The organism is Kibdelosporangium persicum (assembly GCF_013280595.1).
In the GTDB taxonomy this organism is placed as follows: domain Bacteria; phylum Actinomycetota; class Actinomycetes; order Mycobacteriales; family Pseudonocardiaceae; genus Kibdelosporangium; species Kibdelosporangium persicum.
The window spans coordinates 281,125-338,795 of record NZ_JAAATY010000004.1; the positions used below are offsets into that span (position 1 = coordinate 281,125).

The 57,671-nt window shown below is 69.3% G+C and carries 54 protein-coding genes (2 of these 54 only partly in view); 33 read left to right on the plus strand and 21 right to left on the minus strand.

Going from position 1 to position 57,671, the window contains the following annotated elements; genetic code table 11:
• Together GC106_RS10305 and GC106_RS10310 are read left to right on the plus strand one after the other, a co-directional pair.
• Window positions 1-112: the final stretch of a TNT domain-containing protein gene (locus tag GC106_RS10305; protein WP_173127463.1), read on the plus strand. Its footprint begins 2,075 nt before the window's first position; the window shows 112 of its 2,187 coding nt (coding positions 2,076-2,187); the start codon falls outside the window, past its left edge; the stop codon is at window positions 110-112.
• Window positions 102-380: a hypothetical protein gene (locus tag GC106_RS10310; RefSeq protein WP_173127467.1), complete on the plus strand. Its 279-nt coding sequence runs from the start codon at window positions 102-104 to the stop codon at window positions 378-380. The genes GC106_RS10305 and GC106_RS10310 overlap by 11 nt, the downstream gene beginning before the upstream one ends.
• 15 nt (window positions 381-395) lie before the next feature.
• Here the strand turns inward: GC106_RS10310 and hisN are convergent, their stop codons facing one another.
• A complete protein-coding gene (hisN, locus tag GC106_RS10315; protein ID WP_173127470.1) occupies window positions 396-1,178 on the minus strand; it encodes a histidinol-phosphatase in 783 nt (260 codons plus the stop codon).
• Between the two features lie 33 nt (window positions 1,179-1,211).
• On the opposite strand from hisN, the gene GC106_RS10320 reads away from it, so the two are divergent.
• On the plus strand, window positions 1,212-1,892 hold the full coding sequence (locus GC106_RS10320) for a response regulator transcription factor (RefSeq protein WP_173127473.1): 681 nt from the start codon (window positions 1,212-1,214) through the stop codon (window positions 1,890-1,892).
• Window positions 1,893-1,900: 8 nt separating this feature from the next.
• Window positions 1,901-3,178 carry a sensor histidine kinase gene (locus GC106_RS10325; protein WP_173127476.1) on the plus strand — a complete coding sequence of 426 codons (1,278 nt, stop codon included), beginning with the start codon at window positions 1,901-1,903 and terminating at the stop codon, window positions 3,176-3,178.
• Here GC106_RS10325 and GC106_RS10330 read toward each other — a convergent pair.
• The 3 genes from GC106_RS10330 to GC106_RS10340 all read right to left on the minus strand — a co-directional run bounded on the left by GC106_RS10330 (window position 3,175) and on the right by GC106_RS10340 (window position 6,721).
• Window positions 3,175-3,714 carry a GtrA family protein gene (locus tag GC106_RS10330; RefSeq protein ID WP_173127479.1) on the minus strand — a complete coding sequence of 180 codons (540 nt, stop codon included), beginning with the start codon at window positions 3,712-3,714 and terminating at the stop codon, window positions 3,175-3,177. The genes GC106_RS10325 and GC106_RS10330 overlap by 4 nt on opposite strands.
• Window positions 3,715-3,737: 23 nt before the next feature.
• Complete coding sequence (locus tag GC106_RS10335; protein ID WP_173127481.1) at window positions 3,738-4,295, minus strand: GtrA family protein; 558 nt, start codon at window positions 4,293-4,295, stop codon at window positions 3,738-3,740.
• Window positions 4,296-4,408: 113 nt separating this feature from the next.
• A complete protein-coding gene (locus tag GC106_RS10340) occupies window positions 4,409-6,721 on the minus strand; it encodes a sigma-70 family RNA polymerase sigma factor (RefSeq protein WP_173127484.1) in 2,313 nt (770 codons plus the stop codon).
• Window positions 6,722-6,923: 202 nt separating this feature from the next.
• Here GC106_RS10340 and GC106_RS10345 point away from each other — a divergent pair, with 202 nt between their 5' ends.
• The 5 genes from GC106_RS10345 to purE all read left to right on the plus strand — a co-directional run bounded on the left by GC106_RS10345 (window position 6,924) and on the right by purE (window position 12,102).
• The gene (locus tag GC106_RS10345) at window positions 6,924-7,742 is read left to right on the plus strand and encodes a hypothetical protein (protein ID WP_173127487.1); all 819 of its coding nucleotides are present in this window, start codon (window positions 6,924-6,926) and stop codon (window positions 7,740-7,742) included.
• Window positions 7,743-7,861: 119 nt separating this feature from the next.
• Window positions 7,862-9,217, plus strand: coding sequence for a glycosyltransferase 87 family protein (locus GC106_RS10350; RefSeq protein WP_173127490.1), 1,356 nt, complete (start codon window positions 7,862-7,864; stop codon window positions 9,215-9,217).
• Entirely contained in the window at window positions 9,214-10,407 is a 1,194-nt protein-coding gene (locus GC106_RS47650) for a glycosyltransferase 87 family protein (RefSeq protein ID WP_173127493.1), read from the plus strand. Before GC106_RS10350 ends, GC106_RS47650 begins: the two co-directional genes overlap by 4 nt.
• 7 nt (window positions 10,408-10,414) lie before the next feature.
• Window positions 10,415-11,602 carry a 5-(carboxyamino)imidazole ribonucleotide synthase gene (locus GC106_RS10360; RefSeq protein WP_173127496.1) on the plus strand — a complete coding sequence of 396 codons (1,188 nt, stop codon included), beginning with the start codon at window positions 10,415-10,417 and terminating at the stop codon, window positions 11,600-11,602.
• 23 nt (window positions 11,603-11,625) lie between these two features.
• Complete coding sequence (purE, locus tag GC106_RS10365; protein ID WP_173127836.1) at window positions 11,626-12,102, plus strand: 5-(carboxyamino)imidazole ribonucleotide mutase; 477 nt, start codon at window positions 11,626-11,628, stop codon at window positions 12,100-12,102.
• Window positions 12,103-12,336: 234 nt separating this feature from the next.
• Here the strand turns inward: purE and GC106_RS10370 are convergent, their stop codons facing one another.
• The gene (locus tag GC106_RS10370) at window positions 12,337-13,293 is read right to left on the minus strand and encodes a phosphotransferase family protein (RefSeq protein WP_173127499.1); all 957 of its coding nucleotides are present in this window, start codon (window positions 13,291-13,293) and stop codon (window positions 12,337-12,339) included.
• 102 nt (window positions 13,294-13,395) lie between these two features.
• Entirely contained in the window at window positions 13,396-14,553 is a 1,158-nt protein-coding gene (locus tag GC106_RS10375; protein WP_173127502.1) for an acyl-CoA dehydrogenase family protein, read from the minus strand.
• Between the two features lie 104 nt (window positions 14,554-14,657).
• On the opposite strand from GC106_RS10375, the gene GC106_RS10380 reads away from it, so the two are divergent.
• From GC106_RS10380 to GC106_RS10400, 5 genes are all read left to right on the plus strand, one after another.
• Window positions 14,658-16,220: a class I adenylate-forming enzyme family protein gene (locus tag GC106_RS10380; RefSeq protein ID WP_173127505.1), complete on the plus strand. Its 1,563-nt coding sequence runs from the start codon at window positions 14,658-14,660 to the stop codon at window positions 16,218-16,220.
• A gap of 75 nt (window positions 16,221-16,295) precedes the next feature.
• Window positions 16,296-17,318, plus strand: a complete 1,023-nt coding sequence (locus GC106_RS10385; protein ID WP_173127508.1) for a sigma-70 family RNA polymerase sigma factor — start codon at window positions 16,296-16,298, stop codon at window positions 17,316-17,318.
• A 9-nt stretch (window positions 17,319-17,327) separates the two neighbouring features.
• Window positions 17,328-18,746, plus strand: a complete 1,419-nt coding sequence (locus tag GC106_RS10390) for an MFS transporter (RefSeq protein WP_312872581.1) — start codon at window positions 17,328-17,330, stop codon at window positions 18,744-18,746.
• Window positions 18,743-19,498 (plus strand): isocitrate lyase/PEP mutase family protein, encoded by a 756-nt coding sequence (locus GC106_RS10395; protein WP_173127511.1) that lies wholly within the window; start codon window positions 18,743-18,745, stop codon window positions 19,496-19,498. Before GC106_RS10390 ends, GC106_RS10395 begins: the two co-directional genes overlap by 4 nt.
• 26 nt (window positions 19,499-19,524) lie before the next feature.
• Window positions 19,525-20,589 carry an META domain-containing protein gene (locus tag GC106_RS10400; RefSeq protein WP_173127514.1) on the plus strand — a complete coding sequence of 355 codons (1,065 nt, stop codon included), beginning with the start codon at window positions 19,525-19,527 and terminating at the stop codon, window positions 20,587-20,589.
• Here GC106_RS10400 and GC106_RS10405 read toward each other — a convergent pair.
• From GC106_RS10405 to GC106_RS10415, 3 genes are all read right to left on the minus strand, one after another.
• Window positions 20,576-21,253, minus strand: coding sequence for a TIGR03089 family protein (locus GC106_RS10405; RefSeq protein WP_173127517.1), 678 nt, complete (start codon window positions 21,251-21,253; stop codon window positions 20,576-20,578). The two genes, GC106_RS10400 and GC106_RS10405, sit on opposite strands and share 14 nt — an antisense overlap.
• Window positions 21,253-22,410 carry an LCP family protein gene (locus GC106_RS10410; protein ID WP_173127520.1) on the minus strand — a complete coding sequence of 386 codons (1,158 nt, stop codon included), beginning with the start codon at window positions 22,408-22,410 and terminating at the stop codon, window positions 21,253-21,255. Before GC106_RS10410 ends, GC106_RS10405 begins: the two co-directional genes overlap by 1 nt.
• Window positions 22,411-22,534: 124 nt before the next feature.
• A complete protein-coding gene (locus tag GC106_RS10415; protein WP_173127523.1) occupies window positions 22,535-24,013 on the minus strand; it encodes an LCP family protein in 1,479 nt (492 codons plus the stop codon).
• A gap of 210 nt (window positions 24,014-24,223) precedes the next feature.
• Here GC106_RS10415 and rfbB point away from each other — a divergent pair, with 210 nt between their 5' ends.
• Both rfbB and rfbD read left to right on the plus strand, forming a co-directional pair.
• Window positions 24,224-25,219 (plus strand): dTDP-glucose 4,6-dehydratase, encoded by a 996-nt coding sequence (gene rfbB / locus GC106_RS10420; RefSeq protein ID WP_173127525.1) that lies wholly within the window; start codon window positions 24,224-24,226, stop codon window positions 25,217-25,219.
• A complete protein-coding gene (rfbD, locus tag GC106_RS10425; RefSeq protein WP_173127528.1) occupies window positions 25,216-26,115 on the plus strand; it encodes a dTDP-4-dehydrorhamnose reductase in 900 nt (299 codons plus the stop codon). The genes rfbB and rfbD overlap by 4 nt, the downstream gene beginning before the upstream one ends.
• Before the next feature lie 196 nt (window positions 26,116-26,311).
• Here rfbD and GC106_RS10430 read toward each other — a convergent pair whose 3' ends face one another.
• The 3 genes from GC106_RS10430 to GC106_RS10440 all read right to left on the minus strand — a co-directional run bounded on the left by GC106_RS10430 (window position 26,312) and on the right by GC106_RS10440 (window position 30,859).
• Entirely contained in the window at window positions 26,312-27,394 is a 1,083-nt protein-coding gene (locus GC106_RS10430; RefSeq protein ID WP_173127531.1) for a glycosyltransferase family 4 protein, read from the minus strand.
• A 6-nt stretch (window positions 27,395-27,400) separates the two neighbouring features.
• Window positions 27,401-29,920 (minus strand): glycosyltransferase, encoded by a 2,520-nt coding sequence (locus GC106_RS10435; RefSeq protein ID WP_173127534.1) that lies wholly within the window; start codon window positions 29,918-29,920, stop codon window positions 27,401-27,403.
• Between the two features lie 81 nt (window positions 29,921-30,001).
• Complete coding sequence (locus tag GC106_RS10440; protein ID WP_312872582.1) at window positions 30,002-30,859, minus strand: glycosyltransferase family 2 protein; 858 nt, start codon at window positions 30,857-30,859, stop codon at window positions 30,002-30,004.
• A gap of 38 nt (window positions 30,860-30,897) precedes the next feature.
• On the opposite strand from GC106_RS10440, the gene GC106_RS10445 reads away from it, so the two are divergent.
• The 3 genes from GC106_RS10445 (at window position 30,898) to GC106_RS10455 (ending at window position 34,182) form a co-directional block, all read left to right on the plus strand.
• Window positions 30,898-32,037 (plus strand): glycosyltransferase family 4 protein, encoded by a 1,140-nt coding sequence (locus GC106_RS10445; protein ID WP_173127540.1) that lies wholly within the window; start codon window positions 30,898-30,900, stop codon window positions 32,035-32,037.
• Window positions 32,038-32,167: 130 nt separating this feature from the next.
• Window positions 32,168-33,298 (plus strand): glycosyltransferase family 4 protein, encoded by a 1,131-nt coding sequence (locus GC106_RS10450; protein WP_173127842.1) that lies wholly within the window; start codon window positions 32,168-32,170, stop codon window positions 33,296-33,298.
• 14 nt (window positions 33,299-33,312) lie between these two features.
• Window positions 33,313-34,182, plus strand: a complete 870-nt coding sequence (locus GC106_RS10455) for a glycosyltransferase family 2 protein (RefSeq protein ID WP_173127543.1) — start codon at window positions 33,313-33,315, stop codon at window positions 34,180-34,182.
• A gap of 153 nt (window positions 34,183-34,335) precedes the next feature.
• On the opposite strand, the gene GC106_RS10460 is transcribed toward GC106_RS10455, so the two are convergent.
• Both GC106_RS10460 and GC106_RS10465 read right to left on the minus strand, forming a co-directional pair.
• Window positions 34,336-34,758 (minus strand): hypothetical protein, encoded by a 423-nt coding sequence (locus GC106_RS10460; RefSeq protein WP_173127546.1) that lies wholly within the window; start codon window positions 34,756-34,758, stop codon window positions 34,336-34,338.
• 116 nt (window positions 34,759-34,874) lie between these two features.
• Entirely contained in the window at window positions 34,875-35,969 is a 1,095-nt protein-coding gene (locus tag GC106_RS10465) for a mannose-1-phosphate guanylyltransferase (RefSeq protein ID WP_173127549.1), read from the minus strand.
• 91 nt (window positions 35,970-36,060) lie between these two features.
• Here GC106_RS10465 and GC106_RS10470 point away from each other — a divergent pair, with 91 nt between their 5' ends.
• A complete protein-coding gene (locus tag GC106_RS10470; RefSeq protein ID WP_173127552.1) occupies window positions 36,061-36,957 on the plus strand; it encodes a DNA-3-methyladenine glycosylase family protein in 897 nt (298 codons plus the stop codon).
• On the opposite strand, the gene GC106_RS10475 is transcribed toward GC106_RS10470, so the two are convergent.
• Window positions 36,902-37,465, minus strand: coding sequence for an NUDIX hydrolase (locus GC106_RS10475; RefSeq protein ID WP_173127555.1), 564 nt, complete (start codon window positions 37,463-37,465; stop codon window positions 36,902-36,904). The two genes, GC106_RS10470 and GC106_RS10475, sit on opposite strands and share 56 nt — an antisense overlap.
• Before the next feature lie 46 nt (window positions 37,466-37,511).
• Between GC106_RS10475 and GC106_RS10480 the strand changes: the two genes are divergently transcribed.
• Window positions 37,512-37,874: an HAD domain-containing protein gene (locus GC106_RS10480; protein ID WP_173127558.1), complete on the plus strand. Its 363-nt coding sequence runs from the start codon at window positions 37,512-37,514 to the stop codon at window positions 37,872-37,874.
• Here GC106_RS10480 and GC106_RS10485 read toward each other — a convergent pair.
• From GC106_RS10485 to GC106_RS10495, 3 genes are all read right to left on the minus strand, one after another.
• Window positions 37,825-39,162, minus strand: a complete 1,338-nt coding sequence (locus tag GC106_RS10485; RefSeq protein ID WP_173127561.1) for a coenzyme F420-0:L-glutamate ligase — start codon at window positions 39,160-39,162, stop codon at window positions 37,825-37,827. The genes GC106_RS10480 and GC106_RS10485 overlap by 50 nt on opposite strands.
• Window positions 39,159-40,145, minus strand: coding sequence for a 2-phospho-L-lactate transferase (cofD, locus tag GC106_RS10490; RefSeq protein ID WP_173127564.1), 987 nt, complete (start codon window positions 40,143-40,145; stop codon window positions 39,159-39,161). The genes GC106_RS10485 and cofD overlap by 4 nt, the downstream gene beginning before the upstream one ends.
• A gap of 103 nt (window positions 40,146-40,248) precedes the next feature.
• Complete coding sequence (locus GC106_RS10495; RefSeq protein ID WP_173127566.1) at window positions 40,249-40,995, minus strand: SDR family oxidoreductase; 747 nt, start codon at window positions 40,993-40,995, stop codon at window positions 40,249-40,251.
• 117 nt (window positions 40,996-41,112) lie between these two features.
• On the opposite strand from GC106_RS10495, the gene GC106_RS10500 reads away from it, so the two are divergent.
• Complete coding sequence (locus tag GC106_RS10500; protein WP_173127569.1) at window positions 41,113-42,003, plus strand: helix-turn-helix transcriptional regulator; 891 nt, start codon at window positions 41,113-41,115, stop codon at window positions 42,001-42,003.
• On the opposite strand, the gene GC106_RS10505 is transcribed toward GC106_RS10500, so the two are convergent.
• Complete coding sequence (locus tag GC106_RS10505; RefSeq protein ID WP_173127572.1) at window positions 41,929-42,684, minus strand: site-2 protease family protein; 756 nt, start codon at window positions 42,682-42,684, stop codon at window positions 41,929-41,931. The two genes, GC106_RS10500 and GC106_RS10505, sit on opposite strands and share 75 nt — an antisense overlap.
• 229 nt (window positions 42,685-42,913) lie before the next feature.
• On the opposite strand from GC106_RS10505, the gene GC106_RS10510 reads away from it, so the two are divergent.
• The gene (locus GC106_RS10510; RefSeq protein ID WP_246365315.1) at window positions 42,914-43,228 is read left to right on the plus strand and encodes a WhiB family transcriptional regulator; all 315 of its coding nucleotides are present in this window, start codon (window positions 42,914-42,916) and stop codon (window positions 43,226-43,228) included.
• A 75-nt stretch (window positions 43,229-43,303) separates the two neighbouring features.
• Complete coding sequence (locus tag GC106_RS10515) at window positions 43,304-46,477, plus strand: glycosyltransferase family 2 protein (RefSeq protein WP_312872583.1); 3,174 nt, start codon at window positions 43,304-43,306, stop codon at window positions 46,475-46,477.
• On the opposite strand, the gene GC106_RS10520 is transcribed toward GC106_RS10515, so the two are convergent.
• Window positions 46,435-46,839: a metallopeptidase family protein gene (locus GC106_RS10520; protein WP_173127575.1), complete on the minus strand. Its 405-nt coding sequence runs from the start codon at window positions 46,837-46,839 to the stop codon at window positions 46,435-46,437. The genes GC106_RS10515 and GC106_RS10520 overlap by 43 nt on opposite strands.
• A 162-nt stretch (window positions 46,840-47,001) precedes the next feature.
• On the opposite strand from GC106_RS10520, the gene GC106_RS10525 reads away from it, so the two are divergent.
• From GC106_RS10525 to GC106_RS10565, 9 genes are all read left to right on the plus strand, one after another.
• Window positions 47,002-47,361, plus strand: a complete 360-nt coding sequence (locus GC106_RS10525) for a DUF3499 domain-containing protein (RefSeq protein ID WP_312872584.1) — start codon at window positions 47,002-47,004, stop codon at window positions 47,359-47,361.
• Window positions 47,362-47,409: 48 nt separating this feature from the next.
• Entirely contained in the window at window positions 47,410-48,759 is a 1,350-nt protein-coding gene (locus GC106_RS10530) for a phosphomannomutase/phosphoglucomutase (protein WP_173127578.1), read from the plus strand.
• Window positions 48,760-48,789: 30 nt separating this feature from the next.
• The gene (locus GC106_RS10535) at window positions 48,790-49,023 is read left to right on the plus strand and encodes a Trm112 family protein (protein ID WP_173127581.1); all 234 of its coding nucleotides are present in this window, start codon (window positions 48,790-48,792) and stop codon (window positions 49,021-49,023) included.
• Window positions 49,020-50,120 (plus strand): hypothetical protein, encoded by a 1,101-nt coding sequence (locus GC106_RS10540; RefSeq protein ID WP_376777720.1) that lies wholly within the window; start codon window positions 49,020-49,022, stop codon window positions 50,118-50,120. Before GC106_RS10535 ends, GC106_RS10540 begins: the two co-directional genes overlap by 4 nt.
• Window positions 50,121-50,136: 16 nt before the next feature.
• Entirely contained in the window at window positions 50,137-51,348 is a 1,212-nt protein-coding gene (gene manA / locus GC106_RS10545) for a mannose-6-phosphate isomerase, class I (protein WP_173127587.1), read from the plus strand.
• A 52-nt stretch (window positions 51,349-51,400) separates the two neighbouring features.
• A complete protein-coding gene (locus tag GC106_RS10550) occupies window positions 51,401-52,321 on the plus strand; it encodes a cation diffusion facilitator family transporter (RefSeq protein WP_173127590.1) in 921 nt (306 codons plus the stop codon).
• A gap of 288 nt (window positions 52,322-52,609) precedes the next feature.
• Complete coding sequence (locus GC106_RS10555; RefSeq protein WP_173127593.1) at window positions 52,610-54,124, plus strand: amino acid permease; 1,515 nt, start codon at window positions 52,610-52,612, stop codon at window positions 54,122-54,124.
• A complete protein-coding gene (locus GC106_RS10560; protein WP_173127596.1) occupies window positions 54,102-55,364 on the plus strand; it encodes a glutamate mutase L in 1,263 nt (420 codons plus the stop codon). Before GC106_RS10555 ends, GC106_RS10560 begins: the two co-directional genes overlap by 23 nt.
• Window positions 55,365-55,375: 11 nt before the next feature.
• A complete protein-coding gene (locus GC106_RS10565; protein WP_173127599.1) occupies window positions 55,376-56,158 on the plus strand; it encodes a class I SAM-dependent methyltransferase in 783 nt (260 codons plus the stop codon).
• On the opposite strand, the gene GC106_RS10570 is transcribed toward GC106_RS10565, so the two are convergent.
• Window positions 56,151-57,671, minus strand: partial view of a lipase family protein gene (locus GC106_RS10570; RefSeq protein WP_217280294.1) — the 3' portion only. The gene runs 780 nt beyond the window's last position; the window shows 1,521 of its 2,301 coding nt (coding positions 781-2,301); its start codon lies off the right edge, out of view; the stop codon is at window positions 56,151-56,153. The two genes, GC106_RS10565 and GC106_RS10570, sit on opposite strands and share 8 nt — an antisense overlap.

A 57,671-nucleotide genomic window follows, 5' to 3' on the forward strand; every position in this document is an offset into this window, starting at 1 on the left:
CGCGGCCTGGTTCGGCCAGAGCGGCGGAGGCGTGCGCTACCGGACCACCCATCCGGCGCTGGACCTGATCGCGCTCGGATACCTCGCGGAGGAGACAGGGAATGAAGGCTGAGTCGATCACCGGCTGGCTGGGAGCGGTCGGCATCCCCGCGGAACTGGTCTCGGTGGGCACCGAAGCCGACAACGCGTGGTGCCTGATCCGCACCGACGAACCCGACGAGAACGGCGCCGTGAGCTGGGAAGTCTTCTGGCGCGAGCAGGGCAACCGCTACGACTGGGCCCGGTTCACGAACGAACAAGTCGCCTGTCACTACCTCTTCGGCCGCCTGACGTGGGCTCAGGTCGCCCGCGGCGCGGTCGGCGTGATCAAGGCGGACTGACGGGCGACGCTGCTCTCACCCGGCAGACGGCAGGTCACCGGTCCCGAGTTGGGCCAAAGCCGCGTCGTGCAGGTGGCCGTTGGTGGACAGGGCCGAGCCGCCCAGGAACGTGTCCACGCCCTTGAGGTCCGTGAACCGGCCGCCCGCCTCCTTCACGATCACCTCGATCGCCGCCACGTCCCACGGGTTCACGATCGCCTCGGCCGCGATGTCGATCACGCCCTCGGCGACCAGGCAGTGCTGCCAGAAGTCGCCGAAGGCCCGGTTCTCCCAGCAGGCGTCCACGAGTCGCAGGTAGGCCTCCCGCGAGTGGTACTCCACCCACGAGCCGAGGTGCGTCGTGGACAGGTACGCGTCTGACAAGGACGTGACGCCGGAGACGGACAGGTTCCTGCCGTCCTCGGCATAAGCGCCCTCGGTCGCCTCGGCGAACCAGCGCCTGCCCAACGCGGGCGCGCTCACCACGCCGACAACCGGGTGACCGTTGATCACCAACGAGATCAGGGTCGCCCACGCGGGCACCCCGCGCAGGAAGTTCTTCGTGCCGTCGATCGGGTCGATCACCCACGTCCGGCCCCGGCCGATCTCGCCACCGCGCTCTTCGCCCGCCACCTGGTCGTCCGGGTGATGCCGCGCGATCAAAGCCCGGATGGCGTCCTCGACGGCCGTGTCGGCGTCGGTGACCGGGGTGCGGTCCGGTTTGCGGGAGACCTTCAGGTCCTGGGCGCGGAAGCGGGCCGAGGTGATCTCGTCGGCCGCGTCGGCGAGACGCAACGCGAAGTCAAGGCTGGCTGACACGGTCCTGATCGTGCCAGGCCTACAGTGGTGACCGTGAGTGTGGTGCTGCTGGCCGAGGACGACTCGGCGATCGCAGACCCGTTGTCGCGTGCTCTGCAGCGTGAGGGCTACGCCGTGGAGGTCGTCACCGACGGGCTGAGTGCGTTGGAGTTCGCCGACGCGGGCCGGGCGGATCTGCTGGTGCTCGACCTCGGGCTGCCCGGGATGGACGGGCTGGAGGTCTGCCGGCGGCTGCGCTCGTCCGGGCGTGGCCTGCCGGTGCTGATGCTGACCGCACGGGCGGACGAGGTCGACTTCGTCGTCGGCCTGGACGCGGGCGCCGACGACTACGTCGCCAAGCCGTTCCGCCTCGCCGAACTGCTGGCCCGCATCCGTGCCCTGATGCGCCGCCAGGCGCCGGGCGCGGTGGAGGTCAACGGCGTGAAGATGGACCTCGCCGCCCGCGTGGTGACCGTCGACGGCCAGGAGATCACGCTGGCCAACAAGGAGTTCGAGCTTCTTCGCGTGCTGATCCAGCGGGCCGGCCAGGTGGTCACCCGTGAGGAGATCCTCGCCGAGGTGTGGGACGACGCGCCCGAGCGCAAGACGAGCAAGACCCTGGACATGCACATGTCCTGGTTGCGCCGCAAGCTCGGCGACATCGGCCCGCGCGGGGCGACCGAACGCCGGATAGCCACGGTCCGTGGCGTCGGTTTCCGGTTCAACGCCGACTAAGGAAAAACATGCGCAGGCGGATCCTGCTGGCGATTCTGCTGGCGGTCGCGGTGACCACGCTCGCCCTCGGCGTCCCGCTCGGGTGGACCGCGCTGCGCCTGGTGGAGACGCTGACCAGGGAAGAGCTCCGCATCCAGGTCCAGCAGATCGGCCTGCAGCTGGACGACGACCTGGCCAACAACAGGCCGCTGGACATCTCCGACGTGCAGTCGGCGATCCCCGCCAACCGCAGGCTGATCGTCACGCTGCCGGGCGAGCCGACCCAGATGTACGGCCCGGACCCGGGCCACGACGTGCTGGCCGAGCAGATCGACATCCTGCGTAAGGGCACGGTCACCATCGAGCAGCCCGCCGGCCCGACCCGGCAACGGCAGACCCAGGTCGCCGGGCTGGTCGTGCTGACCATCGTGGTCACGATCGCGATCGCCACCGGCGTGGCCATCGTGACCGCGCGCCGCCTGGCGCAACCGCTCGGCCACGTCGCCAACCGTGCCGGAAAGCTTGGCGCGGGCGACTTCAGGCCCGATCCACGGCGCTACGGCGTCGCGGAGCTCGACCGCGTCGCCGAAGCGCTGGACACCTCGGCGGGCGCGCTGGCCGAGCTGGTGCAGCGGGAACGGGACCTCGTCGGTGACGTCTCCCATCAGCTGCGTAGCCGCCTGACCGCGCTGCAACTGCGGCTGGAGGCGTTGCAGCACACCAGCGACCGGGAGAACGCCGTCGACGCCGCGGCGGCGTTGGAGCAAGCGGAACGGCTGGGCGACGTACTCGACGAGCTGCTGGAGGCGGCCCGCGAAGCCCGCGCGACGGACGCCGAACCACTCGATCTGGCCGCCGCGCTGCCCGAGATCGTCAACGAATGGCGCGACCCGTTGCGTGCCAAGGGACGTGCGCTACGCGTGCGAGTACACGGCCGGCCGGTGGCGAAAGCCACCACAGCCAGGCTGCGCGAGGCGATCGGCGTGTTGCTGGACAACGCGTTGCGGCACGGCGCAGGCCCGGTCTCGGTGTCCGTACGCGCCACCGAGGCGACGGTGTCGATCGAGGTCTCCGACGGCGGCAACGGCGTCCCGGACGAGCTCGTCGCGCACATCTTCGACCGTGGCGTGTCCGGCGTGGGCTCGACAGGCGTCGGGCTCGCCCTCGCGCGTGCCCTTGTCGAGTCGGACGGCGGACGCCTGAAGCTGTCCGTGCCGCGTCCGCCGACCTTCACGATCTTCCTGCCGGTGCCCAGGGTGGACGAAGTACGCGGCGTGCGCTGGCCCGCTGAGCGGTCCCCGCGCTAGGAGTGCCCGAGCTCCTCGTCGGCCGGGTCGTTGCGCACGATGCGCGGGCGGGCGTTGGCCTGGGGGAAGACCCAGCGGCGGAAACCCCAGAACCGGAAGAACGTCGCCAGCAGCATGCCGATCACCGACCCGGACAGGAAGTCGGCGACCTCCTGCACCCAGCGCTCGACGTGCGGCACTTCGAGGTCCAGCACGTAGCGCGAGACGTACGGCGGCACCAGGTTGATCGCCACGCCACCGCCGCTGATCAGGAAGAACAGCGCGGCTTCGTGGTGGCGTTCGCGTCCGCCGCGGGTCCGGAACGACCACTCGCGGTTGAGGATGTACGACACGATCGTGGCGATGATGACCGCGATCGCCTTGGCCGTGATCGGTTTGCTCTCCAGGACGGTGAGCTTGAGGAAGAACCAGATGCCGTTGTCGATCACGAACGTGGTGCCGCCGACGATCGCGAACTTCAGCAGCTCGCGATGCTTGATGAGCACCGAACGCAGCGGCTCGGGAACCTGAGCCAGCACGCTTTCGACGATGGACACTTCCGCAGTCTACGGACGGCGGGTCAGGCCGCGCGGCGGTCCTCGTCGTCCCGGACGGCGTGCAGCCGGCGCCCGGTGCGGGTGGTCCGGGTCCGGGCGTTGGCCTCGGGGAAGACCCACTTCTTGAACGCCCACCAGCGGAAGACCATCGCGAGCAGGGTGCCGAGGATCATGCCGCTGGCGAAGTCCGCGACCTCCTGGGTGACCAGGCTCACATTCGGCACCATCAGGTCGAAGACGTACCGCGAGACGAACAGCGGCGCCGAGTTCAGCGCCACGCCGATCCCGCTGATCAGGAAGAACAGCGCGGCTTCGTGGTGGCGTTCGCGCCCGCCGCGGGTGTGGAAGGACCACTCGCGGTTCAGCACGTACGACAGGATCGTCGCCAGGATCACCGCGACGGCCAGTGCCGTGACGGGGTGCTCGTTCAAGATCGTAAGCTTGAGCGTGTAGTTGAACACGTTCGTGGCCAGGAAGCAGATTCCGCCCACCACAGCGAACCTGAGCAGCTCACGGTGCTTGAGCATCAGCTTGCGCACCGGCTCAGGGAGATGCTTGAAGAGGCTCTGCACAAAGGCCATGGCGGCAGAGCCTACTGATCCACAATTCGGCCCTTGACAGCAGTGCCGTACATTGTGTGCCCGCCCACGCCCAACGCGGGAGCTTTACCCCATTTCAGGACAATCAGGGCCCCTCAGCGCGGCGCAGGCCCGGTGCCGGGCGGGCAGCGACCCGTCAGTACCGCCAGCAGCCTTTCCACCGGGCCCAAGCCCGCGCAGTGATCCTTCGGCGGCGGTGGTGACGTTGTCGGTCGCGTCGGTGTTGTCGTCGTCTGCTTGGGCGGTGTCGAGGTCTCCTTCGGTGGAGTCGTCGTGGTCACCGTCTTCGGGTTCGTGGTCGTCGTGACTGGCGGTTTGGTCGTCGTCCGTGGCGGAGTCGTGGTCGTCGTGACGGGAGGCTTCGTGGTGCTGGTCGGCTTCGGGTCGGGCGGCACCGGCCAGTTCCACCACGGGATTTTGACCGTCGTGCTCGCGCTCGCCGTCCCGAGCGACGCCGTCACCAGGACCTTGCCGTGCCAGAAGGGCGGCTCGCCGTCCGCGCCGCCGGAATTCGGCGGAGTGAGCCGTACTCGCAGGTAGAAGCGGTCGCCGGGGCTCAGCGGCTGCGACGTCACGCAGCTCAGCGTCGTGCCGTTGGACGTACAGGACGCGGCCGGCCAGGCCGAGAGCATCGAGCCGGGCTGGTCGAACGTGACCGTGACCGGTTTGGTGCTCTCACCGGTGTTCTTGGCCACCGCCTGCAGGCTCGCGGTGCGGTTCCGGCCGGGCGCGGGGATGCCGAGCCAGTCCTGGAACGCGTAGATCGACACACCGTCCTTGCGCACCGGTGGCTGGACGTCGACGCGCACCGAAACCGGCACGCTCACGGAACTGCCTGCGCTGACCGTGCCCACGATGTTCCCGCCTGGGCTGTTCTCGTCGGCGTCGATGCGGAACAGCAGCGTCACGGACTCGCCCGGCCGCAGGCCACGGCCGTTCGTACAGGACACGGTCCCGGAACCGCCCGGGCACGACACCGAATCCTGTTGCAGCGCGCCATTGAGGCGCAGCACGCCGGAACCGGCCATCCGGGACGTCCCGACAGCGTTCACGCCCGGCGGCAGGGTCAAGGCGGCGACGACAGGCTCGGACACCGTGCCACCGTTGTTGGTCACCGACAGGGGCAGATCAGTCGGGCCGCTGCCTGGCACGAGCGTGATCGGCGTCAGCGACGGGACCGTCAGACTCGGCGGTCCGGGCTGCGGTGGAGGCGCCTGTGTCGGAGGCGCCTGCGTTGGGGGTGCCTGCGTCGGCGCCAGAGTGCTCGGGGCCGGTGGTGGCTGTGGACTCGACGGCGGCGGTGGTGCTGGGGGTGGTGACGGCGTCGTCGGCGTGTTCTGCGGCGGAGGCGGCGGCACGGGCGGCGGGAGTACCGGCGACTGCGGTGGTGGCACCGGTCGCTGCGGGGAGCTCGTCGGCGAAGGCTGCTGCTGCGCGGTCGGGATTTCCTGCGTCTCGGCGGCCGTCAGCGCGAGCACGACGGCCGCGGCCAAGGCCGCGACGGACGCGCCCACGCCCACGAACTGCCGTGGTAGAGAAGACGCCGCACCACCGGCGCCCGCGGCCGTGCCCGCCGCGGCGCCCGCGACGACGGCCGTGGTGGTCTTGGCGCCGGTCGTCGCCAGGTAGCCGAGCGCCCCGGCGCCGAGGACCAGCGGCGCGACGACCACGCGCATGCCGCTGTTGACGTCGGCCAGTTCCACCGCCAGCGCCCGGCAGCGCTCGCACTCGTCCAGATGCGCTTCGACCTGTGCGGTCTCCCGCTTGGAAAGCCCGCCCCTGGTCCACGCGCCCAGGCGCTCCGCGGTCGCCTTGCAGCGCTCGTTCGTCGACTCGGCCAGGTGCACCTGAAGGTACGCCTGCCGTAGGCCTTCACGGGCGCGGTAGGCCAACGCGCTCACGCCGTTGGGCGTCAGGCCGAGGATGGGCGCGACCTCGGCGGGCGACTGCCCTTCGACCTCGGTGTGCCACAGCACGGCCTGCCAGCGCTCAGGTAGCCGGGCGAACGCACGCGCGGCGAGCGAACGCTCCAAGCCTGCGACGGCGGTGTCCGAGAACGGGACCGCTGTCTCCGCGCCCGCGATCGTGGTGACGTCGTCGGACAGTTCGACTCGCTTGTCCCGCCGGGTCTTGTCGTACGCGGTGTGCCGCAGGGCGGTCAGCAGGTATGCGCGAAAGGCCGAATCCGGGCCGCGACCGGCCCGAAGCGTGTCCAGCACCTTGGCGAACGCCTCGGACACCAGGTCGTCGGCCTCCGCCTGGGACCGGCTCAGCTGGCGGGCGAGGTTGTACGCGGCTCCGACGTGCCGTTCGTAGAGCGACCCGTATGCCGAGACCGTGCCCCGGCGCACCGAATTGATCAGTTCGGCGTCGCTCGGGCCGTGCGCCTCAGCGGGAACTGTGGACACGTGCCTCCCTCGTCGCTGCCCGTGATGCCGGTAAGTGTGACCGACCCACGTCACGGAGTCATCTCCCCGGCCAGGCCGGTTGTTAGCCGAGTGTGAGCGGGTAATCCGTTCGCATGACAATTCGGTCGGAACCGCGTCACACCTGACACCCTGCGACGTTTCAGATCCGGATCTTCCGATCGGCGGAGAGGAACTGGTAACTGTGGCGGTTCGCGAAGCGGGTTCCCGGTCACCCCGTGGCGACGCCGATGGTGCGGACGCCGCCCTGCGGTCCCTGCGTGCCAGATGGCGTGGCGCCAGCATCGCGGCCGGCTGGCGGTACCCGAGCGACTGGGCGCTGCCCGAAGTCGACGCGGTCTGTGCGTCCGCGCTGGTCAAAGCCGATCTGGCGGACCCGTTGGCGGATCTCGGCCGGGCGCGTGCGGTCTCCGGGGCGGGGCTGGACGAGACCCTGACGGACGTCGCGGCCCTGCACGCGGTGCTCAGCGACCCGCGCCTGCTCGCGGCCAACCCGGACGCCACCCCGGCCCGTCTGCTCCGGTTGACGGCGCTGGCCTGGGCCGACGTGTCGTCGCGGGAGATCGCCCGCAGCGAGGTCCGGGAGAGCCTGACCGGCCTGTCCACGGCCGCCTACCTGCGCACCCGGCTCGGTGAGATCTACCGCCGGGCCGCGCGCGAGGCGCGGTTGCCCCGGCACGTGTTGCTCACTGTCCGTATCGACCTCTCCGCGGTGGTCGGCTGGTCCCGGCTGATGGCGATGGTGCTCGCCGCGGACGTGCTTCGTCAGGTCTTCGACGGCGGCGAGAGCCTGGCGCTGCTCGGCCCGTCGGTGGCCGTCGTGCTCACCGAACGCGAGCCTGACCTGGCCAAACGCAGTGTGGACGCCCAGCTGGCGCTGGCCGGGCGGCTCTCGGTCGACCCACAGCTGCACACGGCCGGACCCGTCGAAGTGCGCCTGCACCGGCTTCCGCCGACCCACGAGCAGGCCTGCGAGCTGATCGCCTCCCTCAGCCGCAGCTGACAAAACCCCAGGTCATCCCTCGTGAGTGTTTATCGGGGTTAGAACACGCGTAAACACTCACGAGGGGGGATGCGGGGGCTCGGGCCACGTTCGGGTGGTCTTCGTGATTTGCTGTCCGGGTGAGCGACGTGGACGAGCGCAGCGGGGGTGCGCCCGTGCGGGCGACGGGGCAGGGCCCGGGGAAGGTCACCGCGGCGGTTGAGTGGTTCGTCGGGTCATGGCGCGCGATGTGGGTCGTGCTGGCCGTGCCCGCCGCCTTCATCATCACCGGCATCGCCGTGTGGATCGCGCACGGCAAGATGGGCGTCGACTCCGCCGTCTACCGGGCGGGCGGCATCGCGTTGCTCACCGGAGAGCCGCTCTACGACAAGATGACGTTGCTCGCCGAGCCGTGGTGGGCGCAGCTGCCGTTCACCTACGCGCCGTCGGCCGCGTTGTTCTTCGTCCCGATGGCGTTGTTCCCGACGACGGTCTCGTGGGGCTTTCTCAGCGCGACCTCCGTGCTGGCGATGAGCCTGGTCATCCGGATCACGCTGGACAAGGTCCCCCGCCGGCCGAGCTGGCTGGAGCCGCGCAGGGCGACCGTCTGGTTCTCCGTGCTGATGCTGGGCCTGGAACCGGTCTGGCGGACGCTGTTCCTCGGCCAGATCAACCTGATCCTGCTGGTGATCGTGGTCGTCGACGTGCTGGTGATCACCACCGCGGGCGGCCGGATCGGCAAGTGGGGCGGGGTGCTCATCGGCATCGCCGCCGCGATCAAGCTGACGCCGTTGATCTTCGTCGCGCACCTGGTGCTGGTCGGCCGGCGTGCCTCGGCGGTCCGGGCGTTCGCCACGTTCGTCGGCCTGCAGGGCCTGATGTTCGCCATCTCCGCGAGCGACACCTGGAAGTACTGGACCGTCACGATCGTCGGCGACCCGGCCCGGATCGGCCCGGTCTACTGGAACGGCAACCAGTCGCTGAACGGCCTGATCAACCGGATCACCCTGCTCGACCCGAACTCGACCAAGATCGCGCTGGCGATCGGCGCGCTGCTGGCGATCCCGGCGATGCTGCTGGTCCGCCGGTTCCACCGGCACGGCCGCGCGGTGACGGCGTTGCTGGTCAGCGCGTTCTTCGGGCTGCTGTTCAGTCCGGTCACGTGGACCCACCACTACGTCTGGGTGGTGCCGCTGCTGATCATGCTGATCGCCCGGATGCCCGACCCGTTGCCGCAGGGGGTCGCGCGGATCGCGCGGGCCGCGGTCGCGCCGCTGGCGGTGTTCGTGGTGTTCGTCAGTTGCATCCTGCTGTGGATGCGCGGCGGGTTCGGCAGGGAACTGCTGTGGCACTGGTGGGAGTTCATCCCCGGCAGCGCGTACATGATCGTCCCGGTCGGCGCGGGTATCGCGATCGCGATCCGGGTGGTGCGCAGACGTCTGCGCGCCCGCGCCGGTGACGAACAGCCGAGGATCGCAGCCGGTCAATCGTCGTGAGGCAGCAGCGTTCCCGGCTGATCGACGCCGCGTTCTACCTGGGTTTCGGCCTGGACGCCGCGTACACGGCGGTGTTCTCGGAGTTCTACGGCTTCCGGGTATGGGGCAACTTCGCGGTCGTCGGATACGCGTTCGCCTTCCTGCACACCGCGATCCTGTTGCTGACACGACGCGAGGGATCACGGTGGATTCCGGTCGGCTACGTGGTCGCGCTGGGCATGGTCGTGCCGATGCTCGTGCTGGTCTTCAAGCGGATGACCGGCCGGGACTGGGGCTCGCCCGCGCACTCGATGACCGCGCAGCCCGAGGTGTGGGTGATCGAGCGGGCCGGGCGCCTGCTGTGGGCCACCGGCTCGCCGTATGTCGACTTGTCGACTTTGAATCGGCCGCCGGTGGTGGACGACTACACGCCGTACAGCCCTGCCATGGCCCTGCTCGGGCTGCCCAACGCGTTGTTCGGCCGGTCCGTGGTGACCGACGCCCGGATCGTCGCGTTCATGCTGACCGTGGTGATCTTCCTGCTGATCCTGAAGGCCCTCGACTGGCCCTCGCTGTCGGTCCGGCCCGTCCAGTTCGTCGCTTTGACGACTTTCACGACCTTGTCGGCGGCGGTCGCGGGCAATGACATGCCCGTGGTCGCGTTGCTCGTCCTCGGTGCCGTCCTCGCGATGCGGTCACGGCCGGAGTGGGCCGCGCTGGTGCTGGCGCTGGCGTCCAGCATGAAGCTGACGGCGTTGCCCGCGGCCGTCGTCGTGGCCGTGGCGCTTGCCTTCTCGTGGCGCTTCCTTGCCACGTTCGTCGCCGGGATGGTCGTGTTCACCGGCCTTTCCGCCGCGACGAACTGGGAAGCGTTCGTGGACAACGTGATCCGGTTCCCGGCCAACATGGCCGCGGTGCGGTCCCCGGCGGGCAGCCCGCTGCCAGGGCACCTGCTCGAACAGACCGGGCCGGTCGGGCACACGGCCGTGCTGGTCCTGCTGGCACTGGCCGCGGTCGGCATGCTGTGGTGGCTGCTCGCGCGTCCGCCGCGCACCACCGCGGAGATCCTGCTGCGCACCGGCGTCGGGCTGGGCGTGGCGATGCTGCTGATGCCCGCGACCCGCTGGGGCTATCTGATCTACCCGATCGCTCTGCTCGGGGCCGCCTTGTACTCCTGGCGTCCGGCTCGCCAGTTGACGCAGGTAGGGTGACCTGCTCGTGGACCCAGTGACAGGCTTTCCCGTCGTCGGCATGGTCGGCGGCGGCCAGCTCAGCCGGATGACCCAGCAGGCCGCGATCGCGCTCGGCCAGTCGTTGCGTGTGCTCGCCGTCTCCCCGTCGGACCCGGCCGCGCTGGTGACGCCGAACGTCACGATCGGCCACCACACGGACCTGGACGCGTTGCGCGGCTTCGCTGCCGAGGTCGACGTGTTGACGTTCGACCACGAGCACGTGCCCACCGAGCACCTGCGGACGCTGGTCGCCGAAGGCTTCACCGTCCACCCGGGCCCCGAGGCGCTGATCCACGCGCAGGACAAGCTCGTGATGCGCAACCGACTGGCCGACATGGACGTACCGATCCCGGCGTACGCCGAGGTCAAGACGCCCGCCGACGTGACCGCGTTCGGCGAGAAACACGGCTGGCCGGTCGTGCTGAAGGCCGCACGCGGCGGCTACGACGGCCGCGGCGTCTGGATGGTGCCGTCGTCCGGCGAGGCACTCGTGACCGAACTGCTCGAGGCCGGGACACCGCTGCTCGTCGAGGAACGCGTCGACATGACGCGCGAGCTCGCAGCGGTCGTCGCGCGTTCGCCGTTCGGTCAGGGCGCGGCATGGCCGACCGTGCAAACGGTGCAGTCCAACGGAATCTGCGTCGAGGTCCTGGCGCCTGCGCCGTCGCTGTCGCCTGATCTGGCCGAGGAAGCCCAGGAACTGGCCCTGCGGATCGCTTCTTCCCTTGGCGTGGTGGGTGTTCTGGCCGTCGAGCTGTTCGAGACCGCGTCCGGTCTGGTCGTGAACGAACTGGCCATGCGCCCGCACAACTCCGGGCACTGGACCATCGAAGGCGCGGGGACCTCGCAGTTCGAGCAACACCTGCGGGCCGTGCTCGACTACCCGCTCGGCTCGACCGACCCGGTCGCGCCCGTGGTCGTGATGGCGAACGTGCTCGGCGCACGGTCCACACCGGACATGGGCGCGGACGAGCGCCTGCACCACCTGTTCGCCAGGTACAAGGACGTGCACGTGCACTACTACGGCAAAGCCGAACGGCCCGGCCGCAAGATCGGGCACGTGACGGTGCTGGGTACGAACCTGGCGGAGGTCCGGCAACGCGCCCGGTTCGCCGCCGACTGGCTGTCCGCCGCCGCGTGGCCGGACGGCTATGACGTGCATGGAGGGAAGTAACTGTGGTGGACGTCGGCGTGATCATGGGCAGCGACTCGGACTGGCCGGTGATGTCGGAGGCCGCGAAGGCCTTGGCCGAGTTCGACGTGTCCTATGAGGTCGGTGTGTACTCCGCACACCGCACCCCTGGCCGGATGCTGTCCTACGCGCAGTCCGCGGCTTCCCGTGGCGTCAAGGTGATCATCGCGGGTGCCGGGGGCGCGGCGCACCTGCCGGGCATGGTGGCTTCGGCGACCGTGCTGCCTGTGATCGGTGTGCCGGTGCCGCTGAAGTACCTGGACGGCATGGATTCGCTGTTGTCGATCGTGCAGATGCCCGCCGGGGTGCCGGTTGCCACGGTTTCCATTGGTGGTGCGCGTAACGCGGGGTTGCTCGCCGTCCGGATGCTGGCCGCCACCGATCCGGGGTTGCAGGCGAGGATGGGTGAGTTCCAGGCGGGGCTTGAGGCAATGGTTCTCGAGAAGGACGAGAAGCTTCGGCAGACCGCTGGGCAGGGTTAGGCCGTGTTTCAAATGCCCGATCGCGATAGCCGGGCCGGATGCGGCCCCTGACGCCACCGCGGGACCGCCCAAAGACAACCAGTATTCGCGGCGATCCCGCGGCGACGCCAGGAACCGCCCCACCGAGCCGATTCCGGCCTCCGGCCGGGGCAGACTCTCATCGACCGGGACATTCGAAACACGACCTAGGCGATCCGCCACCCGCGCACACCATTGGAACAGCGGGTGAAGGACTCAGCCCAACGTGTCCATCAGGGCGGTGACATAGGCGTCCAGCCGCTCCTCCACGGCTCGCGCCGTCAGGTCTGTCCGGCCTGCCTCCCGCCAGGGCCGCGCCACCAACCGCACTTCTTCGGAGCACGCCAGCCCGTCCCGCACCAGCCAGTACAGCCGCTCGCTCGCGGCCGTGGCCAGCACTCCGCCGGCCTCCTCGTACGCCTCGGCGAACCGCAGACCCCACACCGGGCCGTGCAGCAGCGCGAGATTGGTGGAGCAGTGCGCCACATCGAGGTCCGCCGGGCCCCAGGAGGCCTGCGCCCAGTCGACGACACCGGTGATCCGGGCGTCTGGCGCGATGGAGGGCGGCCCGTCGAACAGCACGTTGCCGGGTTGGAAGTCCCGGTGCAGGAATCGCCCTTCATACGAGGGCGGGGGCTTGCGGATCACGTTGATCGCCGCCGCCCATGCAGCCGCGTCAGCGCCCTTCGGAGTCACGACGCTGTCGGCGGTCGTCAACGCCATGTACTTCCGGGGCCGCTCGGCAGGCCGTAACGCGTGGATCGCCACGAGTTGACGAGCCAGCAGAGGGACACGCGTCGCCAATCCCTCATCGTCGAGCACCGCACGTCCCGGCAGATGTGTCATCAGGAGCGACGGATATTCGCAATGCGCGGCGGTCGGATCAACCGCGACGAGCCCAGGAGCCGGTACGCCGCTCCCCGTGAGCACGGTCAGCGCGCCGGCCTCCCTGGTCAGCCAGTCCTCGGCGTACTCCGTGGCCACAAAGGTCCGCAGCACCAGGTCACGGGTGCCTCCGTCCCGCGTGCCGGCGGTCAGCCGCCGCATCTCGGCAGTGATGCCGCCGTGCAGCGCCTCAGCCCGGACGATCCGCTCGCCGACCTCCAGGTGCCTGTTCACCCAGGCCAACGTCAACGGCCGGACGGCCACCGCCTCATCGTGGTTGAGCACCATGCCATTCCATCACCCTGCCCCCGTAACCCCGCAGCTCAACCCTCGTGAGTGTTTATCCGTGTTCTAACCCGGATAAACACTCACGAGGGGCACGCTGGGGGTTTAGCCCTTGAGCAGGGAGCGGGCCATGACCTGGCGCTGGATCTGGTTGGTTCCTTCGTAGATCTGGGTAATTTTCGCGTCGCGCATCATTCGCTCGACCGGGAAGTCACGGGTGTACCCGGCGCCGCCGAACAACTGCACGGCGTCGGTCGTCACGGACATCGCCACGTCGGAGGCGAAGCACTTGGCCGCGGCGGCGACGAATCCGGTGTCGGCTTCGCCGCGCTCCGCCTTGGCCGCTGCCACGTAGACCATGTGACGGGCCGCTTCGATCTTCATCGCCATGTCGGCCAGCATGAACTGGACGCCCTGGAAGTCGGCGATGGCCTTGCCGAACTGCTTGCGTTCCTTGACGTACGCGATCGCCGCGTCCAGTGCGCCCTGGGCGATGCCGACGGCCTGCGCGCCGATGGTCGGACGGGTGTGGTCGAGGGTGCGCAGGGCCGTCTTCAGGCCCGTGCCCGGTTCGCCGATGATGCGGTCACCGGGGATCACGCAGTTCTCGAAGTAGATCTCACGGGTCGGCGAGCCCTTGATGCCGTGCTTGCGCTCCTTCGGCCCGACGGAGAAGCCGGGGTCGTCGGCGTGCACGACAAAGGCCGAGATGCCCTGTGACGGCTTGGGCGCGTCCGGGTTCGTCACCGCCATCACGGTGTACCAGACGGATTCGCCCGCGTTGGTGATCCAGCACTTGGTGCCGTTGAGCACCCACGTGTCGCCTTCCTGACGCGCGCGGGTCTTCATGGCCGCGGTGTCCGAACCGGCCTCACGCTCGGACAGCGCGTACGAGATCGACGTCTGGCCCGCCGCGATGGACGGCAGGACCTGCTTCTTCAGCTCCTCGGAGCCGGCCAGGATGATCGGCATCGAGCCCAGCTTGTTCACCGCCGGGATCAGCGACGAGGACGCGCACACCCGGGCGACCTCCTCGATCACGATGCACGTGGCGATCGCGTCGGCGCCCTGACCGTCGTACTCCTCGCCGATGTGCGGGGCGTTGAAGCCGGAACGGACGAGCGCGTCACGAGCCTCGACCGGGTAACGCTCGTTCTCGTCGCAGTCGGCCGCGTACGGCGCGATCTCCTTCTCGGAGAGCGCGCGCACTGCCTCGCGCACAGCCTCGTGCTCCTCCGACAGCTGGTATACGCCCGCGTTCACCGTGTTCCGCCTTCCAACCGACCAGTAACAACTGGTTCGATGTTAGTCCTCGTTCACTGCCGGGAGCTTGTGTCCTGGCCCGCACTTGGAGTTAGCTTCCAAGGATGACCGCTACGTGGCCTCCCCACATCGGCAAGAAGCTCGACTATCCGGAGGTCGCCGTCGGTGCGATCCTGGCCGGCTCGGCACGCAGGTTCGGTGACCGGGTCGTCTTCAGCCACCATGGCGACGAACTCACCTACACGCAGCTGTGGCAGCGTGCCTGCCAGTTCGCGAACGGCCTGGTCAGCAGGGGCGTCAAGGCTGGGGACCGGGTGGCCCTGCGGATGCCGAACTGCCTGCCGTTCCCGGTGGCGTACTACGGCCTGTTGCTGGCCGGGGCCACGTTCGTGCCGGTCAACCCGCTGATGCCGGAGGCCGCGGTGGCCGCTCAGCTGGAGGACGCCGGAGCGGTGCTGACCGTGGTAGCGAGCGACGTGGACGAGATCCGCGACGGCCAGCCGGACACGCCACCGGACGTGCAGATCGACATCTACCGTGACCTGGCGCATCTGGCGTACACCGGCGGCACCACCGGGCGCTCCAAAGGCGTCGAGCTCCCGCATCGCAACGTCGTGGTCAACACCCTGCAGTTCGCCTGCTGGCAGTCCGGCTCGGTGCCCGCGCTGGACAGCGAGGGTGGCGTGGTCCTCGACCAGATCGGCGACCCGTCGGAGTACCGCACCCGCCTGGGTGAGGGCCGGGCGATCAACCTCACGCCGTGGTTCCACGCGATGGGCACGATCGCGGGCCTGAACGTGCTGATCCTCACGGGGATGTCGGTGATCCTGCACGACCGGTTCGATCCGGCCGCCTACCTCGCCGACGCCGAGAAGTTCCAGGTCACCTCGATGGGCGGGGCGCCCGCGCTGTTCGCGGGCCTGCTGGCCTGCCCGGACATCGCGACGCGGGACCTGTCCGCGGTGAACTCCATCGGGTCAGGCGCGGCACCGATGCCGTACGAGATGACGGTCGCCTTACAGCGGATCATGCCCAACGCGGTGATCGTCGAGGGATACGGCCTCACCGAGGTCACCATGGGCGCGACCTCCGCGCCGACCTTCGTGTCCGGGCTGCGCAAAGTGGGCACGGTCGGCGTGCCGGTCTTCGACACCGAGGTCAAGCTCGTGCCGGTGGAGGGCGGTGACGAGCCGGTTCCGGCCGGCGAGCCCGGCGAGGTCTGCATCCGCGGCCCGCAGGTGATGGCCGGGTACCACAACCGGCCGCGGGAGACCGCCGACGTCCTCGTCGACGGGTGGCTGCACACCGGTGACATCGGCGTGCTCGACGAGGACGGCTATCTGTCCATTGTGGATCGCAAGAAGGACATGCTGCTCTACAAGGGGTACAACGTCTATCCCCGCGAGCTGGAGGAGCTGCTGATCGCGCACCCCGGCGTGGCGATGGCCGCCGTGGTGGGCCGCAAGGACCTCGAGGCAGGCGAGCTGCCGGTCGCCTTCGTGGTGCCGGCGAAACCGGACGTGACCGCCGAGGAGGTCATGGCGGACATCAACGACCAGGTCGTGCCGTACAAGCGGCTGCGCGAGGTGATCCTCACCGACCAGATCCCGATCTCGGCGGCCGGCAAGATCCTCAAGCGGGAACTGCGGGAGCGCCTGAAATCCTGACCCGGCGGCGACCAGTTTTCGGGACCGGCGGTGTCTATCTCTCCGAGAGGCACCACCAGGACCGAAGGAGCCGCCATGCGAGGGGACACCGACGCCGGGAATCTGCTGGCGTTGGCGCGGGACGGGGACGGCGAGGCGTTCCGCAGGCTCGTCGAGCCGTATCGACGTGAGCTGCAGCTGCACTGCTACCGCATCCTCGGCTCGGTGCACGACGCCGAGGACCTGCTGCAGGAGACGTTGCTGGCGGCGTGGCGCGGGATAAGCGGCTACGAGGAACGCGCGTCCATCCGCACGTGGCTCTACCGGATCGCGACCAACCGCTGTCTCAACGCGCTGCGGGCCGGTACCCGCCGTTCGCAGGACTACGCGGCCTACCAATCGGAGGTCCCGTTGCCCGAGCCGTCGCACCGCCGAGCCGAGCCGAGCTGGTTGCAGCCGTATCCCGACGCGCTGCTCGACGAGATCGCCGACCACACCCCTGGACCGGAAGCGCGATACGAGACCAGGGAATCGGTGTCGCTGGCGTTTCTGGCCGGTCTGCAGCAATTGCCGCCGAGGCAACGAGCCGTGTTGGTACTGCGGGACGTGCTCGGATTTCGTGCCGCCGAGGTGGCGACGATTCTGGACGTCACCGAAAACGCGGTGACCGGTGCGCTGAAACGAGCCCGAAGCGCATTGGCGCACTTGCCGGACCGGGAAAACGTGCCGCTGCCGGAGTCGCCGCGAGAACGCCGCATCGTGGACGATTTCACCCGCGCCTTCCAGGAGGGTGACGTCGACGCGGTCGTGGCCATGCTGACGGACGACGCGTGGCTGACCATGCCGCCGTTGCCGCTGGAGTACCAGGGCCTGGACGCCATCCGGCACTTCCTGTCCACGGTGGCGCTGCGCGGCTGCCTGCGGTACGTGCTGATTCCCACGCGGGCGAACGGCCAACCGGCGTTCGGCTGCTACGCCCGTGACCCGCGGACGCCGATCATGCACGCCCACGGGGTGATCGTGCTGACCCTGGACGGCGATCGGATCTCCGCGCTGACGCGATTCCTGGACAACTCCCTGCTGGCGGCCTTCGGCCTGCCGCGGTCACTACGTTCCTGAGGAGAAACGGTGAAAACCGACGGGGGACGAATGACGTCCGGGCAAGCCTGGGTATTGGGGCTCGCCTCGCTGGCGTCATTCATGATGGCACTCGACAGCTTGGTCGTGACAACGACACTGGGCACGATTCGGCAGGATCTCACGGCAACGGTCGAATCGCTGGAATGGACCGTCAACGCGTACAATCTGACATTCGCGGTATTGCTGCTGACCGGAGCGGCACTGGGCGACCGGTCCGGCCGCCGCCGCATGTTCGTCCTCGGCCTGGCTGTGTTCACGATCGCGTCGGTGGCGTGCGCGTTGTCGCCGGACATCGGCACGCTCATCGTGTCGCGTGCGCTCCAGGGCGTCGGTGCGGCGGTGGTACTGCCCTTGTCGCTCACGCTGATCAGTGCGGCCTTCCCGCCGCCGCAGCGCGGCAAGGCGATGGGGCTCTACCTGGGCATCACCGGGCTGGCGACGTTCAGCGGCCCGTTTGTCGGCGGCGTCGTCGCGCAGGGGCTGTCCTGGCAGTGGATCTTCTGGGTGAACCTGCCGATCGGTGTGCTCGCGATCCTGCTGTCCGCCCGCCGCGTCGACGAGAGCGTGGGCCCGAACACCCGGTTCGACCTGGTCGGGGTCGTGCTCGTGACCCTGGGTGCGTTCGGCGTCGTCTGGGCTCTGGTGCGTGGCAACGGGGCGGGCTGGACGAGCGCGGAAGTTCTCGGCGCACTGGTGCTCGGGGTCGTTTTGCTGGTCGGTTTCGTGCTGTGGGAACAGCGCACGAAGGCACCGATGCTGCCGATGCGGTTCTTCCGCCTCCGGGCGTTCGCCACGGCCAACCCGGCGAACTTCTGCGTGTTCGCCTCGCTGTACGGCACGTTGTTCTTCCTCGCGCAGTACTTCCAGACCGCTCTCGGGGAAAGCCCGCTCGGTGCCGGACTGCGGCTGATGCCGTGGACCGCGACGCTGCTGGTGTGCGCGCCGATCGCCGGAGCGTTGACCGACAAGTACGGCGAACGGACGTTCATGGTCGTCGGCCTGTCGCTGCAAACCGTCGGCATGGGCTGGATCACGCTCGTCTCCGGCACCGGCGCGGGCTACCTGGACCTGTTGCCGCCGTTGGTCATCGGCGGGATCGGGCTGACCATGGCCATGCCCGCGGCGCAGAAAGCGGTCGTCGGAGCGGTGAAACCGCGGGAGATCGGCCAGGCGTCGGGCGCGTTCATGACATTGCGGATCTTCGGCGGCGTCCTGGGGGTCGCCGTCGCGGTCGCGGCCTTCGCGGGCTTCGGTGGTTACGCGTCGGCCGAGGAGTTCACCACGGGCTTCACCGCGGCGATGGGCGCGGTGACCGCGTTCGCGTTCGCCGGCATGCTCGTCGCCCTTGGCGTGCCGGCGAAACGGCCTGCCACAACACCACAACCGATTCTGGAGGACGTCCGATGACGGATCTGAGGGCCCACGCCGAGACACTGCGTGAGCTGCACGGCAAGGAAATGCTCGTGCTGCCCAACGCCTGGGACGCGGTCAGCGCGACCGTGGTGGTCGAGGCGGGTTTTCCGGTCGTCGCCACGGCCAGCGCCGCGATCTCGGCGATGCTCGGATACCCCGACGGACAGGGCGCGCCGTGGCAGGAGATGTTCGCCGCGGCCGCGCGGATCGCCCGGGCGGTGCCGGTCCCGGTCACGGTGGACGCCGAAGCGGGGTACGGCCTGCCACCGCGGGAACTGGTGGACCGGTTGCTGGACACCGGCGCGGTCGGGTGCAACCTGGAGGACACCGACCACCAGGCAGGCGGCCTGGTGGACGCCGGTGCGCACGCCGAATGGCTGGCGAGCGTCCGGTCCGCCGCGGACGACGCCGGAGTTCCGATCGTCATCAACGCCCGCGTCGACGCCTTCCTGCCCAGCAGCGGGATCGCCGAGCCGGATCGGCTCGCGGAGGCGATGCGCCGGGGCAGGCTCTACCGGGACGCGGGCGCCGACTGCGTTTACCCGATCGGCGTACGGCACAAGCGTGACCTCGCCGCCCTCGTCGCCGACCTGGCCTGCCCGGTCAACGGCAACACCGGGGACGAACTGGATCTCGCCACCCTGCGTGACCTGGGCGTGGCACGGGTGTCCTACGGCCCTCGCTTCTACCGCGCGGCCATGGACGACCTGAAAACCAGGGTGCGGGAGCTGATTCAGGCAACCTGATCCGGGGGCCGGTCCGTCCTCGGCACATGAAAACTTTGCTGATTGTGGGAGCGGTGGGAGTGCTTGTTGCCGGCTGTGGCCAGAAGGCAGCTCCGGGCAACAGCGCACCCAGCGGCACTGACCCGGCCAAGGACATCAGCGGTCAGGTGTTCGTGTCCCAGGCCGTGACCGAGAACGGACAACCGCGGGCCCTGGCGGACGGGACCCAGATCACCCTGGAGCTCACCGACAAGCGCGAACTGAGAGTGAGAGCCGGGTGCAACCACATCTTCGCTCCGGCGGACACCAGCGGCGGCCGGTTGTCCACGGCCGACCTCCGCCGGACCGACATGGGGTGCGACAAGGCGCGCATGGACCAGGACGACTGGCTGGCCGCGGTGATCGACAGCAAGCCGGCGTGGGAGTTCGACGGCACGACGCTCAGGCTGAAGTCCGCGAACACGGAGATCGTGTTCACGGCCAAGCAGCCGACGGCGCTGGAAGGCACGCCCTGGGTCGTGAACACCGTCGTCGAGAACACGTCGGCGAAGCCGCCCGCGGCGCCTGCCCTGCTCACCCTCGACCACGGCACGGTGCTGGTCACCACGCCGTGCAACAGTCTGGAAGGCAGGTACCAGGCCACCACCGAGAAGATCACCTTCCACGACGTGAAATCCACCGACGCCGCGTGCCCGCAGGCCGACGAGGTGCTGCCGGTGATCGACGGCGAGCTGGGCTACAAAGTGGACGGTGAGACGCTGACCTTCACCCACTCGTCAGGCAAGGGCCTGCAGTTCTCGGTCGGCAGCCTCGACCGCAACCTGGCGGACAAGCAGTTCGCTTCCGACGACGGCCGGACCGTGCTGACGTTCAAGGATGGCGTCGTGGCGGCCACTGTCGGGTGCAACGACATGTCCGGCCCGGCCGTGACGGTCAACGGAAAGCTGATCGTGCAGCGACCCGCCAGGACGCTCAAAGCCTGCGAACCGGCCCTGATGGAGCAGGAGGACCAGATGATGACCTTCCTGACAAGCTCTCCCGAGGTCCTGTTCGACCAGACGGGGCTGCGGCTGAAGTCCGGTCAGACCGAGCTGGCCTTCAGGCAGCGGTGATCGGCGTGGCCCGTTCGGACTCCAGGTGGGCGTCCAGTGTGCTCGGATTGGACACCTGGACCAGCGAACCGCCTCCGGCGAGCACCGAGAGCAGACCGGCGACGACTCCGTCAGGGAACGTCCAGTCCATTGTGGATAGAACGCGGGCGGACACCGCCTTGGCGCGTGCCGCGGCGACGACGTCGGCGACGGTCAGCGATTCCAGTGCCGGAGTGGAGTCCGGAACGTCCTGCGACGCGAAGAAGTCGTCGCCGAAGATCCGGGACTCGGCGATGTAGTCCACGGCGCCGTCCGGCGGCGTGCCACGCAGGCCCATGCCCATCGGGTCCAGCGACACGACCGCCCAGGCGCCGTCCGGTTTCTCAGTGTCCACTGTGGTCAGCGTGACCTCCCCGGCTGAGGAGACCACGTGGGCGCCGCACCACCACGCGCCGAGCAGGATGCCCGCGGTCTGCCAGTGCGCGGGCAGGTCGACCGCGACCGGCGTGCCGGGCTCGACGTCGAACTCCTCGCTCAGCCAGTTCGCCGTCTTGGCGGCCCAGTTCGCCAGGGTCGCAACGGAAAGCTCGACCCGGCTGCCCGCCGCGTCGTCGTAGTGCGTGATCAACGGGCGGGACCGGTCGCCGGCGAGCAGCGGCCGGAACAACGCTTCTGTGACCGACATCAGTCCACGCACCTCACGCCGTCTATCGTGGCCGGTTGCTGTTGTTGCTGTTGTTGCTGGAGTGCCGGGCGATCCGGCACGGCACCATTCAACAACAGCGGCCGCCGCGAGGCGAACCGCGGGGGAGCCTGCCTGCCCACCAGCTTCGCCACGAAATCGCGGACCTTCGGCACGTCCACCGTGATGATGCTCTGGCCACGCTCGTTGCGGGCGCCGACGGCCTCGACCGGGATCGTCACGAACTCGACCGCGCCGGACGACATCGACCCGAGGTGCCGGGCGAGCTGGAGGATGTCCAGACCAGGGGAGACCACCACCGACTTGCCTGCCGCGTCCGTCAACGCGGTCAGTTTCGCCTGGTCGGTCAGCGTGCCCGCGCTCAGCAGCTGCTGCATCACCGCACCGAGGAACGCCTGCTGCCGCACGATCCGGTCCAGGTCGCCGCGGGGCAGGCCGTCGCGTTGCCGCACGAACGCCAACGCCGAACCGCCGGAGATCTTCTGCACGCCCTTGCGGAAGTTCGCCCCGGAGTTGGGATCGCTGGTCGAGTGGTTCAGGCACACGCGTACGCCGCCGATCGCCTCGGTGAGCAGGTAGAACCCGTACAGGTTCACCTCGGCGTAGTGGTCGACGCGCACGCCGGTCAGGTCGTGGATGACCTGGGTGAGCGCCGAACGGCCCGCGGTGTCGGACAGCCGCTCGATCTCGGCGCGGTCGGTTTTGCCTTCACCGCGCAGCTTCTGTGCCGTGCGGTACTTGATCACGCCGTACGCGGCGTTGATCTTGTCGTCCTGGTAGCCCGGGATCTTCACGTAGGTGTCACGCGGGATGGAGATCGCGTAGCCCTTGGAGCCGTCCTTCGGGACACGTAACAGGATGATCGTGTCCGTGTTCAGGCCGTCACTCGCCTCGGTGCGCAACTGCCGCAACACGCGCTCCGGCAACGGGTTCCCCTGCGCGTCGGTCCGGGTGTCGCTGCCGACGACGAGGTAGTCGTCCGCGCCGTCGTCCGCGGGCGGCGCCGTACGCTCGACCTCCTCGCTGAACACGTCCGACGTCGGCACGTTCTCCCGTACCGACTGCACGGTGTCGCGGGCCAGCCCGGCCGAAGCCAACGCCGCCGCGGAGGCCAATGCCACCAAGACCCGGCCGGTCATCCACGCGACACGCCTCAGGCGTCCCCCTGACTTCCGATCCGGCTCGTGCGAAAGTGCTTCGTCACTCACCGACGCCTTCTCCTCCCCACCCCTCGACCCCTACGAGGGTAACCACTCGCGCCCGCTAATTGACGCAGGTCACCCCATCGGCGTTGATGGGCGGCGCGGTGGGCGCGGCCGGGGCGGAGTTCGACGGGCCGGCCGGAGTGGCCGGGCTTCCCTGCGCCACGGGAGGTGCCTGGCCGGCCTGGGGCCGGGCGAGTGCGTCGGGGTAGTCCTCGCCGAGCACCGCGCGGACGGTTCCCGGCCGCAGCGCCGAATCCGCGGTCAGTCGGAACTCCCCGCCGAGCTCAGCCATGACACGCTCCGCGTCGGCCTGCTGACCCGGTGCGTGGAACAGCGTCGACGTGCGCTGCCGCGCCGGGGCGTCGCCGACCGTGCCGCGCAGGAAGCCCTTGCCCACCAGAGTGTCCAGCACGGTCGCGGCGAGACCCCGCTCACCTGATGCGTTGCGTACATCGACGGTGATCTTCGTGTCCGATTTGGGCGGAACGGTCGACGTGCCGGGCGAGGAAGGAGCGGACGAGGAGGAAGGCTTGTTCCGCTCGTCGCCTGCCAGTGCGGTGACGAACTCGTTGACCTGCTTGGGGTCGACCTTGATGATGTCGGCGCCGCCGAACTTGCCGAGGCCGAGCGTCGGGATGGTGTGGAAGTCGATCGCCCCGCTGGACAGGCCCTGCATCTGCTGGGCGAACGTGGTGACGTCCCAGCCGGTGCTCAGCACCACCGACTTCTTGATCGCCTCGACCAACGCGTTCAGCTTGCCGAAGTCGGTCAGCACGCCGGTGGACAGCACCTTGTGCGCTAACGCGCCGATGAAGACCTGCTGGCGCACGATCCGGTCGAGGTCGCCGTTGGGCAGTTCGTAACGTTGCCGGACAAAAGACAGCGCGGCCGCGCCCTCGACACTCTGCCTGCCCGCCGGGAACCGGGCACCGGACCGCCATTCGTCGACCGGGTTGTTCAGGCAGACCTCGACGCCGCCGATCGCCTTGGTGATCTCGTAGAAGCTCGCCAGGTTGACCTCGGCGTACTTGTCGATCGTGACCGCCTTGCCGATCAGGTTCTCGATCGTGGCGATCAGGTTCTTGCGGCCCTCCTGCTTGGCCTTCTCCTGGGCCTGCTTGGGCGGCAGCGACTTCTCTTTCTTCATGACGTCGTTGAACTTGTACACGAAGGCCGAGTTGAGCTTGTGCTTGCCGAACCCGCCCGCGACCTCCACCAGGGTGTCGCGGGGGAAGGAGATGGCCACCGCGCGGCGGCCGTCGACCGGGATGTGCACCAGGATCATCGTGTCGGTGTTGCGCTCACCGTCGTTGACACCCGCGTGCAGCAGGTCCATCACCTCTTTGGGCAGGGGGTTGCCGTACGCGTCTTCCCGGCTGTCCATCCCGACCAGCAGGATGTCCTGGGCGCCGTCGAGCGGCTTCGGGCCTGCCTGTGCCACCTCGGGCGCGATCACGTCCGTGGTGACGACACCGTCGTTGACGTCGTTGAACTTGGCGTACACGATCCCGGACGCGCTGAGCACAGCGACAGACACCAGTGCCACCGTGCACCGGGACAGATACAGCGCCAGACGCGCGCCGCTCCCCAAGCGTCCTCCCGTGTTCGAATCCCCAGACCTACATTACTGGTAAACCGGTATCTTCCGCGCCACTTCCGGCGTACCTCTACTACGCCTTGAGGGGTCCAATGGTTGAGTGGCACGTGACAGACTTGCGCCGACATCACATTCACTGGAGGCGAGCGAATGCGGGTTCTAGTCACCGGGGGTGCGGGTTTCATCGGCTCGCACTACGTCCGGCAGGTCCTCAGCGGCGCGTATCCCGAGCTCGCGGACGCCGAGGTCGTGGTGCTGGACAAGCTGACGTACGCGGGCAACGAGGCCAATCTGGAGCCGGTCGCCGCCTCTCCGCGGCTGCGCTTCGTCCGCGGTGACATCTGTGACGCCGGTCTCGTCAGCGAGCTGATGCGCGGCACGGACCTGGTGGTCCACTTCGCCGCCGAGTCGCATGTGGACCGGTCCATTCTCTCGGCCGCCGACTTCGTGCTGACCAACGTGCTCGGCACGCAGTACCTGTTGCAGGCCGCGCTGGACGCCGAGGTCGGCAAGTTCGTGCACGTCTCCACCGACGAGGTCTACGGGTCGATCGACGAGGGATCGTGGCCGGAGGATCACCCTCTGTCGCCGAATTCGCCTTACTCGGCGTCAAAAGCCTCCTCCGATCTGATCGCGCGGTCGTTCCACCGGACGTACGGGCTGCCGGTGTGCATCACCCGGTGTTCGAACAATTACGGCCCGTACCAGTTCCCTGAGAAAGTCATCCCGCTGTTCGTCACGAATCTGCTGGACGGCCGGAAGGTGCCGCTTTACGGCGACGGGCTGAACGTCCGCGACTGGCTGCACGTGGACGACCACTGCCGCGGCATCCAACTGGTCGCCGCGAACGGCAGGCCGGGGGAGGTCTACAACATCGGCGGCGGCACCGAGCTGACCAACCGCAGGCTGACGGAACTGCTGCTGGAGGCGGTCGGCGCGGACTTCTCGATGGTGCAACCGGTCGAGGACCGCAAGGGCCACGACCGCCGCTACTCGGTCGACATCACCAAGATCAGCACGGAGCTGGGCTACGAACCCCGGATTCCGTTCGATCAGGGGTTGCGTGGCACGGTCGAGTGGTATCGCGACAATCGCTCGTGGTGGGAACCCCTGAAGAAGCGCGCGGCGTTGGCCGCCACCCGATGACGGCCCTCGCCCTGCTGGTCCCCGGCGGCACCGGGCAGCTCGGCCGGGACCTCGCCGCACAGGCACCGGACGGCTCGGTCGTGCACGCCCCAGGGTCGAAAGAGCTCGACGTCACCCAGGCCGGTTCGGTGGTCCAGGCCGTCGACGGGCTGCTCGCGGCCGCGGGCGGCCTGCCGCCGATCGTGATCAACGCGGCCGCGTACACCGCGGTCGACGCGGCGGAGGATGACCGCAACACCGCGTACTCGGTGAACGGCGACGGCCCACGGCTGCTGGCTGCGGTGTGCGCGTCCCGGCAGGTCCCGCTCGTCCAGGTCTCCACCGACTACGTCTTCGCGGGCGACAAGGCCGGCGCGTACGAAGTGGACGACGAGGTCGGTCCGGCGTCGGTCTACGGGCTGACGAAACTGGCCGGTGAGTTCTCGGTGCTGCGGTCGGGCGCGGACGCGTGGGTGGTCCGCACGGCCTGGGTCTACGGTGCGTCCGGCAGCGCCAACTTCGTGAAGTCCATTCTGCGGTTGGCAGGTGAACGCGAGATTCTGTCCGTTGTGGACGATCAGCGCGGCTCGCCGACGTGGAGCTCCGATCTGGCCGCCGGACTGCTGGAACTGGCGGGCAGGATCGTGACCGGCGACGGCCCCCAGGCCCGTGTGCTGCACTGCACCGGCGGCGGCGAGACCACGTGGTACGGCTTCGCCCGCGCGATCTTCGAGGAACTCGGCGCCGACCCGGACCGCGTAAAGCCGTGCACGAGCGCGGAATTCCCGCGCCCGGCCAAGCGTCCGGCCAATTCCGTGCTGTCCCCGGCATCGTGGGCCAACGCGGGCCTGACCCCGTTGCGCCCATGGCGCGAAGCGTTGACCAAGGCCTTCGCGGGCTTCAAGCCCAACCCCTGACCCCGTGTCCACCATTCCGACACCCCGTGTCCACCGTTCCAGCACCACGAAACACACATTCCGGCACCCTGAAATTCCCCTGGACGCACAGGTCGGGAATTTCAGAGTGCTGGAACGTGCGACACGGGGTGCTGGAACGTGCGACACAAGGTGCTGGAACGTGCGACACAAGGTGCTGGAAAGGTGGACACGGCGGCTAGGAAGTCGCGCGCCGGTAGGCGGCGACGGTGGTTTCCGCGCACCTGCGCCACGTGAACTCCGCGGCGTGGGTGCGCCGGGCGGTCAGGGTGGCCGGGGTCGGCGGTTCCTGCAAGGCCGCGCTCAGCGCGACCCGCATGGCGTCCAGGTCACCGAAGGGAACCAGGGTCGCGTGCCCGCCCGCGACCTCGCGCAGCGCCGGCACGTCCGAGCAGATCACCGGGACGTCACACGCCATCGCCTCCAGCACCGGCAGCCCGAAGCCCTCGTCGCGGGACGGCAGGACCAAGGCGGACGCTCCGGCGACCACGTTCCGCAGGTCCACATCGGACAGATAACCGACCGGGCGGACGCGGTCGGACACGGCCGTGTGGCCCGGCCCGGCGAGGACCAGAGGCGGCAGGTCCGGAGCTGACTCGTGGGCCTTCAGCAACCAGTCGAGCCGCTTGCGCGGCCCGGCCGCGCCGACAAAAAGCAGGTATTCCTCAGGCAGGCCAAGGCGTTTGCGGACGTGCTCGCCCGGCGGACGGGCCGCGAACCAGGCCGGGTCGACGCCCAGCGGCGTCACGGCGATTCGCTCGATCGGCACGGAAAGCCGTTCCACGACGACGTCCGCGACGGCCTGGCTGGGTGTGCACACCATCGCGGCTCGTTGCGCGGACCGCCGGACCAGTTCCGGCAGTTCCCGGTCGCTCGGCGGCAATTCGTCCGGTGCGTCAAGGAAAGCGAGGTCGTGGATCGTCAGGACACCGGACGCCCGCACCGAAGGCGGCAGCACGAAGTTCGTGCCGTGCACGACATCGGTGAACCCGGCGAACAGTTCGATCGGCGGCAACGGCGCCCGCAGCCAGCACTTGCGCAGCAACCGTGCCGAGACCGGCATTCCACGGGCACGGGCACCGTGCGGCAACACGCGACGCAGCCGGCGCCAGCCCCGCAGTGTGAAGGCGACGGCGCGCATATCGACTTCGGGCATGGACGCGAGTTCCTCCGCCAGGGCAGTGGTGTACCTGCCCACTCCGGTCCGGGCCCCCAGCAGCGGGGTCCCGTCCACCAGCACTCGCAACCTGCCCTTTGCCAACGCGCGCTACCTCCCTTGTCCCAGCACCCTGCGCAGCCGCCCCCCGGCGCGCCTGGCGAGCTCACGTGGCCCGCCCGCGTTGAAGTACTCCCTCATCAGCGCCACGTCCCGGCGTACCGCGGCGACCGCGCCGAGTGGTTTGGTCCCGACCATCGGCCCGGCCCCGGGCAGACGGTCCGCGGCCGGTCGCGGGTTCCGGCAGAATTCCACCAACGGCGCCAATGCCGTCTCCCAGGTGTACCTCTCCCGGACCACTTCTATGCGTTCGCGGCACTCCCGGGCGAACTCCTTGTCGTACAGGACCTTCTCCAGGGCCGCCGCCAGGGCGTCCGGGTCCTCGGCCGGCACGACCACGCCGAGCCGTTCGCGTTCGACCAGGTCGGCGAACGAGTCGCCGGCGGTCGTCACGATCGGCAGCGCGGACCACAGGTAGTCCAGCACGCGGGTACGGAACGCGAACGTCGTTTCGACGTGCTCGTAGTGCGTGGTCACGCCGCAGTCGGCGTCCAGCAGCCAGTTCTGGCGCTCCTCGAACGGCACCCACGTCTCGTTGAAGATGACGTTGCGGCCCAGGTTGAGCTTCGCGGCCAGCGCCCGGGTCCGGGTGGCCATGTCCATCTCGCCGACGTCCGGGTTCGGGTGCTTCATGCCCAGGAACAGCAGTTTCACGTCCGGCCGCGAGCCGCGCAGCCGGTCGATCGCGTGCAGCAGCGTCAGCGGGTCGAACCAGTTGTAGATCCCGCCCGCCCAGATGACCAGCTTGTCGTCCGGCTCGATCGAGGCGAGCCGGTCCCGCGGCCCGGGACCGGTGCGCTGCGGCGGCTTGGCCGACAGGCCGAACGGGGCGATCGCGAGCAACGACTTCACCGACGGGTCGCTGTCGTACAACGTCGGTGACAGACGGCCGATCGCGCCGAGGTGGCCCAGCCAGAAATGCCGCTGGCGGTCGGACGCGCAGAGGAAGAAGTCCCCGCGCAGCAACTGGTTGCTCAGCACCTCGGTGACCACTTCGACCACGTGCGCGCGGCGCGCGTCGGTCAGGTCCTTGCCTTGTTCGAGCTGTTCGAGGTGCATCGGGTCGTAGATATCACAGACGACGATCTTGTTGCTGGTCTTCAGCTGCGGTACCTGCTCGAGCACGTGCCCCTGGAGGATGACGATGTCGGCCCAGTCGACCTCGGGGCCCATGTCGGCCGGGTTCACGTACCGCACGTCGAACGGTGCCTGCGGCGGGTTCGAGTGCTGGTTCATCGTGATCAGGCGCACGTCGTGCTCACCGGCCAGCACGTCGGCCATGTTCCACGCCCGGATCGCCGGCCCGGCCATCCGCTCGGTGATCGAGTCGGACGTCACGACGAGGATGTTGCGCCGCAGGGCGTACAGCTCTTCCAGATCAAGGGTCGCGACCAGTTTCAGGTGCCCTTCCAGATAGGGCACCTCCGGCGCGGCCGGCTCGAGCGCGTCCCGCATCAACGGCAACAAGTCGCCGTCCGACCGCACTCGCGCGGCCTGCTCGACCGCCCGGGATTCCTTGAGCGACGGCAACATCTCCACGAACCGGTCGATCGCCAGCATCGCCGCGGCCGACACCCGCGGGATCTCGATCGGATCGGTCAGGTCGGGGCCGTGCGCCGGCCGGTTGGTGATCTCCAGCTGCGTCGGGTCGATGCCGCCGCGCGCGGTGGCCCGGCGGATCGACAGCGCGATCGCGGCGGGCAGCACCTTGCCGAGCGCCTTGTCCGACACGTTCTTGTACAGCGCCGCGAGCGCGTTTCGCTCCAGCAGGTACACCTCGCGCGAGCTGTCCAACGTGGACATCGAGCGGTGGTGCTTGTGGTACGCGATAGACGTGGGCTCGTAGCGGACGCGCCAGCCGCGCAGGTTCAGCCGCCAGCCGAGGTCGACGTCCTCGTAGAACATGAAGAAGCGCTCGTCGAACCCGCCGAGCTGCTTGAACGTGGTGGTGCGCACGAACAGCGCCGACCCGGTTCCGAACAGGACGTCACGCGCGGTGTCGAACCGGCCGTCGTCGGGCTCGCCCTGATGGGTCTTGTAGCCCATCCCGAACCACGTCAGGCCGCCGTCCACGAAGTCGACGCGCTTGCCCTCCCAGTCGAGCACCTTGCTCGCCACGGCCGCGACCGTCGGCTCGGCCATCAGCACCTTCACCGCGGCGCTGACCCAGTCCTCGTGCGGGCGGGCGTCGTTGTTCAGGAACGCGACTACGCTGCCCTTGGCGTGCTCGACTCCCAGGTTGCAGCCGCCCGCGAAGCCGATGTTGTCGGCCGACTCGACCAGCTCGACGTCCGGCACGTGCGTGCGGATCCGTTCGGCGCTGCCGTCCCCCGAGGCGTTGTCGACGCAGATGACCTGCAGCCGGTCGGCCGGGTAGGCCAGCTCGTCCTTCAGCGACCGCAGGCACGTGATCGTGTCATCCGCGCCGCGGTAGTTGACCACGACCACCGACACGATCGGTAGCAGCGAGTCGTCGGGCACGACACCTCCTGGAGATCCGGCGTACCCCATAAGACTGCCTCATCGGGCTGAGCGCCCGTTCAGCCCATCCCCCTCGTGAGTGTTTATCGGTGTTCTAACCCTGATAAACACTCACGAGGGGTTACTGCGCTGACGCAGCGTCCTCGGCAGGCTTCGCAGCACCTCACCGAGGACGCCCAGCCGGAGCGTGGTCTCGAAGTTCGCCGCGTCCGGCACGCTCCGCTTGACCGGGATCAGCGCCGTGATCACCGCGAACCTGAGCACCTCACGGGCGGCGATGCGCAGCGGTGCGTTCCGCAGGAGCATCAGCAGGCGGTTGCGCTCGTTCCACCTGTGGAAATCCCTCGACCCGGGCTTGGCCGTGGCGCCGTGCAGGTGCAGGACCTCGGCCCCCGGCACCGGCACGATCTGCCAGCCCGCCCGGCGCAGCCGCCAGGACGTGTCGGTGTCCTCGTAGTAGCAGAAGAACTCGGCCGGAACGCCGCCGATCTCGTGCAGCGCGGCGACGCGGGTCAGTGCCGCACCGCCGCAGAAGCCGAAGATCTGGCCTTTGGTCACGTCGACGCCGTGGCCGTCGCGCGTCAGGCCGACGCCGATCGACTGGACCTCTCCGGTGCTGGTAAGCAGCTTGGCGCTGGCCGCCGCGATTCGTGGATCGGCGTCCAGCGCGTCCTCGAGCGCGCCGAGCCAGCCTGGACTGGGCATCGCGTCGTCGTTCAGCCAGGCCAGGTACGGCGTCGTGCACGCGTCGAGCGCGGCTTGGATACCGCCCGCGTAACCCTTGTTCACCGGCAGGGTGAGGACTTCGGGCCCGCTGGGATGGGCCAGGACCAGTTCACGGGTGCCGTCGTCGGAGGCGTTGTCCACCACGAGGATCCGATGTGGACGTTCCTGCGCGGCCAGCGCGTCCAAGCAGGACTCGATGTGCGCCCGCCCGCGCCAGGTGACCACCGCAACCGTTGTCCGCACGGGCTGCAACCCTACTCGCGACGAAATACCCTGTACCGGTGCCCGAACTGGTAGTGCTCACCGAGCAGTTGTTGGCCCCGGTCCCTGGAGGAACCGGGCGGTACACCAGGGAACTGCTGCACGCCATGGTGAAGCACGCACCGGCGGGCTGGACCGTCGTCGGCGTCACGGCCAAGCACCGCGATCCGTCCGCGGCCGGGATTCCCGGTGCCGAAGGGCCACGGATGATGCCGTTGCCACGCCGTGCGTTGACGTTGGCGTGGGAACACGGCTTACGCCTATGGCCTGGTGGTCATGCCGTGCACGCGCCGACGCCGTTGGCTCCGCCAGTTCCGCGTCGTGGCTGCAGCTTGGTTGTGACCGTGCACGACACGGTTCCGTTCACCCACCCCGAGACACTCACGCCCAGAGGCGCCACCTGGCACCAAGCGATGATCCGACGGGCCACACGACAGGCAACGGCGATCGTCGTGCCAACCGCGGCCGTCGCCGAAGAACTCGCCCAGTACGCACCAGGTCCCGCCCGCGTGCACGTCATCGGTCACGGAGTTCCGGCCGTTCTGGAGAAACTGCCCGAACCGGACGCCGTCGAACGCATCGTGGAACGCTTGCGGCTGCCCAAGAAGTACGTGCTCGCGGTGGGCACGGTCGAGCCACGCAAAGGTCTGGACGTCTTGGTCGAGGCGATGGCCCGGCCGGCGGCACCGGACCTGCCGCTGGTCATCGCCGGTCCACCGGGCTGGGGAAACGTGGACCTGGCCATGGTCGCCGCCGATTGTGGCCTGCCACCAGGGCGGTTGCGCCTGCTCGGCAAGCTGACCGACAGCGAGCTGGCGGTCGTCCTGCACCGCGCGACCGTGCTGGCCGCGCCCAGCATGGCCGAAGGGTTCGGGCTGCCGGTGCTCGAAGCCATGGCCGCCGGGGTTCCGGTAGTCCATTCGGACGCACCGGCACTGGTCGAAGTGGCCGGTGGCACCGGAGTTCCCGCCAGACGCAACGACCCGTGGGCGCTGGCGGACGCACTGCACACCGTGGTCGCGTCCCCCGGCCGCACCGCCGAGTTGGTGCGGGCGGCCAAGGTCCGTGCGGCCGGATTCACCTGGGACAAAGCGGCCGAATCACTGTGGAGCCTGCACGTGGGGCTGTCACGTGCGACACACCCGGAGTTGCACCGTTGACGACTTCACGGATTCGTGACCGAGCCGGCCCAAGCGCCGCGAGGACAGCCGAACGCTGAGTTGGGAGGTTCCGGGTATGTGGCTTCGCTGATGGCCGTACTCTGCTTGGGTGGCCAGTCCTGAACCCAGCGTGTTGATCGACGCCACGGCCGTCCCGGCCGACCGCGGCGGCGTCGGTCGCTACGTCGACTCGCTGGTGTCCGCATTGGACGCCGACGGGGCTCGGATGTCGGTGGTCTGCCAGCAGCGGGACGCGGAGCTGTACGCCAAGCTCGCGCCGAACTCGCGGATCGTGCCGACCAGGGAGTCGATCGAGACCAGGACAGCCAGGCTCGCGTGGGAGCAGACGACGCTGCCCGGCTTAGTCCGGCGGTTGCGTGTGGACGTGCTGCACTCGCCGCACTACACGACACCGCTCGCCAACCCCGCCGCCTCCGTCGTCACCCTGCACGACGCCACGTTCTTCACGGACTCGCCGCTGCATTCGTCGGTCAAGGCACGGTTCTTCCGCGGCTGGACCAGGGTCGCGCTCAACCGTGCTTCCCTGTGCGTGGTCCCGAGCGAAGCCACCGCCAACGAGCTGGTCCGCGTCGCCCGCGCCAATCCTCGTGCCATGGAAGTCGTCCGGCACGGCGTGGACGTGGAGCGGTTCCACCAGCCGACGCTCGACGAGATCCAGGCCGCGCGGGCCACGATCGGCCTGCCGCGCATGCCGTACGTCGCGTTCCTCGGGGCACTGGAGCCCCGCAAGAACGTTCCCGCGCTGATCCGTGGCTTCGCCAAGGCCTGCGAGGGAAGGGCGGACCCGCCCGCGCTGGTGTTGGCCGGTCAGCCGGGCTGGGACGGGCAAGTGGAGCGCGCGTTGGACGCGTTGCCGCACCGGCTGCGCGTGATCCGTGCGGGTTACCTGCCGTTCTCCCAGCTCGCCGGGTTCCTGGGCGGCGCGGAACTGGTGGCGTATCCCAGCCTGGGCGAGGGTTTCGGCCTCCCGGTGCTCGAAGCGATGGCGTGTGGGGCGTGCGTGCTGACCACCAGCCGCCTGTCCCTGCCCGAGGTGGGCGGCGACGCGGTCGCGTACTGCGGTGTGGGCGCCGGGGACATCGGCGCGGCGCTAACCGAGTTGCTCGACGATCCGGCCAGGCGTGCGACGCTCGCGTCGGCGGCGCAACGTCGATCAAAGGAGTTCTCGTGGGCTCTCTGCGCCTCGCAGCATCGGGCGGTCTACAGCCGGGCGATGGCCATCCATCGCCGGGGTCTGTGACACAATCCACGGCCGTGACCGAACCGAGACGCTATGGCGACGAGTTGGCTGTGGTCACCGTCACCTACTCACCTGGCGAGACGCTCACGCGGTTTCTCGACACGCTGTCCACCGCCACAGAACGACCCGTGCAGGTCGTCATGGCCGACAACGGGTCCACCGACGGCGCACCGGAGCGTGCCGCGGCACGTGACGGCGTGCGCCTGCTGTCGACCGGCGAGAACCTCGGTTACGGCGGTGCCGCCAACCGTGGCGTCGCCGAGTTCGGTGACGAATTCGGCTGGGTGATCGTGGCCAACCCCGACATCGAGTGGGGCCCTGGCTCGATCGACGAGCTGCTGAAGGCCGCCTCCCGCTGGCCGCGGGGCGGCGCGTTCGGCCCGTTGATCCGGGAACCCAACGGCGACGTCTACCCGTCCGCGCGCCTGCTGCCCTCGCTGGGCAGGGGCGTCGGGCACGCGGTCGTCGGCCGCGTGTGGAAGGACAACCCATGGACCAAGGCGTACCGCCAGTCCGACACGTCCGTGCGCGAGCGCACAGCCGGGTGGCTCTCCGGCTCGTGCCTGCTGATGCGCCGGGAGGCGTTCGACTCCGTAGACGGCTTCGACCCGCGGTATTTCATGTACTTCGAGGACGTCGACCTGGGTGACCGCCTCGGCAAGGCCGGGTGGCAGAACGTGTACGTGCCCTCGGCGGAGGTCACCCACATCGGCGGCCACGCCACGTCCAAGGCTTCGGCGAAAATGCTCGCCGCGCATCACGCGAGCGCGTACCGGTACCTGGCCGACCGCCACCAGGGCCCGGAGTGGAAGCCGGTGCTGGCCGCGATCAAGGCAGGCCTGAACATCCGGCTGAAACTGGAGACCCGCGGCTCCTCCACCTGACCGCCGTGTCCACCATTCCGGCACGCCGTGTCCACCATTCCGGCACCCCGAAATTCCCTAGCGGATGCGGATCAGCGCACTCGACGTGCCGCAAAGTGCGTTTCGGGGTGCCGGAAAGTGCGTTTCGGGGTGCCGCAGTGGTGGACACGGCGGCTACAGCTTGCCGTCCAGCCGCTGGGACATCGACGGGCGCGGACTCGGCTTCTTCACCGTCGGCACCATGCCTTCGGGCTGCGGGTCCTGCTCCTGCTCGGGCGGTGAAGCCTGCCGCGGCGGGGCGGGCTGCTGCTGTTGTTGCTGCTGCTGGTTCTGCTGGTTCTGCCCGGACGGGTACGGCTGCGGCTTGCGCGGCGAAGGCTGCCGTTGCGTCGGCTGCGGATCGGACAACGGGTGCCCTACCACCATCGTCGTCTCGCTGTCCTGCTGCTTCTCGTCCAGCGAGGACACGACGACCCGAGGGATCTGCAGCGTGTTCGCCGCGTCCATCGGCGAGATCGCGTCCTCAGGCGTGACCACGAAGGCACCGCGCGCGCGGGCGCGGGCCAGAGCGGCATCGGCTCGCTCCCGGGGATCCATGCTCCGGCCTCTCCCGCGTCGCCTCGAGCCGGCACTCCCACCGGCTGTCCCGTTGCCACCAGAGTATCCCGAGAGACGGTTGGCGTCAGGGAAGAACTGAAATCCGTATGTGGATCTTAGACGTACGCCGTGCGTCCGGTGTCGCGCAGGATCTCGGTGAGGCGTTTGATGTCCTGTGCCCGATCCCGCCGGCAGACGAGCACCGCGTCAGGGGTGTCGACCACGATCAGGTCCCGCACGCCGAGCGTCGCGACCAGCCGTCCGCCCGCGGGCACGGCGACCACGTCCGAGCTGTCCACAGCCAGGACCTCGCCCGCACCGGGCGTGCTGACGACCCGCGCGCCGTCCTGGGCGGTGGCAAGGAGTTCGCCGAGGGTCTCGAAGTCGCCGATGTCACTCCAGCCGAAGTCGCCGGGCACGGTCGCGACCAGGCCTTCGGCGGCCGCGGGTTCCATCACCGCGTACTCGACGGCGACCTTCGGGATCGTCGCCCACAACGAGTCGACCACGGCCTCCCGGTCCTCGGTGTCCCACGCCTGCGCGATCTCGCTGACCGGCTCGAACACGTCAGGCCGCCGCTGCGCGAGCTCGCGCAGGAAAACGTCGGTCCGCCACACGAACATGCTGGCGTTCCACAGGTACCGGCCGGATTCGACGTACTCGGTGGCGGTGGCCAGGTCCGGCTTCTCCTTGAACTCCAGCACCTGCTGCTGCACGCCGAGCTCAGCGGTCTTGCTGCACCGCAGGTAGCCGTAGCCGGTCTCGGGCCGGGTCGGGGAGATGCCGATGGTCATCAGCTTGCCCCCGGCGGCACCGCGCACGGCCTCCCGCACGGTTTCGGCGAAGGCGGACGTGTCCTTGATCAGGTGGTCGGCCGCGAACGACGCCATCACCGCGCCGGGGCTGCGCTGGTCGATCACGGCGGCGGCCAGTGCGATCGCCGCGCACGAGTCCCGCGCCAGCGGCTCGATCAGGATGTTGCGCTCCGGCAGCTCCGGCAGCTGACGGGCCACAGCCGCCGCGTGCGCCGTGCCCGTGACGATGTGCACACGGTCAGCCGACGCCAGCGGTACGAGCCGGTCGTACGTCGCCTGCAACAGTGAGCGCTCGGTGCCGGTCAGCGGGTGCAGGAACTTGGGGTTCGTGGCACGGGAAAGCGGCCACAACCTGGTTCCACTGCCGCCCGCGGGCACAACCACATGGAGGTCCACGCCGCAACCCTAACGGCACCGAGGTACTCCGAATGCAGCACCGGGCTGAATGGTCCTCGCTCCGCTCGGACCAAGCCGTAGGCTCTGCCCCATGTCCGTCCGTGTCTGGCGGCCCGGTTACGCACTCGACCTGGCCTCCGTCCTGCAGCCGCTTCGTCGGGGCAGCGGCGACCCCACGTTCGGGCAGACACCGGGCGGGGCGGTCTTCCGGGCGACGACCACGCCCTGCGGCCCCGGCACGCTGGCCCTTCGCCGGGTGGGCGACGAAGTCCACGCCGAAGCCTGGGGTGCAGGCGCGGACTGGCTGCTGGACGGGCTGCCCGCACTGCTGGGCGACCTGGACGACGACGCGGACTTCCAAGCGCACCACGACATCGTGGCCGAGGCGCGGCGCCGGATGCCGGGACTCCGGCTGGGCAGCACCCGCCGCGTGTGGGACGTGCTCGTCCCGTCGATCCTCGAACAGAAGGTCACCGGCACGGAGGCCTGGCGGTCCTGGCGGGAACTGTGCCGTCGGTACGGGGAGGTCGCGCCGGGCCCGTTGCCGTTGCGGCTGCCGCCGACGCCGAAAGCGTTGATGTCCATCACGGACTGGGAATGGCACAGGGCCGGTGTGGACGGTGCCAGGCGGCGTGCGCTGGTCGCCGCGGCGCAGGTCGCCGGGCGCCTGGAGAAAGCCGCCGAGCTCAAGGGCGCGGAAGGCCGTGCGCTGCTGCGGAAGGTGCCGGGCATCGGCGTGTGGACGGCCGCCGAGGTCGCCCAGCGCGCGTGGGGCGACCCGGACGCGGTGAGCTTCGGCGACTACCACATCCCCGGCAACGTCGGATATGCCTTGGTAGGCAAGCCCTTGGACGACGCCGGGATGTACGAGGTCCTCGCACCCTATGCGCCGCAACGGCAACGGGCCGTGCGCTACATCGAAGCCGCGGGGATCAGGAAGCCCCGGCGCGGTCCCCGTTTCTCGCCGCGCGACTACCGCGCGATGTAGCCAGCTCGATCATCGGCATCAGGTCGGCGTTCGGCACCTCGCCGATCGGCCACCAACGCAGATCGTCGGACTCGTCACTGCGCACGGGCCGGGCACCGGCCGGAGCGTGCACCGCGAACCGCACGTCGAAATGCCTTGTCGGCACGCCCAGGGAGCACGTGATGGGATGCACTTCCAGGTGCACGGGAACTGGGTCGATGGTCAGCCCGTCGATCCCGGACTCCTCGGTCGCCTCCCGCAACGCGGCGCCCGCCAGCGTCTCGTCCTCGGGTTCACAGTGGCCGCCGAGCTGCAACCACTTCCCGACCCGCGGATGCAGCGTCAGCAGAACGTTGTCGCCGTCGAGGACCACGGCGGAAGCCGTGATGTGCCCGGCCGCGCACGAGCGCTCGCAGGAATCCTCCCGTGCGGCAAGGAAACCCAGGTAAGCCTGGCGCAACGACTCCTGGTTCGAGTCGTTCGGCGCCCAGTTCCCGAGCACGGTCATGGCATCGGCGTGTACACCCACAGCCGAGAACCTTAATTCACGTGACGCCGTCCATATCGTGGGTGCCGTGACACTGGTGAAGAAAGGCTCCCGATACCTGGACGTCGACGGGGTGACGTACCGCTGGCGGCTACGCGGCCGCCCAACCTACAGCCAGGGCAACGTCTGGGGACCGCTGCGGTTCGCGGTGGAACTGGCCGAGCAGCCGGGTGCGACGCTGGTCGTGACGACCAATCAGCCGCATCCGAGCAACTGGATGGGCGCGCCCGCGCGCCCGGTTCTGCCCTCGCACGTCGCCCGTGCGGTCAGGACAGCGCTTGCCGAAGGCTGGCAGCCCGCCAGCCCCGGCAAACCGTTCCCGCTCGACCAGTCCGAGGGCTTCACAGTTCCAGGAACGCGTCGGCTGGGTCGCGCGGCGGGCGAGGACTGAGCGGGCCGTCGGTCGGGTAGCCGACCGCGACCGCACCCAGCGGTTCCCAGTCCGCGGGCAGGTCAAGCACTTCACGCACGACCGGGGCGCAGAAGATGGTCGACGAGACCCAGCACGATCCGATGCCCTCGGCCGCCAGCGCGACCAGCAGGCCCTGCACCGCGGCGCCACCGGCGATGGTGAACATCGTCCGTTCCGCCTCGGCGCGCTGGGCGTCCGGATAGCTGTGCGCGCCTTCACGGACCAGGAACGGGAGGACGATTTCCTTTGCCCCGTACAGCAGATCGCCGCGCCTGACCCGCCGGTCGATGCGGTCCTCCGGCCAGCCGTCGGCAGCCAGGTCGGCACGCCACTGTGCCCGCATCGCGTCAAGGAGCTCCTTACGGCGCTCCTTGACGTGCACGAACCGGACCGGCCGCGTGTGATGTGGCGCGGGGGCGGTCAGGGCGATGCCCACGGCCTTGCGGATCGCGTCCTCGGGAATGGGCTCGTCCGTGTAGAACCGCACGGACCGGCGCATCAGCACGGCTTCCGAACGGCCCTGCGTCAGCGCCTCTTCGGTGCCGAGACGGAAAAGGTCCTCATCCGTCGGGCGGACCAGGTCCGCCGCGGTCGACCCGTCGTCGGTCACCGTCATGCCGCGGACCACGGCGACGGGCAGCCCGCCGGTCTTGCCTTTCACCAGGTCAGCGGCACTGGCGAGCTCGTCGGCCACCGCCACCTCGGTGACGACGAGTTCGTTGCCCTGCCGGTCGATCTGGCCCGCGTACCTGTGCAGCACGGTCAGGCCGGACGAGCCGATGGCGGCGTCGGTCTGCCCCACCCGCCACGCGCGCCCCATCGTGTCGGTGATCACGACGGCGACCTCGACGCCGAGGCGCTCCCGGATGCCCGTGCGTAATGCCGCGGCGGACGCGTCCGGGTTCTCGGGCAGCAGCGCGAGTTCGTCACCGGCCACATTGGACGCGTCGATCCCGGACGCGGCCTGCACGATGCCGAGCTTGTTCTCCGTGATCAAGGTCCGGTTCTTGCGGGCGATCACCCGCACCGCCTCGGCCTCGACCAACCGCCTGCGTTCGGCGTCCCGCGCGTCGGCGTCGGCGGGAACAGCGACCAGCCGGCCCTCGGCCTTGGACACGACCTTGCTCGTCACCACGAGCACGTCGCCGTTCTCCAGCCATGGCGCGGCTTCGGCGATCGCGGCGGCCAGATCGTCGCCGGGACGGAACTCCGGCAGCCCGGTCACGCCCATGATCGTGACGGTGCCCGCACTCGCGTGATCGGTCATGCTTCCAGACCCGCCATCTCGAGCGCCGCACGAACCATGGCGGCCGTCGCTTCGACGTCAGTCATCAACAGCGGCACGGCCCGCACAGCGACACCAGGGACATCAGCAGCCTCACCAGTGTGCACGAGCCACGCGTCCAACACGCCGCTGTCCGAGCACTGCCGCGAACCGTAGTACTGGCCCACCGCCTGCGAACTGGTTTCCACGCCGATCGCGGTCAGGCACGCGTCAGCCATACCGCGCAACGGTTTTCCGCCGATGATCGGCGAAACCCCGACCACCATCCCGTCGGTCTTGCGCAGCGCGTCCCGCAGCCCCGGCACGGCCAGGACAGTGCCGACACTCACCACGGGGTTGGACGGCGCGAACAACACGATGTCCGCCTCGCTGATGGCGTCGAGCACGCCAGGCCCGGGCTCGGCCTCGTCCGCGCCGACCGGGACGATCGAGTGCGCGGGTAGTTTGGCCTGGTAGCGCACCCACCACTCCTGGAAGTGGATGGCCTTGCGCTCGCCCTCGGGCTCGTCGACGACCACGTGGGTCTCCACGCGGTCGTCGGTCATCGGAAGCAGCTTCACACCGGGCTGCCATCTGTCACACAGCGCCTCGGTGACCGCGGACAACGGATATCCCGCGCGCAGCATGCGCGTACGCACGAGGTGCGTCGCGATGTCCTTGTCACCGAGCCCGAACCAGTCCGGGTCAGCACCGTAGGCGGCCAGTTGCTCCTTGACCACCCACGTCTCGCCCTGCTGGCCCCAGCCGCGCTCGGTGTCGATGCCACCGCCCAGCGTGTACATGCACGTGTCCAGGTCAGGGCAGATCCGCAAGCCGTGCATCCACACATCGTCACCGGTGTTCACCACCGCGGTGATCTCGTGCGGCGACTCACCCGGCCCGACCGCCGGCAGCCCGAGCAGTGCCTTGACGCCCAGCAGGAATCGGGCTCCGCCGACCCCGCCAACAACCACGACGACCTTCACGGAATCGATCCTTGCACGGACGCCCCCACCCGTGCCGAAGGCCCTGCTCAACCCTCGTGAGTGTTTGTCAGGGTTAGAACCCTGACAAACACTCACGAGGGGGTCAGAGCTGGGTGGTGGGCAGGGCCACGAGGTGGCGGAGGTTCACGTGCGCCGGACGGCTTGTGGCGTAGGCCACGAGGTCCGCCAGGTCCTCGGCCGCCAGGATGCCCGCCTCGGCGATCCAGCTGTCCAGGAAGGCCCCGGCGTCACCGGTGATGGCGTCCCGCAGTTCGCTCCGCACCAGACCGGGCTCGATGTTGGTCACCCGCACACCCTTGGGGCCGAGTTCGGCCCGCAGGGACTTCGACAGGTACGTCACAGCGGCCTTGGTGGCGCCGTAGACCGCGTAGTCCTTGAAGAACTCGTGCGCGGCGATGGACGAGATGTTCACCAGGTCGGCGTGCCCGTCCGCGGTCAGGTCGGGCGTGAACGCCCGTATCACCCGCAGCACACCGGTCACGTTGGTGTCCAGCATTTTCCGCCAGTCGTCGAAGGATGCCGTGGTGATGTCGTCGGGAATCATCACGCCCGCGTTGTTGACGACGAGGTCCACCCGTCCGAAAGCCGCGTGGATCGCCTCGGCCGCGGCCGTGACCGATTCGTCGGACGTGACGTCGGCCGTCACGGCGATCGCCTGCCCGCCGTTGTCCTTGAGCTTCTCGGCCAGTTCGGCGATCCGGTCCGAACGGCGAGCCAGCAACGCCACCCGGGCGCCGTTCGCGGCGAACACGGTGGCGATCGCGGCGCCGATCCCACTCGCCGCTCCGGTCACGACGGCGGTCCGTCCCGCCAGGTTCACGTAAGTCATGGCAACGACTCTGCCGCCGGCAGGAACCGCGAACGAGGCCCGCGTTTTACTGGTTCACGGTTGACTGGTTCTGGCAGGGCCACCCTTGGCCGCGCCGGACGTTGCACACTGGACGACGTGAGCAACGAGCTGGGTGAGTTCCTCAGGACCCGACGGGCACGCATCTCGCCCGAGCAGGTCGGCCTGCCACGGACCGGCCGACGGCGGGTGCCCGGGCTCAGAAGGGACGAGCTCGCCCGGCTCGCGGGCGTGAGCGTCGAGTACTACACCCGGCTTGAACAGGGCAGAAGCCCGAACGTGTCGGAGTCCGTGTTGGACGCCATCAGCGACGCCTTGTCCCTGAACGAAACCGAGCGTGAACACCTGCGTATCCTGGTACGCCCCACGCGGCGCGCGCGCCCGTCGCCGCGCGGGCCCCGAAGCGCGGCCACGGTCCGGCCGGCCGTGCAGATGGTGCTCGACCAGATGCACTCCATGCCCGCGTTCGTGTTCGGGCCGACCCTGGACGTGCTGGCCTGGAACCGGCTCGGCGACGCGTGCCTCGGGTTCTCCGGCCATGAGCGGCCGAACCTGTGCCGGTCGATGTTCCTCGACCCGAAGGCCAAGGAGTTCTATCCACAGTGGTCCTGTGCGGCCGAGGACACCGTCGCCGTGCTGCGCTGGATGGCCACCCGCAATCCCGACGAGCCGGGGCTGCCGCAGCTGATCGGCGAGTTGTCGCTGCGCAGCCCGGAGTTCCGGGTGCTGTGGGCGGAGCACGACGTCAGGGAGAAGACGTTCGGCGGCAAGCTGCTCAACCACCCGCTCGTCGGTGAGCTGGACGTCCGGTTCGAGAGTTTCCCGCTGCCCGGCGACACCGACATGGTGCTCGTCACGTACGTGGCCGAGCCGGGGTCGCCGAGCGCGGAGAAACTCGCGCTGCTGGCCAGTTGGTCAGTACCAGAAGCGGAACGTCCGGTAACCCTCCCACGCGAGGGCGCTCCATCCGCCGACCGCGTCGAAGAGTGAGCCGACCAGGTCGAAGAACGCGGTGCCGACACCGGGCAGGCCGATCAGCGCCGCGAACAGGATCAGCGGCGCCCACGGCCGTGCCTTCTGGCCGAACACCTGCGCCTTGTACGACAGGAACGGCTCGATCGCGCCCCAGCCGTCCAGTCCGGGCACCGGCAGGATGTTCAGCACGAACGCCATCAGTTGCAGCAAAGCCAAAAAGGACAGTGCGGCGGAGAGTGGCGTAACCTCGCCAGGCATGAACAGCTGCACCGAAAGGGTCAGCAAAATACCAAGGACCAGGTTGGTCAGTGGCCCGGCGAGCGAGACCCACGACTCCACGCGTTTGTTCCGCAACGCGTGGTGGTTGATGTACACCGCGCCGCCCGGCAACGGGATTCCGCCGATCAACAGGAAGATCAGCGGCAGCACGATGCTCAGCAACGGATCCGAGTAGCGGCGGATGTCCAGCGTCAGGTAGCCCTTCCAGCGCACTTCCCGGTCGCCGCCGCGGTAGGCCACGATCGCGTGCCCGAACTCGTGCAGGCACAGCGAGACCGCCCAGCCACCGAGAACGAGGATGACCACACCCGCGGTGTAGGCGAACTCACTTTCCAGAACCGTGAGCACGCCGCCGCCGATGGTGACCGCGAGCAGGGCTAAGAACAGGGGACTGGGACGAGTGTCTTGTCTCCGCACCACTCCAGTGTGTCATCCATGCAGATCAGTCCGCCGCCGGTGGCCTGCCTGGCCACTTCACCCGATCGGGCAGAGAACCGGACTTCGCCGGTAAATACCGTCACCCACGTGGGTACTTAGCTTGACCACCCGGGACTACACGGGTGTAATCACAGAGATGTCATTCGCCGAATGGGAGGGCGGGTGGCGTCCGCCAACCGGGGAGTGGAAGGCGGGGAGGTGGACGGACATGATGGCCGACGAAGGGGACCGAGTCGTGGAGTGGGGGGACGCGCCGACCGAGGATCTGGGCGTCCTTGTACATCTTTTCGATTCGGCGGAGGACGAGCAGGAGTGGCAGGAGCGCGCGCTGTGCGCGCAGACCGACCCCGAGGCGTTCTTTCCGGAGAAGGGCGGCTCGACCAGAGAGGCCAAGCGGATCTGCCAGGGCTGTGAGGTGCGTTCGGAGTGCCTCGAGTACGCGCTCGGGCATGACGAGCGGTTCGGCATCTGGGGCGGGCTGTCCGAACGGGAACGCCGCAAGCTGAAGAAGCGCGCCATTTAGCAGCGATTCTGGCGCCAGGCTGTCCTACGGTGTCTGCTCACGACGCCAGTGAGCAGAGGCCGACGGAGGTAGCCGGTGCGTCCACAGTTCAGGACTGTGCCCGTGTTCGCGGTCCTGGTCTGCCACGACGGCGAGGAATGGCTCCGGCTGGCGCTTTCCGCGTTGCGTCGCAGCACACCCAGGCCACGGCACGTGGTCGCGGTCGACACGGGCTCGACGGACGGCACCGCGAAACTGCTGGCGGCCGGCGAGGACGTGCTGGACGGCGTGCTCACGCTGGATCGCACGGCCAGTTTTGGTGACGCTGTCACGGCGGCACTGCGGTACGGGGTCGAGCGCTGGGGTGATCCTGGCGGCTGGCTGTGGCTGTTGCACGACGACAGCGCGCCCGAACCGCATTGTCTCGGCACTTTGCTGACGGCGGCGGAACTGTCGCCGTCAGCGAGTGTGCTGGGGCCGGTCGCGCATGCGTGGGACGAGTCGCGGCGCATCGTCGAAGCCGGTCTGTCCACCGACGCCTCGGGGCATCGGCAGACCGGTATCGGCTCGGGCGAATGGGTGCGGGCCAACCAGATCGAGCAGAGCAGTGAAGTGCTCGCGGTGCCGTCCGCGGGTTTGCTCGTCCGGCGTGAGCTGTGGGAACGGCTGGGCGGTTTCGACCCGGAACTGCCCGGGCTGTTCGACGACATCGATTTCGGCTGGCGGGCGAATCGGTCGGGCGCGGTCGCCTTGTGTGTTCCGGCCGCGCGAATCCGGCATGCCAGGGCGGGCAGGCCGGAAAATGTGCGGTCGCGTTCCCACGGAATACGCACGTTCTTGGTGAATACCGCGGTGCTTTCGTTTCTGGCCGGCGTGCCGAGACTCGCGGTGTTGTGTCTGCTGCGCGCGTTCGGGTTCCTGTTGCTGCGCCGGATTTCCCGTGCCCAAGCGGAGTTCGTCGCGGTCGGCAGGATGCTCAGCGGCCGGATGGGACTGCTGCGCGCCCGTCGTGACCGGCGCGGACTCGGCCCACCCGGCAGTGTCCGCGGGCTGTTCACCAGCCGGTTCACCCGGCTGCGCAACATGTCCCTGGCCGCGGTGACCCATCTGGTCCGGCGGCGCGTCGAGGCCGACGCCGCGCTTGGCGAGGCCCCTGAGGCCGTGTGGGTCCCTCCAGAGGAGACACAACGGCCGGTCGGCCCGGACGCGCTGCCCGCGGGCGCGTTAGGGCGGAAAGGACGGCGCAGGGCCGCGGGATTGCGCCGTCCGCCGAGCGCGGTCACCGTTTCCGTGCCCGCTGTGCGACTGCCGAAAGGCAGGCGCCCCAGTCCACGGCCGAGGCCCTCGCCGGTGCCGCGGGACGGCAGCGCGGTGCCGCGGCCGGAGATGATGCTGGTCGAGGTCGACCGTGGCCTCGTGCTCGGACAGATCCTGCTGGCGCCGCCGTTGATCCTGGTCGTGGCGTTGGTCGCGGTGGGACTGGTGGTCAACTGGAACAGGCTCGGCCTGACGGTGACCGGCGGGCGGCTGCTGCCGATGCCGGACCTGTGGACGGAGTACCTCGCCGGATGGCACGGCGTGGCAGGCGGAACGGCGTCGCCCGCGCCCGCGGCCCTTGCGGTACTGGGGATTCTGGGCGGCCAAGCGGGATTGTTGCTGCTCGGCGACCTGCCACTGGCCGGGCTCAGTGCCTATCTCGCGACACGGCGAATGCCCGTGCGGCGCGGAGTCCGTGCCGTCATCGCAGGTGTGTACGCGTTGCTACCGCCCGCGATCGCCGCGGTCGCCCAGGGCAGGCTGGACGCGGTCGTCGTGCACATCCTGTTGCCGCTGGTGGTTTCCGGCGTCGTCGGCGTGCTTTCCGGTGCGTCCCGTTCCTGGTTGTCCGTCGCGGCGGGATCGTCGCTCGGCCTGGCCGTGATCGGCGCGTTCTCGCCGTTGGTGCACGTGGTGATCCTGCTGTGCGCGCTGGCCGGGTTTGTCCTGGTCGGCGGGCAGCGCGGGGACGGCAGGCGGCGTGGCGCCGCGTTGTTCGCGATCGTGTTGCTGCCACTGGCTTTGCTGCTGCCGTGGCCCGCTGTACTGATTCAGAACCCCGGCATCGTCGTGCACGGCGTCGGCGCGTGGGTACCGGCACAGGCCGACTTCGGATCGGTCGTGCTCGCGCTGGTCGTCGCCGTCGTCGTGCTGGTCGGCCTGGTGGCGCGACCGGGCAGGGGATCGTTGCCCGGCTTGGGTTTGCTGGTCCTCGGGCTCGGTGCGGTGGCGCTCGTCCGGTACATCCCGCTCGCGCCGGTCAGTGGAGGTGCGCCGCAACAGGGCTGGCTGGGCACGCCGTTGATCGTGGTCGGCTGGGGTCTGTTGTGGGCACTGGCGGGTACGGCACCGCGGCCGCGGCCGGCGCTGGCGATCGGTGCCGCGGCCTTGATCGTCTTGGCGGGCGGTGCTTTCCTGCTCGGCCGTAACGGGCCGGTGACCACGGGAGACGGGACACGGCTGGGCACAACGCCTGCCCGTGAGCTCGCCGAGACGGGTCGTAGCGTGCTGGTCCTTTCGCGGGGTGACGAACCCGCGCGGCAGTCAGCGGGCCGGATGCCGCAGTTCGGCGACGACGACCTCGCTCCGGTCGCCTCGGCCCGGGCGCGGATTCTGCGCTGGGACAACGAGTTCCGGTCCGACGTGCCGGACGTCGCGAAGGGCGCGGTCGCTTCGGCGGCGGCCGCGGGCGTGCTGTTCGTGGTCATGCCCGACCAGGCTACAGGTGCTAGGTTGCAAGCCGCGGCAGGCGATCTGGTCTCGCCGACAACGTCCACTTCGGACGGACGGCCGGTGTTCCGGCTGCTGCCCGCCGCGGGCCGGGCCGTCCTGCTCGCCCCCGAACTGGCCAAACAGGCTGTCACCGGCGGAATCCCGCCGACCACGCTCGGTGCCGGCGGAATCGTGCCGATCGACGCCGGACCGCCGGAGGTCGCCGTGCGGGTGTCCGACGGTTCCGACGGACGGCTGCTGGTCATCGCGGCCGCCGAGGAACCCGGTTGGCGTGCCGAGGTCAACGGCCGTCAGGTGCCCATCGTCAGAGCTTGGGGCAACCTCGTCGGCGTCGCCGTGCCCGCACGAGCAACGGACGTCCGCGTGGAGTACTCGTCGAGCCTGCGCGCGTTCCTGCTGCTGACGCAGGGCGCCGCGCTGCTGTTCACACTCTTGACCGCGATCCCGGGCCGCAGGACTCAGGAACCGCCTTCGATGGCGTCGGGGTCGACGCTCAGGTAGTTGGCGACCTGCTCGACCAACACGTCGTGCACGAGGTCGGCGAGCTCCGCGCTGTCCTTCGCGCGCGCCTCCAACGGGCGCCGGTACAGCACGATCCGCGCACTCGTCGGATTGCCACGGCGATCCATGCCCGCGGGAACCAAACGGGCCAGCGGCACGCCTCCGTCGGCCAGCACGCCGTCCTGGGGTGGCGCTCCGGGCGGTTCGACCTCCGGCACGTCGTCGACCGCCACGTCGAGCTTGGTCAGCTCGGTGCGCCAGCGGGCCTCGATCGGCTCCAGCGCGTCGAGCACGAGCGCGTCGAACTTCTCCGCACGGGTGCTTGCGGCGGGAAGCGTCGAGGGGTAAAGCGGCCCACGCATCCCGCGGCCATGCCGATCCCGTCCACGACGTGAAGACCGACGACGGGGCGTGACCACTCCAAGCACCTCCAAGGCATACCTCTAGGACAAACAGGGTACTGGGGGCGTGTCACCGGTGTGCCTGGCTGCCTGCGGGCGGGAAACGCGCTATCGTCCACGATCGTGCGGAATGTGCGGCGTTGTTCGCGGACCGGGTGTGTCAATCCGGCCGTCGCGACGCTGACCTACGCCTACGCGGACTCCACCGCGGTAGTCGGCCCCCTCGCGACTTACTCCGAGCCGCATAGCTACGACCTATGCGAAGAGCACGCGATGCGGCTGACCGCCCCCCGGGGCTGGGACGTGGTCAGGTACGACGGCGAGTTCGCCGCGCCGGAGCCCTCCCACGACGACCTGACCGCGTTGGCCGAGGCCGTGCGTGAGGCGGGACGGCCGGACCGTCCGGTGGAGGGTCCCGACCCGAACGCGGCGTCCGGGCGGCGTGGCCACCTGCGGGTCCTGCCCGATCCGGTCACCGATTAAGCGACCTAATAGGCTCCCTGGCAGGACGATCCGACCCCGGGAGAGCTTGTGCGCGACCTGTCCGCCATCTTCAAGGCATACGACATCCGCGGCTTGGTGGGTGAGCAGCTCGACACCGACGTGGTCCGTGAGATCGGCGCCGCGTTCGCGCGCCTGGTCGGCGGCCCCGCGGTAGTCATCGGTCACGACATGCGTGACTCGTCACCAGGCCTGTCCAGCGCGTTCGCCGAGGGCGTCACGCGCGAGGGCGTGGACGTCGTCAGCATCGGCCTGGCGAGCACCGACATGCTGTACTTCGCGTCCGGCAACCTGAATCTGCCCGGCGCGATGTTCACCGCGAGCCACAACCCCGCCGCGTACAACGGGATCAAGGTCTGCCGCGCCGGTGCCGCGCCGGTCGGCCAGGACAGCGGTCTGGCCGACATCCAGCGCGACGTCGAGCAGGGCATGCCCGAGTCGGGCGCCACGCTCGGTGCGATCGAACAGCGCGACATGCTCGACGCGTACGCCGGTTACCTGCGTCAACTGGTGGATCTGTCCGGCAGCCGTCCGCTGAAAGTCGTCGTGGACGCGGGCAACGGCATGGGTGGTTACACCGTGCCCAAGGTCTTCGAGGGCCTGCCGATCGAGGTCGTCCCGATGTACTTCGAGCTCGACGGCTCGTTCCCGAACCACGAGGCCAACCCGCTGGACCCGAAGAACATCGTGGACCTGCAGGCGAAGGTGCGCGAGGTCGGCGCGGACGCGGGCCTGGCGTTCGACGGTGACGCGGACCGCTGCTTCGTGGTCGACGAGAACGGCGACCCGGTCTCGCCCAGCGCGATCACCGCCCTGGTGGCGACCCGTGAGCTGGCCAAGGATCCCGGCTCGACGATCATCTACAACCTGATCACCTCCAAGGCGGTCCCGGAGATCGTCGCCGAGCACGGCGGCAAGCCGGTCCGCACCCGGGTCGGGCACTCGTTCATCAAGCAGGAGATGGCCAGGACCGACGCCATCTTCGGCGGGGAACACTCGGCGCACTACTACTTCCGCGACTTCTGGCGTGCCGACACCGGCATGCTGGCCGCGCTGCACGTGCTGGCCGCGCTCGGCGAGCAGGAGGGCCCGCTGTCGCGGCTGACCGCCGCGTATGCCCGCTACGCCGCGTCCGGCGAGATCAACTCCACGGTCGACGACCAGCAGGCCCGGCTGGCCGCGGTCAAGGAGACGTATTCCGGCAAGGACGGCGTCACGATCGACGAACTCGACGGTCTGACAGTCGAGCTGCCTTCCGGTGCCTGGTTCAACCTGCGGCCCTCGAACACCGAACCGCTGCTGCGGCTCAACGTCGAGGCCCCGGACGAGGCGGCCGTGGCCGCTCTGCGTGACGAGGTGCTCACCATCGTCCGCGGTTAGGCCACACTGGAGAGTGGAGAAGGAGGAATCGTGGCCGTACAGCTCGACCCGCAGTTGCTCGACATCCTCGCCTGCCCGTCCGACGACCATGCGGCGCTGCGTCCCGGCACCCCGGACAACCCGGACGCCGACGTGCTCACGTGCACCTCGTGCGGTCGCCAGTACCCGGTGACCGACGGCATCCCCGTGCTGCTGCTGGACGAGGCGACGGAGCCGACCTCCGGGCCGACCTCTGGGCCGGATTCGCACGCCGCGGACGAGTGAGTCCGGTGCCTGACGACTCCCTGCTGGACGACCCCGCCCGGTTGTCCGAGGCGGACACCGACGGCCTGCTCCGGGCCGCGGCACTGGCTGGTGCCCAGGTCCGGTCGGTCGTCGAAGCCGCCACGGAACTCGGCGTCGGCAACGCGCTGACCGATGTCCGGCCGCGTGCGCTGCTGATCGTGACCAGGCCGGGGCACGGCGCCGCGATCGCGCACCTGCTGGTGGCGCTGCTCGGCCCGGCGTGCCCGGTGCCCGTGGTCGTCACCGACGAGGTTCCCGGCTGGGTCGGCCCGTTGGACGTGGTGATCGCGCACACAGAAGACGCGGGAGACCACGTACTGGCGGAGTCCGTCGGCCGTGCGACGCGTTACGGCGCCACGGTCGTGGTCACGGCCCCACCGGACGGCCCGGTGGCCGCCGCGGGCGCGGGCAGGGCGTTCCTGCTGCCGCCACGCGTGTACGTGCCGCCCGGTTTCGCCTTCCCCAGGGCCCTCGGGGCCGGTCTGCTCACGCTGACCACGATGGGCCTGCTGCGTACCGACGTGCAGCGGCTGGCCGACGAGCTGGACAAGGAGGCCGAGAAGGACCACCCGGCGCACGAGTCGTTCGTCAACCCGGCGAAATCGCTGGCCCTGCGCCTGGCCGACCGAGTCCCGCTACTGTGGGGACTGGACCCGGCGGCGACCGCGGTGGCCTCGCACGCGCGTCATGTGCTGGCCGCGCACGCCGGGTTTGTCTGCGACGCCGGCTCCTACGCCGACGCGCAGACCCGGTTCTCGTTGCACCGGGCGGCGGTAAGGTCGTCCTCCGGTCAAGGTATCTTCGACGATCCGGACGACTTCGCCGGCGACCCGACAGCCATGCTGCGGGTGCAGCTGCTGGCGATCAGCTCCGGACCGGCGGCGGAGGCGGCCCGGCACATGGCCGGGGACACGCTGCCGGGTGCGGACGTACTGGCACCCGCTGAAGAGGTCGGCGCGGACGAACCGACCAGAGCCGCCGTACTCGCCCTGCGGTTCGAGCTCGCGGCGCTGTATCTCGGCCTCGCGGCCGGGACGATCGGCGGATCGGGCCGGTACGCCTCCGCTGGCGTCTGACTAGGGAGATTTGAGAGTGGAGTTGCTGCGCAACGCCGTGCGGCCCTATGCCTGGGGGTCGCGCACGACGATCGCCGAGCTGCTGGGGCGGCCGGTACCGGCACCACACCCGGAGGCGGAGCTGTGGATGGGCGCACACCCCGGCGACCCGTCCCGCATCGACGACGACCGCTCTCTGCTCGACCTCGTGGACGACGATCCAATTGGCCAGCTCGGCGCCGACTGCGCCCGGCGCTGGGGCAACCGGCTGCCGTTCCTGCTGAAGATCCTCGCCGCCGAAGAGGCGCTGAGCATGCAGGCGCACCCGTCGGCCGAACAGGCCAGGGAAGGGTACGAGCGGGAGGAAGCCGCCGGAATCCCGCGTGACGCGAAGAACCGCAACTACCCGGACCCCACGGCCAAGCCCGAGCTGATCTGCGCGCTGACGGAGTTCCACGCACTGGCGGGGTTCCGCGAACCGCACGAGACCGTGCGGCTGCTGCGTACGCTCGAAACGCCCGGCCTGGCGCCGTACACCTCGTTGCTGGAGGGACAGCCGGACTCCGACGGCCTGCGCGCGTTGTTCACGACGTGGATCACGCTGCCGCAGACGTCACTGGACGTGCTGCTGCCGGAACTGCTGGACGCCTGCGTGCTGCACGTGAAGGAACACGGCGAGTACGACCTGATCTGCCGCACGATCCTGGAGCTCGGCGAGGCGCACGAAGGCGACGCCGGTGTGCTGGCCGCCTTGCTGCTCAACCGGATCGTGCTCGCGCCCGGCGAGGCGATCTACCTGCCCGCCGGCAACCTGCACACGTACCTGCACGGCACCGGCGTGGAGATCCTGGCCAATTCCGACAACATCCTGCGTGGCGGCCTGACGCCCAAGCACGTCGACGTGCCGGAACTGTTGCGGGTGCTGGACTTCAGCTGCGGTGAGATGCCCGTGCTGCGTGGAACGCCCACGGCGCCGCGGATGTGGACGTACCCGACGCCCGCGCCGGAGTTCGAACTCTCCCGCCTGGAGTGGAACGCCGACGACCGTGAGCCGGTCGAGCTGGTGTGTCGTGGGCCACAGATCCTGGTCTGCACCCAGGGGGCGGTCCGGCTGCTGGAGGCCGACGGCAACAAGGTCGAACTCGGCCGTGGCCAGTCCGCCTGGCTGCCCGACCACAACCCGGACGTGCACGTCGTGCCGGTCGAAGGCGCGCCGGCCCAGGTGTTCCGGGCAACCGCAGGCCAGTGACACCCGTGGTCTAGGGTTCGACCGGACAATCCGGACGGCACTAGGAGGACACGTGTCTGCAGGGGGCGGGACCAAGGCGATCATCGCCGCGTTGCTGGCGAACGCGGGCATCGCGGTCGCGAAGTTCGTCGGCTTTCTGATCACGGGCTCGTCCTCGATGCTGGCGGAGTCCGTGCACTCGGTGGCGGACACGTCGAACCAGGGCCTGCTGCTGCTCGGACAGAAAACCGCCCGGCGCAAGGCCAGCGTCGCGCACCCGTTCGGCTACGGCCGTGACCGGTACTTCTACTCGTTCATCGTCGCCCTGATGCTCTTCACCCTGGGGTCGGCGTTCGCGCTGTACGAGGGCATCCACAAGGTCCAGCACCCGGAAGCGCTGACGTCGCCGATCGTCGCGGTGATCATCCTGGTGGTGGCGATCGGCCTGGAGACGTACAGCTTCCGCACCGCGATCGTGGAGTCCAGGCTGGTCAAGGGCGACGCGACGTGGTGGCAGTTCATCCGCCAGTCCCGCACCCCCGAGCTGCCGGTCGTGCTGCTCGAGGACGCGGGCGCCCTGTTCGGCCTGATCTTCGCGCTGATCGGGGTGGGTCTCGCCACGGTGACCGGCGACCCGGTCTGGGACGCGGTGGGCACCCTGATGATCGGTGTGCTGCTCGGTGTGATCGCGATCATCCTGATCATCGAGATGAAGAGCCTGCTGATCGGCGAAGGCGCGACACCGCGCGAGCTGGACACGATCCTGGACGAGATCGCCGCGGGCCGGATCGAGCGCGTGATCCACATCAAGACCCAGTACATGGGCCCGGACGAGCTCCTGGTGGCCGCGAAGGTCGCGCTGACCTCCGGCCTGTCGGTCGAAGAGGTCGCCCAGGCGATCGACGACGCGGAGCAGCGCGTCCGCGGCAAGGTCCCCGCCGCCCGCCTGATCTACCTCGAACCAGACCTCGACCGCAGCACCACCCCGGCCTGACCGCCGTGTCCACCATTCCAGCACCCTGAGTTGACCGTTCCGGCACCGTGAGTTGACCGTTCCGGCACTGTGAGTTGACCGTTCCGGCACCGTGAGCTTCCCCTGAGCTCGAAGGCGACGACGGCTCTGGGATTTCGTGGTGCCGGAGTGTGCGTCTCGGGGTGCCGGAACGTGCATTTCGGGGTGCCGCAAAGGTGGACACGGCGAGGTGGGCCTCCAGCACCCGATCACGATCGCCGGGACGTAATCTCTGGTCACGCACTGTCGGGGAGCGTGAAGGAGGCAACGGTGCCAGGTACTGGCTTGTGGCGGACCAAAACCGTCGAACAGTCCATCGCGGACACGGACGAACCGGATACCAAACTCCGCAGGAACCTCACCGCGTGGGACCTCACGGTCTTCGGTGTCGCGGTCGTCATCGGCGCGGGCATCTTCACGTTGACCGCGCGGACAGCCGGTGATCTGGCCGGTCCCTCGGTCGCGTTGGCGTTCGTGCTCGCGGCGATCGCGTGTGCCCTCGCGGCCCTGTGTTACGCCGAGTTCGCGTCCACCGTCCCGGTGGCCGGGAGTGCGTACACGTTCTCGTACGCCACGTTCGGCGAGTTCATCGCGTGGATCATCGGCTGGGACCTGGTGCTGGAGTTCGCGGTCGGTGCGGCCGCGGTCGGCAAGGGGTGGTCGGCGTACCTGCAGGTCGTGCTCGGGTACATCTTCGGGCCGGACGTGAAGACCACTGTCGAGGTCGCGGGGCTCACGGTCGACTGGGGCGCGTTGCTGCTGGTCGTCATCCTGGCGTGGTTGCTGACGATGGGCACCAAGCTGTCGTCGCGGTTCAGCCTGGTGATCACGAGCATCAAGGTCGCGATCGTGCTGTTCGTGATCTTCTTCGGGCTTTCCTTCGTCAAGGGCGAGAACTACACGCCGTTCGTGCCGGAGGCGGCTTCGGCGGGCACCACCGGCTCCACCGGTGTGGACCAGACCCTGTTCTCCGCCCTGGCCGGTGGCGAGACCAGCGCGTACGGCGTCTTCGGCCTGCTCGCGGCGGCATCGCTGGTCTTCTTCGCGTTCATCGGTTTCGACGTGGTCGCCACGACCGCGGAGGAGACCCGGCACCCGCAGCGTGCGGTGCCGCGCGGCATCCTCGGCTCGCTCGCGATCGTCACCGTGCTGTACGTGGGTGTCTCGCTCGTCGTCGTCGGCATGCTGCCGTACAAGGAACTGGCGACCACCGAGGACGGCAGCTCGAAGACGTTGGCGACGGCGTTCTCGGCCAACGGGGTCGACTGGGCCGCCAACGTCATCTCCATCGGCGCGTTGGCCGGTCTGACCACTGTCGTGATGGTGCTGCTGCTCGGCCAGATCCGGGTGTTGTTCGCGATGTCCCGCGACGGCCTGCTGCCACGCGGCCTCGCCAAGACCGGGAAGCACGGCACCCCGGCCAGGGCGACGCTGATCGTGACGATCATGGTCGGGGCGGCGGCGACGTTCTTCGAGGCGGGCAAGCTCGAGGAGATGGTCAACGTCGGCACGCTGTTCGCCTTCATCCTGGTGTCCGCCGGGGTGCTGGTGCTCCGCAAGACCCGGCCGGACCTTCCGCGTGGTTTCCGGGTTCCGTGGGTGCCGGTGATCCCGGTGCTGGCCATCCTGGCGTGCCTGTGGCTGATGCTGAACCTCACCATCCTGACCTGGCTGCGGTTCCTGGCGTGGATGGCCCTCGGCGTGATCGTGTACTTCGTGTACAGCCGCCGGAACTCGTTGCTGGGCAAGCGGATGAAGGACGATGCCGACAACCGCGTGTCTTGATGTCGGGTCGACGTGGACCAAAGGCGCGCTCGTCGACCACGACGGCGTGTTGCTGGCCACGGCGCAGCACGCGACCACTCCGCCCGAGGTTCTCGACGGCGTCAAAGGCGTCATCGCCGAACTCGGTGGCGCCGACCACGTGCTCGTCTGCTCCTCCGCGGGCGGTGGGCTGCGGCTCGCCGTGGTCGGCCACGAACGCCTGATCAGCGCGGAAGCCGGGTACCGCGTCGCGCTGTCCGCCGGCGCGAAGGTCGTGCACGTCTCCGCGGGTGAGTTGGACGGCGCCGGAATCCGGGCGTTGCGCCAGGCCGAGCCGGATGTCGTGCTGCTCGTCGGCGGAACCGACGGCGGTGACGCGAAAGTACTGCTGCACAACGCGGCCGCACTGGCGCGTAACCGGATTCGGCCGCCGATCGTGCTGGCGGGCAACCAGCACGCCCGGCTCGAAGCGCTCGAAATCCTCGCCGGGCGTACGGTCGTCCCCACCGCCAACGTCCTGCCGGACGTGGGTGAGCTGGCGCCGGGACCGGCGCGGGCGGCGATCCGGCAGGTGTTCCTGAACCACGTGATCGGCGGCAAAGGCCTGTCCCGTGGAGCGCGGTTCCGGCGGTTGGTCCGGGCGGTCACGCCGGACGCGGTGCTCACCGGCGTGTCCCAGTTGGCCAGTGAGGACGCGGTTCTCGTCGTGGACGTCGGCGGCGCCACCACGGACGTCTACTCCGCGGTGTCCATTCAGGACGAACAGGAGCGGGCCGTCGGCCTGCCGCAGGACCGGCGGACGGTCGAGGGCGACATCGGGATGCGGTGGTCCGCGCCGGGGATCGTCGCCGAGGCGGCCGCGGAACGCCTGACGGCGACGGGCCTCGCGGAGCCCGCGGAACGGCGGGCGAAGCAGGTCGGGTTCATCCCGGAGACGCCCGAGGAGTCCACAGTAGACCTGAAGCTGGCCGGGCTGGCCGCGATCATCGCCGTCCGCAGGCACCTGCGGTTGGTGGAAGGCAAGCTCGGTCCGCGTGGAGCGGGCCTGCTTGTGTTGTCCGGCGGCGTTTTCCGGCACGCCGACGACATCGGTGACGTCGTCGAGGCGCTCAGGAACGATCCGGTGCTGAAACCCGCCATCAAAGCGGCGCGGATCGTGGTCGACCGGGACTACGTGCTCGCGCCCGCTGGCCTGCTCGCCGAAGACGGCCAGGTCAAGGCCGCTCGTACGTTGTTGACCACGCTTCAGGACGATCGGTAGCTTCGTCTGCTGTGACCGAATTGTACGGCGAGACGGTGTTCGGGGCGGATCACGACCTCGAAGCCAGGCGGCTCGACGCGTTGTCCCGGATGTTCGATCCGGCCACCCGGGCCCGGCTCGTCCAGGTGGTCCGCCCGGAGATGCGGTGCCTGGACGTCGGCGCCGGGCTCGGCCGGATCTCCGGCTGGCTGGCCGAGGTGTGCGCCGAGGTCGTCGCCCTCGACCGGGACACCCGGCTGCTGGCCGACCTGCACAAGGTGTTCCCGACCGTGCGCGTCGTCGAGGCGGACATCACCGAGGAGCAGGCGCTCGGCACGTTCGACCTCGTGCACAGCCGCCTGGTCCTGATGCACCTGCGTAACCGCGTCGAGGTGTTCCACCGCCTGGCCGATTTCGTCGCACCCGGCGGCTGGCTTGTGCTCGGTGAGGCGATCGCGGCGCCCACGATGACCGGCCCGCCGGACAGCCCGTTCCGGCAGCTGATGGAAAAGCACTGGTACAGCCTGGAAAAGACGATCGGCACGGACGGGCAGTGGGGCCTGCGTTACCCGGAATTGTTGCGCCAGGCGGGTTTCGTGGACATCGGGGTGGAGATGTACCAGCCGCCGATCACCGGCACGTCCGCCGCGGGCCAGTTCTTCCAGCTCAACTTCCACCACCTCAGGGACCGCGTCCTGGCCGACGGCCTGGTTGACGAACCGACCTTCGAGGCGGCCGTGCAAGCCATGCGGCAGCCCGGTTTCAGCGACCTCGGCATGGGGCTGCTCACCGCGTGGGCCCGCAAACCTACATGAGGCCCGCGGCGATCGCGACGGCCTGATCCCACTCGGGGTCCGCGTAGTAGTCGCTGTGCCGTCGTACGCCTGGCGACCAACGCAGTCCGGGCACCGGCTGGAGCTGCGGATCGGGCAGCCAGTGGTCACTGCCGAGCACGAGCGCGCCCGACTCGGTGGCCCGGGCCGGGGGCAACGGGCCGGAACTGCCGTCCGGCCGGAACCCCATGCCGATCATCTTCGAGTCGTACACCTGACGGCGCCACGTGGTCACGGCGCCGCCCAGCGGATCAGTGCCACGGCACAACGCACGCCAGCGCCCGTCGAGCTCGCCGTGCAACTCCGCCAACGCCCTGTGCGGCACGACGCTGGGGAAAGCACGCGGATACGCCCACTGCAAAGGAGATCCGGCCGTCACGAGTCCCACGCGCTCACGGTCCTCGGGCGGCAGCGTCTCCATCAACCGGGACACGGCGACAACGGCGATCAGACTGCCGTGGCTGTGGCCGGTGATCACGACCCGAGTGCTGCGGTCCTGGAGGTGTTCGCACGCCCGCTGGGTCAGCTCGGGAATGACCTTGAGGGCGTAACAGGGCGGCACGACGGGATGCGACTCCCGGGGCCAGAAGCACGCGAGGTCCGCCAGAACTCCCAACGTACGAGCCAGATCCGGCCGTCGGACGGCCTGGTACACCGCGCGCATCAGCGCGGCGGCAAGGAAACCGAGGGTGAAGACGCCGATCCCGGAGAACGGGCCCATCCACTCCGGCGGTCCGAAGTCCCGTAGCCGCATCCAGACCGCGACGCCCGCGCCCGCGCTCAGCGCCGCCCCGCAAGCGATCAGCACGTGGTGCAAGTGGTTGCGCTGGAAGCGCCCGTTACGCCAGGCACGCGTCGCCGTCGCCTGTTCCGCGGGCGGCGAGTCCGCGTGCAGCAGTCCGCTTTCCGGCGGCTGTTCTCCGCGCCGGTCGTTGCGCCACCTGTGCACACCGGTGATCGTGCCCAGCAGCAGGCCGATCACCAGCGCGAACGCCGCCGAGACACCCCACAGCAGGGTGACCGGCTCGTAGCCGTCAGGCAGGTCCAGCCCGGTGCTGCCCAACACTTTCCGGACGGCGATGGCGACACCGGCGCCGAACCCGCCACCCAGCAACGCGGCGACCGCCAGCACGATCGGCGACATCCAGCCGCCTGCCCACGGCCGCAGCTCGCGCGGTTGGTCCGCCCAGAACTCGCGGCGTGCGATCAAGGCGGCCGGGATCAGCACCAGCGCGAACAGTGCGCACACCGCCAGGAGTGCGACAGTGGTGCCCTCGATGGTGATGTCCGTGCCGGTGAGCTGCGTGGGCAGAGGGTCCTGTGCGATGACCGTGCTGATCACGAGCACGATGCTGATGAACAAGAGCACGCGTCGCGTCACGAGCCCCAACGCCATCCGCAACCAACGGCCCGCCCGGTGCGGAGCCGAGCCGGTTGGATCGTCCAGCAAGAGCACGCCCAACGCGGCGAGCACGAGCAACGACAGACCGACGAG

What these genes read in the sequence shown, in the direction of transcription:
- GC106_RS10310 (WP_173127467.1), top strand. Translation starts at nt 102, where the DNA reads ATGAAGGCTGAGTCGATCACCGGCTGGCTGGGAGCGGTCGGCATCCCC.
- GC106_RS10325 (WP_173127476.1), top strand. Translation starts at nt 1,901, where the DNA reads ATGCGCAGGCGGATCCTGCTGGCGATTCTGCTGGCGGTCGCGGTGACC.
- GC106_RS10335 (WP_173127481.1), bottom strand. Translation starts at nt 4,295, where the DNA reads ATGGCCTTTGTGCAGAGCCTCTTCAAGCATCTCCCTGAGCCGGTGCGC.
- purE (WP_173127836.1), top strand. Translation starts at nt 11,626, where the DNA reads ATGGGCAGCGACTCGGACTGGCCGGTGATGTCGGAGGCCGCGAAGGCC.
- GC106_RS10370 (WP_173127499.1), bottom strand. Translation starts at nt 13,293, where the DNA reads ATGGTGCTCAACCACGATGAGGCGGTGGCCGTCCGGCCGTTGACGTTG.
- GC106_RS10380 (WP_173127505.1), top strand. Translation starts at nt 14,658, where the DNA reads ATGACCGCTACGTGGCCTCCCCACATCGGCAAGAAGCTCGACTATCCG.
- GC106_RS10385 (WP_173127508.1), top strand. Translation starts at nt 16,296, where the DNA reads ATGCGAGGGGACACCGACGCCGGGAATCTGCTGGCGTTGGCGCGGGAC.
- GC106_RS10395 (WP_173127511.1), top strand. Translation starts at nt 18,743, where the DNA reads ATGACGGATCTGAGGGCCCACGCCGAGACACTGCGTGAGCTGCACGGC.
- GC106_RS10400 (WP_173127514.1), top strand. Translation starts at nt 19,525, where the DNA reads ATGAAAACTTTGCTGATTGTGGGAGCGGTGGGAGTGCTTGTTGCCGGC.
- GC106_RS10405 (WP_173127517.1), bottom strand. Translation starts at nt 21,253, where the DNA reads ATGTCGGTCACAGAAGCGTTGTTCCGGCCGCTGCTCGCCGGCGACCGG.
- GC106_RS10410 (WP_173127520.1), bottom strand. Translation starts at nt 22,410, where the DNA reads ATGACCGGCCGGGTCTTGGTGGCATTGGCCTCCGCGGCGGCGTTGGCT.
- rfbB (WP_173127525.1), top strand. Translation starts at nt 24,224, where the DNA reads ATGCGGGTTCTAGTCACCGGGGGTGCGGGTTTCATCGGCTCGCACTAC.
- rfbD (WP_173127528.1), top strand. Translation starts at nt 25,216, where the DNA reads ATGACGGCCCTCGCCCTGCTGGTCCCCGGCGGCACCGGGCAGCTCGGC.
- GC106_RS10435 (WP_173127534.1), bottom strand. Translation starts at nt 29,920, where the DNA reads ATGGGGTACGCCGGATCTCCAGGAGGTGTCGTGCCCGACGACTCGCTG.
- GC106_RS10460 (WP_173127546.1), bottom strand. Translation starts at nt 34,758, where the DNA reads ATGGATCCCCGGGAGCGAGCCGATGCCGCTCTGGCCCGCGCCCGCGCG.
- GC106_RS10470 (WP_173127552.1), top strand. Translation starts at nt 36,061, where the DNA reads ATGTCCGTCCGTGTCTGGCGGCCCGGTTACGCACTCGACCTGGCCTCC.
- GC106_RS10485 (WP_173127561.1), bottom strand. Translation starts at nt 39,162, where the DNA reads ATGACCGATCACGCGAGTGCGGGCACCGTCACGATCATGGGCGTGACC.
- GC106_RS10495 (WP_173127566.1), bottom strand. Translation starts at nt 40,995, where the DNA reads ATGACTTACGTGAACCTGGCGGGACGGACCGCCGTCGTGACCGGAGCG.
- GC106_RS10510 (WP_246365315.1), top strand. Translation starts at nt 42,914, where the DNA reads ATGATGGCCGACGAAGGGGACCGAGTCGTGGAGTGGGGGGACGCGCCG.
- GC106_RS10520 (WP_173127575.1), bottom strand. Translation starts at nt 46,839, where the DNA reads ATGCGTGGGCCGCTTTACCCCTCGACGCTTCCCGCCGCAAGCACCCGT.
- GC106_RS10560 (WP_173127596.1), top strand. Translation starts at nt 54,102, where the DNA reads ATGCCGACAACCGCGTGTCTTGATGTCGGGTCGACGTGGACCAAAGGC.